General features: G+C 61.2%; 45 protein-coding genes, 1 tRNA gene and 1 pseudogene. 20 read left to right on the forward strand and 27 right to left on the reverse strand.

The window, feature by feature from the left end:
• The 7 genes and pseudogenes from sufC to EPN31_RS09585 all read left to right on the forward strand — a co-directional run.
• The coding region (sufC, locus tag EPN31_RS09555) for a Fe-S cluster assembly ATPase SufC (protein WP_291772504.1) at positions 1 to 525 on the forward strand (525 nt) is incomplete at its 5' end.
• Complete coding sequence (gene sufD / locus EPN31_RS09560) at positions 522 to 1,832, forward strand: Fe-S cluster assembly protein SufD (protein ID WP_291772508.1); 1,311 nt, start codon at positions 522 to 524, stop codon at positions 1,830 to 1,832. The genes sufC and sufD, both read left to right, overlap by 4 nt.
• Positions 1,829 to 3,076, forward strand: a complete 1,248-nt coding sequence (locus tag EPN31_RS09565; RefSeq protein ID WP_291772511.1) for a cysteine desulfurase — start codon at positions 1,829 to 1,831, stop codon at positions 3,074 to 3,076. The genes sufD and EPN31_RS09565 overlap by 4 nt, the downstream gene beginning before the upstream one ends.
• Positions 3,073 to 3,525 (forward strand): Fe-S cluster assembly sulfur transfer protein SufU, encoded by a 453-nt coding sequence (gene sufU / locus EPN31_RS09570; RefSeq protein ID WP_291772514.1) that lies wholly within the window; start codon positions 3,073 to 3,075, stop codon positions 3,523 to 3,525. Before EPN31_RS09565 ends, sufU begins: the two co-directional genes overlap by 4 nt.
• 21 nt (positions 3,526 to 3,546) lie before the next feature.
• Positions 3,547 to 4,104, forward strand: a complete 558-nt coding sequence (gene sufT, locus EPN31_RS09575) for a putative Fe-S cluster assembly protein SufT (RefSeq protein WP_291772517.1) — start codon at positions 3,547 to 3,549, stop codon at positions 4,102 to 4,104.
• Between the two features lie 89 nt (positions 4,105 to 4,193).
• Positions 4,194 to 5,777: pseudogene (locus EPN31_RS09580) on the forward strand (S10 family peptidase); the annotation flags it as partial.
• 62 nt (positions 5,778 to 5,839) lie between these two features.
• Positions 5,840 to 5,916: transfer RNA gene (locus EPN31_RS09585), tRNA-Pro, on the forward strand.
• 190 nt (positions 5,917 to 6,106) lie between these two features.
• On the opposite strand, the gene EPN31_RS09590 is transcribed toward EPN31_RS09585, so the two are convergent.
• From EPN31_RS09590 to EPN31_RS09600, 3 genes are all read right to left on the reverse strand, one after another.
• Positions 6,107 to 6,760 carry a recombinase family protein gene (locus EPN31_RS09590; protein WP_291772520.1) on the reverse strand — a complete coding sequence of 218 codons (654 nt, stop codon included), beginning with the start codon at positions 6,758 to 6,760 and terminating at the stop codon, positions 6,107 to 6,109.
• A 137-nt stretch (positions 6,761 to 6,897) separates the two neighbouring features.
• Complete coding sequence (locus EPN31_RS09595; protein WP_291772523.1) at positions 6,898 to 7,029, reverse strand: peptidase; 132 nt, start codon at positions 7,027 to 7,029, stop codon at positions 6,898 to 6,900.
• 1,099 nt (positions 7,030 to 8,128) lie between these two features.
• Positions 8,129 to 8,572 carry a hypothetical protein gene (locus tag EPN31_RS09600; RefSeq protein ID WP_291772526.1) on the reverse strand — a complete coding sequence of 148 codons (444 nt, stop codon included), beginning with the start codon at positions 8,570 to 8,572 and terminating at the stop codon, positions 8,129 to 8,131.
• Positions 8,573 to 8,670: 98 nt separating this feature from the next.
• On the opposite strand from EPN31_RS09600, the gene EPN31_RS09605 reads away from it, so the two are divergent.
• The 5 genes from EPN31_RS09605 (at position 8,671) to EPN31_RS09625 (ending at position 13,044) form a co-directional block, all read left to right on the forward strand.
• On the forward strand, positions 8,671 to 9,102 hold the full coding sequence (locus EPN31_RS09605; RefSeq protein WP_291772529.1) for a transposase: 432 nt from the start codon (positions 8,671 to 8,673) through the stop codon (positions 9,100 to 9,102).
• Entirely contained in the window at positions 9,099 to 9,443 is a 345-nt protein-coding gene (gene tnpB, locus EPN31_RS09610) for an IS66 family insertion sequence element accessory protein TnpB (RefSeq protein ID WP_291772531.1), read from the forward strand. The genes EPN31_RS09605 and tnpB overlap by 4 nt, the downstream gene beginning before the upstream one ends.
• An 81-nt stretch (positions 9,444 to 9,524) precedes the next feature.
• Positions 9,525 to 11,117: an IS66 family transposase gene (locus EPN31_RS09615; RefSeq protein ID WP_291772618.1), complete on the forward strand. Its 1,593-nt coding sequence runs from the start codon at positions 9,525 to 9,527 to the stop codon at positions 11,115 to 11,117.
• 687 nt (positions 11,118 to 11,804) lie between these two features.
• Positions 11,805 to 12,707: a hypothetical protein gene (locus EPN31_RS09620; protein WP_291772533.1), complete on the forward strand. Its 903-nt coding sequence runs from the start codon at positions 11,805 to 11,807 to the stop codon at positions 12,705 to 12,707.
• 13 nt (positions 12,708 to 12,720) lie between these two features.
• Positions 12,721 to 13,044, forward strand: coding sequence for a hypothetical protein (locus EPN31_RS09625; RefSeq protein WP_291772534.1), 324 nt, complete (start codon positions 12,721 to 12,723; stop codon positions 13,042 to 13,044).
• A 1,036-nt stretch (positions 13,045 to 14,080) separates the two neighbouring features.
• Here the strand turns inward: EPN31_RS09625 and EPN31_RS16710 are convergent.
• Both EPN31_RS16710 and EPN31_RS09630 read right to left on the reverse strand, forming a co-directional pair.
• A complete protein-coding gene (locus EPN31_RS16710; protein WP_367188312.1) occupies positions 14,081 to 14,395 on the reverse strand; it encodes a helix-turn-helix transcriptional regulator in 315 nt (104 codons plus the stop codon).
• Between the two features lie 80 nt (positions 14,396 to 14,475).
• On the reverse strand, positions 14,476 to 15,939 hold the full coding sequence (locus tag EPN31_RS09630; protein ID WP_291772536.1) for an integrase arm-type DNA-binding domain-containing protein: 1,464 nt from the start codon (positions 15,937 to 15,939) through the stop codon (positions 14,476 to 14,478).
• Between the two features lie 380 nt (positions 15,940 to 16,319).
• On the opposite strand from EPN31_RS09630, the gene EPN31_RS09635 reads away from it, so the two are divergent.
• Both EPN31_RS09635 and EPN31_RS09640 read left to right on the forward strand, forming a co-directional pair.
• Complete coding sequence (locus tag EPN31_RS09635) at positions 16,320 to 16,502, forward strand: type II toxin-antitoxin system HicA family toxin (RefSeq protein ID WP_291772539.1); 183 nt, start codon at positions 16,320 to 16,322, stop codon at positions 16,500 to 16,502.
• A gap of 24 nt (positions 16,503 to 16,526) precedes the next feature.
• The gene (locus tag EPN31_RS09640) at positions 16,527 to 16,916 is read left to right on the forward strand and encodes a type II toxin-antitoxin system HicB family antitoxin (protein WP_291772541.1); all 390 of its coding nucleotides are present in this window, start codon (positions 16,527 to 16,529) and stop codon (positions 16,914 to 16,916) included.
• 61 nt (positions 16,917 to 16,977) lie between these two features.
• On the opposite strand, the gene EPN31_RS09645 is transcribed toward EPN31_RS09640, so the two are convergent.
• Positions 16,978 to 17,553 carry a YceI family protein gene (locus tag EPN31_RS09645; protein ID WP_291772544.1) on the reverse strand — a complete coding sequence of 192 codons (576 nt, stop codon included), beginning with the start codon at positions 17,551 to 17,553 and terminating at the stop codon, positions 16,978 to 16,980.
• Between the two features lie 327 nt (positions 17,554 to 17,880).
• Between EPN31_RS09645 and EPN31_RS09650 the strand changes: the two genes are divergently transcribed.
• The gene (locus EPN31_RS09650; RefSeq protein WP_291772547.1) at positions 17,881 to 18,252 is read left to right on the forward strand and encodes a transcriptional regulator; all 372 of its coding nucleotides are present in this window, start codon (positions 17,881 to 17,883) and stop codon (positions 18,250 to 18,252) included.
• 92 nt (positions 18,253 to 18,344) lie between these two features.
• Here EPN31_RS09650 and EPN31_RS09655 read toward each other — a convergent pair whose 3' ends face one another.
• Positions 18,345 to 18,770, reverse strand: coding sequence for a cupin domain-containing protein (locus EPN31_RS09655; RefSeq protein ID WP_291772550.1), 426 nt, complete (start codon positions 18,768 to 18,770; stop codon positions 18,345 to 18,347).
• Positions 18,771 to 18,878: 108 nt separating this feature from the next.
• Here EPN31_RS09655 and EPN31_RS09660 point away from each other — a divergent pair, with 108 nt between their 5' ends.
• A complete protein-coding gene (locus EPN31_RS09660) occupies positions 18,879 to 19,793 on the forward strand; it encodes a LysR family transcriptional regulator (protein WP_291772554.1) in 915 nt (304 codons plus the stop codon).
• A gap of 30 nt (positions 19,794 to 19,823) precedes the next feature.
• Here EPN31_RS09660 and EPN31_RS09665 read toward each other — a convergent pair whose 3' ends face one another.
• The 3 genes from EPN31_RS09665 to EPN31_RS09675 form a co-directional block, all read right to left on the reverse strand.
• Entirely contained in the window at positions 19,824 to 20,156 is a 333-nt protein-coding gene (locus EPN31_RS09665) for an addiction module antidote protein (protein WP_291772557.1), read from the reverse strand.
• Positions 20,149 to 20,481, reverse strand: coding sequence for a type II toxin-antitoxin system RelE/ParE family toxin (locus tag EPN31_RS09670; protein ID WP_291772560.1), 333 nt, complete (start codon positions 20,479 to 20,481; stop codon positions 20,149 to 20,151). The genes EPN31_RS09665 and EPN31_RS09670 overlap by 8 nt, the downstream gene beginning before the upstream one ends.
• A gap of 133 nt (positions 20,482 to 20,614) precedes the next feature.
• A complete protein-coding gene (locus tag EPN31_RS09675) occupies positions 20,615 to 21,913 on the reverse strand; it encodes an MFS transporter (RefSeq protein ID WP_291772562.1) in 1,299 nt (432 codons plus the stop codon).
• A gap of 136 nt (positions 21,914 to 22,049) precedes the next feature.
• Here EPN31_RS09675 and EPN31_RS09680 point away from each other — a divergent pair, with 136 nt between their 5' ends.
• Complete coding sequence (locus EPN31_RS09680) at positions 22,050 to 22,673, forward strand: TetR/AcrR family transcriptional regulator (RefSeq protein ID WP_291772564.1); 624 nt, start codon at positions 22,050 to 22,052, stop codon at positions 22,671 to 22,673.
• A gap of 25 nt (positions 22,674 to 22,698) precedes the next feature.
• Here the strand turns inward: EPN31_RS09680 and EPN31_RS09685 are convergent, their stop codons facing one another.
• The 15 genes from EPN31_RS09685 to EPN31_RS09755 all read right to left on the reverse strand — a co-directional run bounded on the left by EPN31_RS09685 (position 22,699) and on the right by EPN31_RS09755 (position 36,182).
• Positions 22,699 to 25,017 carry a TadE/TadG family type IV pilus assembly protein gene (locus tag EPN31_RS09685; protein ID WP_291772566.1) on the reverse strand — a complete coding sequence of 773 codons (2,319 nt, stop codon included), beginning with the start codon at positions 25,015 to 25,017 and terminating at the stop codon, positions 22,699 to 22,701.
• 16 nt (positions 25,018 to 25,033) lie between these two features.
• On the reverse strand, positions 25,034 to 25,726 hold the full coding sequence (locus tag EPN31_RS09690) for a hypothetical protein (protein ID WP_291772568.1): 693 nt from the start codon (positions 25,724 to 25,726) through the stop codon (positions 25,034 to 25,036).
• A complete protein-coding gene (locus EPN31_RS09695; protein ID WP_291772570.1) occupies positions 25,723 to 26,220 on the reverse strand; it encodes a TadE/TadG family type IV pilus assembly protein in 498 nt (165 codons plus the stop codon). Before EPN31_RS09695 ends, EPN31_RS09690 begins: the two co-directional genes overlap by 4 nt.
• On the reverse strand, positions 26,217 to 27,062 hold the full coding sequence (locus EPN31_RS09700) for a tetratricopeptide repeat protein (protein WP_291772572.1): 846 nt from the start codon (positions 27,060 to 27,062) through the stop codon (positions 26,217 to 26,219). The genes EPN31_RS09695 and EPN31_RS09700 overlap by 4 nt, the downstream gene beginning before the upstream one ends.
• Before the next feature lie 22 nt (positions 27,063 to 27,084).
• Entirely contained in the window at positions 27,085 to 28,059 is a 975-nt protein-coding gene (locus EPN31_RS09705; RefSeq protein WP_291772573.1) for a type II secretion system F family protein, read from the reverse strand.
• Positions 28,060 to 28,067: 8 nt separating this feature from the next.
• Positions 28,068 to 29,048 (reverse strand): type II secretion system F family protein, encoded by a 981-nt coding sequence (locus EPN31_RS09710; protein ID WP_291772576.1) that lies wholly within the window; start codon positions 29,046 to 29,048, stop codon positions 28,068 to 28,070.
• A 19-nt stretch (positions 29,049 to 29,067) separates the two neighbouring features.
• Positions 29,068 to 30,570 (reverse strand): CpaF family protein, encoded by a 1,503-nt coding sequence (locus EPN31_RS09715; RefSeq protein ID WP_291772578.1) that lies wholly within the window; start codon positions 30,568 to 30,570, stop codon positions 29,068 to 29,070.
• Positions 30,567 to 31,805, reverse strand: a complete 1,239-nt coding sequence (locus EPN31_RS09720; RefSeq protein ID WP_291772580.1) for an AAA family ATPase — start codon at positions 31,803 to 31,805, stop codon at positions 30,567 to 30,569. Before EPN31_RS09720 ends, EPN31_RS09715 begins: the two co-directional genes overlap by 4 nt.
• A gap of 25 nt (positions 31,806 to 31,830) precedes the next feature.
• Complete coding sequence (locus EPN31_RS09725) at positions 31,831 to 32,232, reverse strand: CpaD family pilus assembly lipoprotein (RefSeq protein ID WP_291772582.1); 402 nt, start codon at positions 32,230 to 32,232, stop codon at positions 31,831 to 31,833.
• Positions 32,233 to 32,256: 24 nt separating this feature from the next.
• Entirely contained in the window at positions 32,257 to 33,675 is a 1,419-nt protein-coding gene (locus EPN31_RS09730) for a type II and III secretion system protein family protein (RefSeq protein WP_291772585.1), read from the reverse strand.
• 34 nt (positions 33,676 to 33,709) lie between these two features.
• Complete coding sequence (cpaB, locus tag EPN31_RS09735) at positions 33,710 to 34,612, reverse strand: Flp pilus assembly protein CpaB (protein WP_291772587.1); 903 nt, start codon at positions 34,610 to 34,612, stop codon at positions 33,710 to 33,712.
• Between the two features lie 80 nt (positions 34,613 to 34,692).
• On the reverse strand, positions 34,693 to 35,151 hold the full coding sequence (locus EPN31_RS09740) for a prepilin peptidase (protein WP_291772590.1): 459 nt from the start codon (positions 35,149 to 35,151) through the stop codon (positions 34,693 to 34,695).
• Between the two features lie 61 nt (positions 35,152 to 35,212).
• The gene (locus EPN31_RS09745) at positions 35,213 to 35,410 is read right to left on the reverse strand and encodes a Flp family type IVb pilin (protein ID WP_291772594.1); all 198 of its coding nucleotides are present in this window, start codon (positions 35,408 to 35,410) and stop codon (positions 35,213 to 35,215) included.
• A gap of 127 nt (positions 35,411 to 35,537) precedes the next feature.
• Positions 35,538 to 35,735: a Flp family type IVb pilin gene (locus tag EPN31_RS09750; protein ID WP_291772596.1), complete on the reverse strand. Its 198-nt coding sequence runs from the start codon at positions 35,733 to 35,735 to the stop codon at positions 35,538 to 35,540.
• 249 nt (positions 35,736 to 35,984) lie between these two features.
• Positions 35,985 to 36,182, reverse strand: a complete 198-nt coding sequence (locus EPN31_RS09755; protein ID WP_291772599.1) for a Flp family type IVb pilin — start codon at positions 36,180 to 36,182, stop codon at positions 35,985 to 35,987.
• A gap of 312 nt (positions 36,183 to 36,494) precedes the next feature.
• On the opposite strand from EPN31_RS09755, the gene EPN31_RS09760 reads away from it, so the two are divergent.
• The 3 genes from EPN31_RS09760 to EPN31_RS09770 are packed head-to-tail and all read left to right on the forward strand — an operon-like array spanning position 36,495 to position 39,663.
• Positions 36,495 to 37,721: a glycosyltransferase family 87 protein gene (locus EPN31_RS09760; RefSeq protein ID WP_291772602.1), complete on the forward strand. Its 1,227-nt coding sequence runs from the start codon at positions 36,495 to 36,497 to the stop codon at positions 37,719 to 37,721.
• Positions 37,718 to 39,253: an NAD(P)/FAD-dependent oxidoreductase gene (locus EPN31_RS09765; RefSeq protein ID WP_291772605.1), complete on the forward strand. Its 1,536-nt coding sequence runs from the start codon at positions 37,718 to 37,720 to the stop codon at positions 39,251 to 39,253. The genes EPN31_RS09760 and EPN31_RS09765 overlap by 4 nt, the downstream gene beginning before the upstream one ends.
• Entirely contained in the window at positions 39,253 to 39,663 is a 411-nt protein-coding gene (locus tag EPN31_RS09770; protein ID WP_291772608.1) for a GtrA family protein, read from the forward strand. Before EPN31_RS09765 ends, EPN31_RS09770 begins: the two co-directional genes overlap by 1 nt.
• 33 nt (positions 39,664 to 39,696) lie before the next feature.
• On the opposite strand, the gene EPN31_RS09775 is transcribed toward EPN31_RS09770, so the two are convergent.
• Both EPN31_RS09775 and EPN31_RS09780 read right to left on the reverse strand, forming a co-directional pair.
• Positions 39,697 to 41,598 carry a hypothetical protein gene (locus EPN31_RS09775; protein WP_291772612.1) on the reverse strand — a complete coding sequence of 634 codons (1,902 nt, stop codon included), beginning with the start codon at positions 41,596 to 41,598 and terminating at the stop codon, positions 39,697 to 39,699.
• 198 nt (positions 41,599 to 41,796) lie between these two features.
• Positions 41,797 to 42,783: hypothetical protein (locus EPN31_RS09780; protein ID WP_291772615.1), on the reverse strand; the 987-nt coding region annotated here is incomplete at its 5' end.

The following is a 42,783-nucleotide window of genomic DNA, read 5'->3' on the forward strand; positions in this document are numbered from 1 at the left end:
GAAGTCCCCGGCGTATCCAATGCCTATTTCATGCGCGCCTCGCTGAACGCCATCCGGCGCAAGCGTGGCGAGCCGCCGCTGGACGCCATGGATTTCGTGAAACTGGCCAAGCAGGAAATGAAGCGGGTCGGGATGAAGGACGAGTTCCTGTACCGCTCGGTGAACGAAGGCTTCTCGGGCGGTGAAAAGAAGCGCAACGAGGTCCTGCAGATGACGCTGCTGCAACCCAGGCTGGCGATTCTGGACGAGACCGATTCGGGTCTGGACATCGATGCGCTGAAGATCGTGGCCGATGGCGTGAACCGCCTGCGCTCGCCGGATCGGTCCATGATCGTCATCACGCACTACCAGCGCCTGCTGGAATACATCGTGCCGGATTTCGTGCATGTGCTGGCGCGCGGCAAGATCGTGCGCTCGGGTGGCAAGGAACTGGCGCTGGCACTTGAGGCGAAGGGATACGGTTGGCTGGACGAGGCCAAGCCTGCTGTGCCGCACCGTGCCATGGGCCGAGGAGCGGCGGCATGAGCACGGAACTGCAGCCCTGGGCTGATGCCTTCGGCCAGCGCGCGGGCGGCCTGCCCGGTGCGCGGCTTCCCTGGCTGGCCGCGTTGCGCCAGCAGGCGCTGGATCGGTTCATGACGGAAGGCTGGCCCACCCCGCACATCGAGGCATGGCGCCATACGTCGCTCTCGCCGCTGGCGGCACAGAGCTTCCAGGATGGCGGCCGCGAGTCCGTCGCCGAACAGGTGGCGACCCTGAAGGCCGGCGAAACGGGGTATTGGCTGGTCTTCGTCGATGGCGCTTACGATGCTGCGTTGTCGGAGATCAGTTCGTTGCCCGATGGGGTGACGGTAGCTGCGTTGTCGGCCTCCTGGGCCCAGGATGCGGAGGCCATCGAAGCCGTCTATGGCCGCGTCGAGCAGGGCTACGGAACCAGCGCACTCAACCTGGCGCTGGCCGGCGATGGCGCGTGGATTCGTCTGAGCCGTGCCGTCGTCGCGGAACAGCCCATTCATATCGTCTGTGCGGCAGCCTCGCCCAAGGCGGCGCACTTCCTGCGCCACCTGATTGTGGCAGAGGCGGGTGCCCAGGCGACGGTCGTGGAACACTACATCGGGGTTCCGGGGGCGGCGAATTTCTGCCATGCCACGACGCGCCTGCAGCTCGGTCGTGATGCGCGCGTGACACACCTGAAGCTGCAACAGGAATCCGAACAGGCTTGGCACCTGGGCGAAATCGAAGCCACCCAGGGGCACGGATCGTACTTCGGTTCGCATTCCGTGTCCCTGGGCGCACGCCTGGCGCGCAACGACATCATCACGCATTTCGCCGACGAGCGCTGCGAGACCATGTTCAACGGCTTGTATTACGTGAACCAGCGCCGGCACGTCGACCATCACACACTGATTGCGCACGACAAGCCCAATTGCGTGAGCCACGAGAACTATCGCGGCATCATGGCGGACACCGGGCATGGCGTATTCTGCGGCAAGATTCTGGTCGCTGAAGGCGCCGACGGCACCGATGCCATCCAGCGTACCGACAGCCTGCTGCTGTCGCGCCTGGCCAAGTCCGATGCGCGACCAGAGCTTGAAATCTATGCCGAGGACGTCAAGTGCGCGCACGGCGCGACGGTCGGTCAGATCGACGCGGACAGCCTGTTTTATTTGCGGGCGCGCGGTATCGACGAGGCCCGCGCGCGCGACATCCTGACTTACGCATTTGCGGCCACCAGCGTGGCCCGCATCGAATTGCCGGGGCTGCGCCGTCATGTGGAACGTGCCTTGCGCGGTTTGCTGCCCGGCGGATCCCTGATGGAGGAAGCAGCATGAATGCGCCCGTGAGCGCGCTGGAGACCGGTCTGCTGGACTGTGGCGCCGATTTCCCGATTCTGGCGCAGCCTGTCCGGGGCCGCCGCCTGGCCTATCTGGACAATGGGGCGACCACGCAGAAACCGCGTGTGGTCATCGAGGCGCTGACCCAATTCTACGAACAGTCCAATGCCAACATTCACCGGGGCGTGCACTGGCTGTCGCAGCATGCCACGGACCGCTACGAAGCGGGCCGGGAGGCCGTGCGGCGGTTGCTGAACGCGCCCAGTGCGCGCGACATCATCTTCACGCGCGGCACGACCGAGTCCATCAATCTGGTGGCCCAGACCTGGGGGCTATCCCTGAAGCCTGGCGACGAGATCCTGGTGACCGGGATGGAGCACCACTCCAACATTGTGCCCTGGCAATTGCTGTGCGAGCGCACGGGTGCGGTGCTGCGTCACGCGCGTGTTCTGGACGATGGCCAGCTGGACGTCGAAGACTTCCGCAGCCAGTTGAATTCACGCACCCGGTTGGTGGGGATCGCCCATGTGTCCAACGCGCTGGGGACCATCAATCCGGTCGATGAGCTTATCCGCATGGCGCACGGCGTGGGTGCGCTGGCCCTGGTCGATGGCGCCCAAGCCGTTGCGCATGCGCGCGTGGATGTGCAGGCCATGGACTGTGATTTCTACGCATTTTCCGGCCATAAGATCTACGGCCCGACCGGCATCGGCGCGCTGTATGTGCGCGGCTCCATCCTCGCTGGACTGCCGCCCTGGCAGGGAGGCGGCGATATGATCCGCACCGTCAGCTTCGAGCGCAGCACCTGGGCCGACGGCCCGCAGCGCTTCGAGGCCGGCACGGCGAACATTGCTGGCGCTGTCGTGTTGGGTACCGCTATCGATTATGTGATGGGGATCGGCCTGGACCGCATTGCGGCCCACGAAGCCGTTCTGCTGGCCGAAGCCACCGAGCGCATGCAGGCGCTGCCCGGGGTTCGTATCGTGGGCACGGCACCGCACAAGGCCGGCATCTTGTCGTTCCTGGTCGATGGCATCCACCCGCACGATCTGGGCACCATTCTGGATACCGAGGGCGTCGCCATCCGGGCCGGTCACCATTGCGCCATGCCGCTCATGACGCGCTTTGGGATCCCCGGCACGGCCCGGGCCTCGCTTGCGCTGTACAACGACAGCCGCGACGTGGATGCGCTGGTGGCCGGCGTCCAAAAGGCGCAAAAACTGTTTGGAGTCGATCGATGAGGGAATCCGGAGACGGCCTGAGCGATCTCTATCAGGAAGTCATCTTCGACCACAACCGCAATCCGCGAAATTTCCACGTCATGGAAGGCGCGTCGCACCAGGCCAATGGCTACAACCACCTGTGTGGCGATCAGCTCACGGTGTTCGTGCAAGTCAAGGACGGTGTCGTGCAGGACGTGAGCTTCATCGGCCACGGCTGTGCGATTTCCACGGCGTCGGCCTCGCTGATGACCGAGGCCGTGCGTGGCAAGCCGCTGGCCGAGGTCGACGCTTTGTTCCGGGATATCCATGCGATGCTCACCGAGGCTCACCCCGATTGTGATCTGGGCAAGCTCGAAGCCCTGTCGGGGGTGCGCGAGTTTCCGTCGCGTGTGAAATGCGCGACGCTCGCCTGGCACACGCTGCACAACGCCATCACCCGCGCGGGCGACATGGCTGTGACTGAATGAACATGAATCTGAGGTAATGCAATGGGCTTCGATCGTCAGGAAGTAGTTGTCAGCCGAGACTGTCCCGCGGTCACGGTGCCCTATGGGTCACCGGTGACCATCGAGGCCGGCTGCGACGCGACCATCACTCAGCAACTGGGCGGCACCTACACCGTCATGGTAGAGGGCAATCTGTACCGAATCGAGGGCAAGGACGGCGATGCGCTGGGCTTTGAGCCCACCGAAGACGTACAGCACACGCACGATGGGCCGATCACCGCCGACCTCGTGGAAGATGCGGCCTGGGAAGTGCTCTCCACCTGTTATGACCCAGAGATCCCGGTCGATATCGTGAACCTGGGGCTGGTCTACAGCCTGAAGGTGGAACCCGCTGGCGCCCCTGAGCGTTTCCGGATCGAGATGCAAATGACGCTGACGGCAGCCGGCTGCGGCATGGGCACCATGATTTCCGATGAAGCGCGCAACAAACTGCTCAACATCGAAGGCGTGGATGAAGCCGTGGTCGACCTGGTCTGGGACCCGCCCTGGAGCCGCGACATGATCAGCGAGCCAGCCAAGCTGCAATTGGGCTTGCTGTAGCGGAGCAACGGCGGGGTCGTCCTGCACGACAGCCTGGGAAGCCCGATCGGGCAGAAGGTGGCCCAGGCCTTTTCGGGGGGTGCCAAATGAAAGACCAAGCCTATTCCGATCCGGTGGCCTACGGCAATGGTCCGGACGATTCGGTGACCGACGTGGCTGAGCACGCCGCAGTGACGCATCATACGTTGCGCCTGGGCGGCCGGGCGTTGTCCTACACCGCCCGCGCCGGCCACCTGGTCGCGGTAGATCCCGATAGCTCCCGGCCCAGCGCAAAGATCTTCTATGTGGCATTCACGCTGGATGGCGATGCGGCCCACGAGCGTCCAGTCACGTTTTTCTACAATGGCGGGCCTGGCTCGTCGTCGGTCTTCGTGCTGCTGGGCTCATTTGCGCCGCGCCGCATCCGCACTTCCATGCCCGACTTCACACCGCCCGCGCCGTACACGCTTGAGGACAACCCGGACAGCCTGCTCGATCGAAGCGATCTGGTGTTCATCAATCCGGTCGGAACGGGCCATTCAGCGGCCGTCGCGCCCTGGAAGAACCGCGACTTCTGGGGCGTGGATCAGGATGCCGCATCGCTGAAACAATTCATCAAGCGCTATTTGACGAAATACGATCGCTGGAATTCACCCAAGTTTCTGTATGGCGAGTCCTATGGCACGGCCCGCACCGCCGTGCTGTGCTACGCCCTGCACGAGGATGGCGTGGAGCTCAATGGCATGACCCTGCAGTCCTCGATCCTGGATTACGCTCGGGTCGGCGATCCTATTGGGGCGCTGCCGACGGCTGCGGCCGATGCCTGGTATCACCACAAGCTGGGCCTGCATTCCGCGCCCAAGAATCTCCCCTCGCTGATGGATACGGTTCGCGCGTTTGCACGGGGGGATTTCAGCACAGCTCTGCAGGCGTATCCCAAGGTGGCGCCGGATGCGCTGAATCGGACGGCCCAGTACACCGGGATCGACGAAGCTACCCTTATGTCCTGGCGCCTGGATATCGCTGCCGGCGACGGTGCGGGTCACACCCTGTTCCTGATCCGGTTGCTGCACGATCAGGGCCTTGCGCTGGGGGCCTATGATGGCCGGGTAACGGGTGTCGACACCGGGATCGCCCGCCGGATATCGCCCAATTCTGGCGGCAATGATCCCACGATGACGGCCGTGTCGGGCGTATACACGGCCATGTGGAATCATTATCTGAACGATGAGCTGAAGTTCACCTCCAATTCGTCCTTTACGGATCTGAATGATCGGGCCTTCCAGTACTGGGACTTCCGTCATTTGGATCCCACCGGTGCCCAGAAGGGCGTGGACGTGAAGGGCAACGTCGTGCTGTATACGGCTGGTGATCTGGCGGCGGCCATGAGCCTGAACGTGGATCTGAAGGTGCTGTCGGCCAATGGCTATTACGATTTCGTCACACCGTTTTTCCAGACTGAGCGAGACTTGCAGGACATGCCGCTGACATATGCCGCCGTGCGCAGGAATTTGACGGTACGCTGCTATCCCTCGGGGCACATGATCTATCTGGATGGCGGATCCCGCACGGCGCTGAAGGCCGACGTGGCTACCATGATGGATGCTGCGGTTGCCGATCACGCGGCAGTTGCCCGCATTCGCTCGCTGCAGGCTCGGCATGCGCCATCTGCGGGTCGGGCCCCCCGGAAATGACGTATTTGCCGGCCCCGCAGGCTGCTTTGGCATGGGGTTTCTATGCTAGAATCGCAGTCTTTCGGGGCGTAGCGCAGCCTGGTAGCGCACTTGCATGGGGTGCAAGGGGTCGCGAGTTCGAATCCCGCCGTCCCGACCAGCATTATCAAGGCCTTACAGAGGTTTCTCTGTAAGGCCTTGCCTTTTCTGGTCAGCTCGTACACTACAGGTACACTAAAAATAATTCTATGCAGTCGTGCCGAATGCACAGTGGTGCGGCGTGGTGGCGAGCTCAAGCGGATGCCAAGTAGTCCGGATGATTGGATCGGAAGGCGTAAATGCCTACCGATTTATGAAGTGCCGAGCCTCTGCGCCCAGATTCTCTTCACCTGAGCCACGCTGTAGCCGGTCATTGCAGCAGTCTTGGCAATGCTTTGCCCAGCAGTGCGTAATGCCAGCACCTGTGCGCCACGTCGTGCATCCGGCTTACGCCCCTGGTAGCAGCCACGGCCTTTTGCGAGTTCGATCCCCTGGTGCTGGCGTTCACGCCGAGTTTCGTAATCGTCGCGCGCCATCTGCAGGGCGAGTCTGAGCAGCAGCGTTTGCACAGATTCGAGCACCACCTTCGCAACTCCATCGGCGCCAGCAGACAATTCGGTGAGATCTACGACACCAGGCACAGCAAGCCGAGCGCCCTTTTCACGGATGGAGGCTACCAGGCGTTCGGCTTCGGGAAGCGGCAGGCGACTCACGCGGTCGATCCTCTCCGCCGCTACGACTTCGCCCGGTTGGAGATCTGAAATCAGGCGTAGAAGTTCTGGTCGATCGGCGCGTGCGCCGGATGCCTTCTCACGGTAGACGCCCGCGATGTAGTAGCCGGCCATCTTCGCTTGATCGATGATGGCTTCCTGCCGTTGTAGATCCTGTGCGTTCGTGCTAACGCGCAGGTACACTCGCGCCACCTTGGGGATGGTTGCTGTGCCTGGTTTTTGAAGTTCGTCCATATGGCTCCTTTCGGTATGTTCATATGAGCCCACCGACTGTCGGTAGGCTCATGGGGGGGTTCAGGACTCAAATGAGCCCGGCGCATCAAGATGACCTTAACGCGCTATCCGTATAGCGCCGGGTTCGGGCGATCCCATCAAAAATCGTCATCGTCCTCCGGTAGGGACGAAGACCACGGATTTACACCCCAGGGATTGCCCGCCACATCCACCCCACCGATGCCTCCTACCATGGGAAGACCTGTCGCCGGATTGAACTCGTTGTACATACGACTCTCCTGAAAATTTGCCACCCCCGACCACCGAGGGCGGCGCAAGCCAACAGCCATGAGCAACCGCTCCTCCAAGCACCAATTGCGTGATACCGCCGAAGTCCTGGCCCTGGGGGCGTAAGCGGACTTTGCCTGAGCCTGCTGACCATGGGAGTCACAGCACCCAGGCGGGCTAGCCGCGCAGGGGCGCCGACGAAGCCGCAGCCCGAAGGGACCGGGTGAGGAGGTGTGCGAAGCACCGCAGGCCCTTGCACGGCTAGCCCGCCTGAGTGAAGATTTGTCAAATGGGCAGCAGGCTCAGGACAAAGGATCTTCAGCAGAACGGGATTTGCGGCCGGAGGGATGCCCACCGGGAGCCGCGATGCGCCGTCAGGCGCAACGTGGGGCTGGGGGAGCCGACTGGCGCTCGCGGCCCCAGCCGCGAGAGGCCCGCCCACGGGCCGGTAGCCAGTTGGGGGGCGTAGCCCCGCGCACCCCGCCGTAGGCGCGGGAAACTCACACGAGTCGAGCGCAGCGAGACCACAGCCCCGACGCGTCCAGCGTCGAGGGTCGTGTGGGTTTCCCGCGCGTGGAGTGGCGCGCCGGCGGCGTGACACGGAAGGCGAGGGGCGCCAGCTCCTGGAGCGCGGGCGGCGTCCAGTCGCCCGAGTGGACGACCGGGCGTTCAGCCCGACGGAGGCTACGGTGCTCTCCGGGTCGCAGTTATGCGACCCCCGTTCGCGTCCCCAGTTCGCCCCAGGTGGTACTGCCAAACGAATGGGCGAAATGCTCTATACAAGGTATGACTACCATTGAAAGAGCCGCTACAACGGCGCGAGACGGCAGGACCGTTGCTATAGAAAATGAAATTCGGCTACTACGTGGGATCAGCCGCTTCGGGTGGTTGCGCACACGAGACGCGGCCGTCTTGGTCTGGCGTCGTTGGGCACGCACTCCTGCCACCGCACCCGATCTCGCACCGCAACAACCAAACGCATCGGCGCTACGGATGGCGCAGCGAACTCTGCGTCGCCTGCGAAAGCAGCATGCTGTGCTGCGCAGTCGAGCCCCCGATGGAAGCTGGATCTACGCACTTGCTGCGGAGGGCGTGCGCAGATTACAGTCCCGGGGGATCAACGCCATCAGCGGCAAGGATCTGATCCGAACATTCAGTCGCTCCCACTATCGGCACCGGTGTATTGCCAATGAGATCGCAATCCGTGCCATTGTGCAGGGCTATCGCGTAGCCACTGAACGAGAAATAGCCCAGGGGCTTTGGCTCGGCGGGAAGGATGGCGTTGGGGGTAAAGTCCCCGACGTACTGATCCAGCACGACGGCGCCGTCTGGTGGGTTGAAGTGGAGCGCAGCAGAAAAAATGCGGTGGAATACGCACGACTTCTCAGCTGGTTGGGCTACGTCAGCATTGACAAATTCAATACCCCACACTCCAAACTTCTTGGACAAAACCGGCACTGGGAGAGGGTCATATTCGTCTGCACCTCGGCATTTCAGCGGCGGCTGGTGAGAGACCTGATCGTAGCTGGCTGGAAAAGTTCGCAAGTTGCAGCCTTGCTCACCGTAAGCGCCCGACCAGTACCGTCTTGCTGGCGACAGGCTAATCCGGACAATAGGTTCCAATCAAAAACAGGTTGGAACCAATGCCCGCCGCACAGGTTTACAGTAGTTCATATCGGAACCAGCCTCGTCGCCGGTTTACTCAGGCCTACAAGACGCAGGTCGTCGAGCAGCTTCTGTCCGATCAGAGCTTGACCGTCGCGCAGGTGGCCCGCGAGCACGATGTCCACCCCAATCAGTTGTGCCGCTGGCGTCGGGAATACCATGCAGCGGACCTAGCCGCGCTGACCAAGCCTGCTCGCGCACGATCGGATACGTGTTCCGGGGTCGAGCTGGTGCCAGTGGGCATCATCACCGAGCGGCAGGCGCGGGCCCCGGAGCGGCCCGTTGTCGGGCCGGGGCCGATGGCGTCAGATGCTGTGGTGCTACGCATCACCGTGGCCAGGGGCACGATCGAGATCACCAATGCCTGCGACCCGGTGCGGTTGGAGGCCGTTCTGCAGGTGCTGCGGTGATTGGCTTGCCGGTCGGCACGCGTGTCTGGCTGGCCGCCGGGGTGACCGACATGCGTCGGGGCTTTGATGGCCTGGCCGCCATCGTGCAAAGCAAGTTGTCCGAGGACCCCTTCAGCGGCCATGTGTTCGTGTTCCGGGGCCGCAAGGGAGATCGCCTCAAGGTCTTGTGGTGGAGTGGCGATGGGATGTGCTTGCTGGCCAAGCGCCTGGAGCACGGCCACTTCGTGTGGCCCAGCGCCGAATCGGGATCAGTGCACTTGAGCGCGGCGCAGCTTTCGATGTTGCTGGAAGGCATTGATTGGCGACGCCCGGCGCGCACCCACAAACCGACTCAGATTTAACGCGTGGAATATGCGCTGGAAGGCGCATATTTATTGGGTTTGAGCTCCAATTGATACTCCGCGTTTGGTAAAATGGCGGCTATGCTCAGCCATGCGCAACTGCCCGACAATATCGATGCCCTGAAGGCGTTGTTGCTCGCGCATTTGGACCAGACGCAGGCGTTGCGCGAGGCGCACGACACGCTCAAAGACGCGCATCGCACGCTTTGTGTTGAACGGGATTTGCTGCGCGAGGAAAAGCAGTTCGACAAGCAGGAAATCCAGCGCCTGATGCTGCTGTTGTTCAAGCTCAAACGTCAGATGTTTGGTCAGCGCTCGGAGAAGCTGCAGTCCCAGATCGATCAGCTCGAGCTTGAACTCGAAGATCTGCACATCAACCAGGGTGAGCGCGCGCAAAAGGTGGAATCGGTCGAGCCGGCACCGCGCAAAGCCCCGACGCGCCGGCCTCTGCCCGGGCACTTGCCGCGCGATATTCAAGAACACTTGCCCGAGGCTTCGGTCTGCCCCGATTGCGGCGGTGCCTGGCAGCGCCTTGGCGAGGACGTCAGCGAAGTGCTGGAATACATTCCTTCCAGCCTGCGCGTCGTGCGTCACGTGCGTCCCCGTTTGAGCTGCCGCTGTTGCGAGCGGATGGCACAGGCCCCGGCGCCCAGCCGCCCGATTGCCCGCAGCTTCGCGGGCCCCGGGTTGCTCAGCCACGTCGTGGTCAGCAAGTATCTGGATCATCAGCCGCTATACCGGCAATGCCAGATCCTCGGGCGCGAGGATGTGGACTTGAGTGAAAGCACGATGGGCGATTGGGTAGGCGGCGTGCATCACCTGCTGCGCCCCTTGCTCGATGCGCTGCAATGTTATGTGTTCCAGGCCGAGAAGCTGCATACGGACGACACGCCGATCAAGGTGCTGGCCCCGGGTACCGGCAAAACCCGTCAGGCTCGGCTGTGGGTCTACACCCGTGACGATCGCGCGAGCGGCGATGTCGCCGCGCCGGCAGTGTGGTTCCGCTACTCGCCCGATCGGCGTGGCATTCATCCGCAGACGCATCTGAAAGACTACACCGGCATTCTGCAGGCTGACGCGTTTGCTGGCTACGATCAGGTCTATGCGAGCGGCCAAGTCATCGAGGCCGGGTGCTGGGCACATGCCAGACGCAAGTTCCACGACATCCATGCCAGGCAGGCCACGCCCATCACCACCCATGTGCTCGAGAGAATTGCTGCGCTTTACAGGATCGAGTCTGAAATCCGCGGCAGCCCGCCCGAGGCCAGGCGCGCCGCACGTCAAGCACGGGCCGCACCCATCGTAACCGCCTTGCACGCGTGGTTGCGTGAACAGTTGCCCAGCGTATCGCGCAAATCCGAGACGGCCGATGCCATCGGCTACGCCATGAACCAGTGGCAGGCGCTTGCGCGCTACCTGGATGATGGGCGCATCGAGATCGACAATAATGCGGCCGAGCGCGCCTTGCGCGGGATAAGCCTGGGCCGAAAGAACTATTTGTTCCTGGGTTCGGATGCTGGCGGCGAGCGCGCCGCCACGATGTACAGCCTGCTGGGCACGGCCAAGCTGAACGACATCAATCCTGAGGCGTACCTGCGCCATGTATTAACCGTTATTGCCGACCACCCGGTCAATCGCGTCGATGAACTGTTGCCCTGGAACGTGACGCTTTAAGCGTCGGTCTTGCCCATCATCTTGGTGGATTCGTCAAGACGGCCCAGACCGGATGCTTACTGCTCACCTTCTCCACGGTGCTATACAAATTTCAGGAAATAGAGTTTCAGCGCTAGGCCGGCCACCTGGCATCTCTGAAACACAGGGGCCAAGGAACAGGCCCTCTCAGGCGCAGGCGCACTGGACCAGCACCGCCCATTAACCAAACTCTCTTTGCTGCAGGAAATGGCTACCTGCAGCCCCAGTCACGGAAAAAAATTCCGTGGCGCCGCCGGACGCGTCGCTGGTCCCGGCGTTTTTTGTGACAAATGAATTCACACATCAGACCGCCTTCATACCAACCTCGGGGTGTGTACAGTCTGCGCAACCGATGTCGTGTAGAAGCCTTCGATACCAAGTGCCGGGATTAGTCCTCGAGTCAGCTTTGCCACGCTTCTTCGCGTTTGACACGTTACAGAGTGATAATCTATTGTCATCAAGTTTCATTTGAGGTGCCAAAAGATGAGAGTGGGGAGATGCGGGGCCGTGCTCCTGGCCGTCGCTGGCATTAGCGGATGCGCTACCAACTGGCAGCATTCATCAATCACGGATGCAGGGCTGGCGGATCGGCAACTTAAGCTGGACGATGCGTACTGTCTGCAGGTGGCCTACGGAATTGCACCGATGCCACCTATTCCGATAGCGCCGATGAACACAACCAGCTACGTCTCTGGCCAGATACGAACCTACGACACCTCAACGGGTAACACCTCCTCTGGTTTTTACAGTGGGTCGGTCACGACTTCGCCGGCCAATAGCTTCGCCTCTGGTTTCTCCAACGGCCTGGCCCTCGGTGCGGCCGTCCAGGCGCGGAGGGTTCAAGACGAGATTCATGATGCATGCATGATGCGGAGAGGATGGAAGGAAGTGCCGTTCGGAGCATCCCATGCGGCCTCAGCGAAGCCGGTGCCGACTGCGGCACCTATGGTCACTTCAACGACGCAAGGTGCCTCAACGGGCGGTAACACGCCAGCCAGATCATCGGACGCGATTTACCCGAACGCGCAGGATGCTTGGTTGGCGGAAGTCAACGAATTCATGGTGATCTACCCAAGGTACAAGGAAAGCCCCCCACTATGGGGCCGGTTGGATGCCGCAGTACGAAAGATCGCTGAAGAGCAGCCACTCGCCAGCGGGCCACAGATTCTGCTCGCGGCACATGACAGTCTGAACAGTAAGGGCGAGGGGGTACCTGAGCCGGCTAAAGGCGACCCGACGTGGCTAATCGCGACGATATATCGGCAGGCGGTAAATGGCAGTGTGGCGGATCAGAACGCGCTGGGGATAGGGTTCATGAGCGGGAAGAATCCGTTTCCCCGGGACTATCAACGCTCACGATACTGGTTTCAGAAGTCTGCCAGTACCGGTGACCCAACGGGGCAAGTAGGTTATGGCACCCTGATCTTCGAGGGGAAGGGTGGTGCCGCAGACAGATCGCGAGGCTATTGGTGGGTCGAGAAGGCAGCGGCAACTGGCGACAAAAGTGCTACTGCCATGCTGGCCGTGATGAAGACCAAGATGAGTGCCGCCGAATTGAGGGCTTCCGAATAAGTAAGAGCGGGACATGAAGTATATTGAGCGCCACCCCAGGTTATCTGCAGTCGTGTTGCTAATCGGCTCCTCCGCCTTACTCTATCCAGCAATCGCATATCTTGCAGATATAGCAAAACCAATCGACCGGAATACACAGGCTCGTATCGAAGCGCACTGCGCTGAAACTGTTGAAGCCACTCGCAATACTGATGAGAGGAAACGTCTGTATATCGCATGTATGGACAGCACATGGCAGACCGTCCAACGATTGCTGACATCTCGCAAGTATGACAAGCAGGGGGGACACGAAGGCGGCGGGAACTGGGGTGGACCAGGTGTAAGCCGTTACTGGTAGTGGCCCTCCACCGGATCATGGTGCATGGGCTCACCGGCCCCACCGCTTGAAGGCGGGATGCCCTATCCACCAGCCTGGTCCTGCCTTGAGCCTGATCCCGCGAGGTGTCCATAGCCATGGGCTTTCGAACCAAGCCCCCGTTTCCATGTGCACCCAACCGCCCCCGACCATGCGCTTCGCGTGCTCACCATACGGAATCAGGCGAGTCAACCAAACCGGCCAGCCACTGCGTCCTACAGCGTATTTCCCAGCGAGGTCCAGGCCACCGTACCCGTAAAGTCGCGCCCCTGCCGGAAATACGGCACTCGTCGCCTTCGTGATGTAGCACACCCAATTTCGCAGGTTCCTACAGCGCTCAGTCCACGTCGATCCGTGGGACCACCAGCGGGCGAGCCGATCATGCTCCAGGCGGAACCCCCGCGGCAGCCACAGCACCAGATGGTAATGAAGCATGCCATCGAGGGTTGAATCACGCTCGGCGCGATCCAGTGATGACAAATATGGAAACGGTACACCTGGGTAGAGGCGCCGGATCTGTGCACGTACCCGCTTTAAGAACGTGCTAAGGTCTCTTGCCTGATGCATATGTGCGGCCTTGTACGTTAACGTCAGGCAAACTGCATATAGGTCATGCGCGCGTGCCAGACGCTTTACCTGCGGTAGAACGGCTAGCAATTTTCGGCGAGCAGCCTTTCTGGCCTTTTTTCGGAGTGGGAGTAGTGTGCGTCGCGTGCCACTTGTTTCGATCCCCTTGACGAGTTCAGGGCGGGCAAGCGCCCTGGTGCCCGAGCCAGGAAGAGGGTGAGGCAATCGGCCACTGGAAGCGGTCGGAGTGATACAAGCTATTGATCCGCCGATAGGCGGGGGAACCGTGGCCATTGCCACGGTGGGTGCGGAGATTTCCACGACGCGTCCTTGGGACGTGTCGCGAGATCAGCAAAAAATCCTCGTCTTTGACCTGTTACAACAAACTGCACAAAATATGCCCTCCGCTGACCTCACGGCGGAGTTGAAGTTGGTGCCTATATACTGATTGTCAGTGTAGGCTCGGGGCTGCGGGTTCCTCTTTTTGCGGCTGAATGTCGAGAGCCGGGGAGGGGCGTGAGGGGTCGGGTTTGAACCCGTTGGCTGCGAGTCTGTTTATATCAGCCTCGTTCCAGCGGGAGACCTTTTCGCCGAATTTTGTGGGGTTCGGGAGTCGACCAGCTCTGATCCACGCGTAGAGCGTAGTACGGCAGATCTTTAGGCTGTTCATGACCTCTTGGGCGGTCATGAGCTTTATGGGAGCGACTGCCTGGTGAGGGTGATGGGGGGTGTTGACAATCTGGTTTTGCGTATTGTGGTTGTCCATGGCTGATTTGCCTCTTTTGGACCAGCCGACGGAAATGGGCTGTACGCAGTCGTATAGGAGAATGCGTCAGAATTCTTTTTTTATTTTTTTTGCAGAGAGGTTTCCGAGAATTGCGGATCGTCCGCCGGAGTTTTTTCCCCTGCCAAGATCTTCTCGATGACGGCTCCAAGCTTGTCCCACGCCTCTTGTTTCTGCGGCCAGTACTTCCACAATAGGTAGACCTTATCCAGCGGGTCCACGCCGGCTATTGCGTGGCCTTGGCAGCAGTTGATGTGCTCACTGGGGACGTCGAGCGCTTGCATGAGGGTTGACCCGGTGCGCCTGAGGTCGTGAGGCGTCCATGCACCGCGCGTTCCGTTTGCGAGCACTAGAGAGTTATCTGCGGCGCGGTGTTTGAGCCGCTTCGCCCTGTTTTTGAACCGAATTTGTCTGTCACCAATCTGTTTGCTGACGGTTTTTAGGCAAAGATGCGAGCCGTCTCCCTCGGGTGGGCGCTTGTTCTCTGGAAAGCACCAACGGCTGCCCCCTGTGATTGTGTGCAAGGCCGCAAATTGCCTCCTTGCGAACAGGCTCAGGTGGACCTTGAGATCCTGAGCCATCATCCGTGCTTTTTTCCCGCTGCCGACTCGGACTTTCTTTCGGTTTGAGGCGGGGATATCCCAAATGCCTTTTTCCAGATCGATGTGCTCCCATTCTGCTGATAGCAGTTCACCAATGCGGCAAAGTGTTGAGAGACAAATCCACACTGCAATACGGGTTTTCTGATCTACAGGTCGCTTGGCCTTACGGCGGTCTGGAGCTGCTGCGTATTCAGCATCCATGCGTTGAAAAATTTCGGAAAGCTCCCGGATCTCTGAGCCCGATAACACTCGGCTGCGTTCCTCGACGTAATCTGCGGGTAGCAGCCTGCCTATTTCGATGAGGTCTGCAGGGTTACCTTCCACGAGCAGACGACGCCATGGCGCGCGGTCTTCCGCCCAGTGAAGCATTTGCAATAAGCTGTCGTGGACCATCTGCATTGTGCGGATGGTTCCGGCGGCCCGAAGTTTTCGCAGCATTGCGAGGATATCGCCCTCTGTGAGCTTGCGAAGTTCAATGCCTCCTATGGTGGGCAAAACGTGCCGGGCGAACAGGGCGATTAGGGCGGCGTTATTGTTCTGGCGCGTTACGGTGGTGATCCACTTGTTGTAGAGGTCCTGAATGCAGTAGCGCTGTTCAGCTTCGGCTGCGAGCACGAGCGTGGCTTGCTTCCGTAGCTCGGCGTCCTGGACCTGGAAGTCAATTCCTCGACGTGCAAGGGCACGGATGCGGGCAGTTTCGGTCCGTGCTTCTGCCAAGGTGAGGACGCCATCGGCTGGCTTTGATCCGTAGGGAGCTGCCAGGCGGGCATCTCGCTGTTTGCCTGCGACTGTGTACCTGACCACCCATTTTTTCACGCCGTTTGTGGCTACACGCACTGATAGTCCTGGGCTCGCGGTCACCTGATAGGCAGATTTTTTTGGCTTGAGGGCCTCTATCTCCCTGACCGTTTTCGTGTTTGCCATTTCCCCTGCATCCTAGTCAGATTTTCAATGCACACTAATCGTACACTAAAAATCGGCGGCTGAAGGCGCATGTAAGCGAACTATAGCGCACAACGCAACCTCTTGAGGCTCATGTAATTGATTGAGTTTAAAAGGATTATTTGTTCGCTCTTGTGCGTTTTGGTTTGGTCTTGTGATTGATATAAACGCATGGGGTGCAAGGGGTAGCGAGTTCGAATCCCGCCGTCCCGACCAGCATTATCAAGGGTCTACAGATTTCGGTCTGTAGGCCCTTGTTCTTTTGGCGTGTGTGTTCATGCGGCTTTCCGTTTGAGAATGATCAGCGTGGGTGGTGATGAACGCCTATTGTGTATTCGTGTGTATTGTGTATAATTACACACGTGAACAGCACAGACCTCATCAAACAACTGAAAGCCGACGGCTGGTATCTGGTGCATACCGTTGGGTCTCATCATCAGTTCAAGCATCCCTCCAAGCCCGGCAAGGTCACGGTGCCGCATCCGAAAAAGGATCTGCCATTGCCGACACAGCGCAGCATCCTCAAACAAGCCGGCCTGCGATAAGCGGGCCGGACAGGAGAATACCCCATGCTCTATCCGATTCACGTACACAAGGACCAAGACAGCGCCTATGGTGCGTCCTTCCCTGACTTTCCCGGCTGCTTTGCTGGTGCCGATGATCTGCAGGGCCTGCCTCGCGCCGCACAGGAGGCGGTCGAGGCGCACTTCTACGGCGAAACCGAAGCAATCCCCAGCCCCAGTACTCCCGAGGCCTGGAAGGGCCATGAGGACTTCGAGGGGGGCTTCTGGATGATGGTGGATATCGACCTGTCCAAGGTCAACACCAAGGCTATGCGTCTGAACATCAGCCTTCCCGAGAACCTGGTGCACCGCATCGACGCTGCGGCCAAGGCTCAGCGTCTGTCGCGCTCCGCATTCCTGGCGAAAGCAGCAGAACGGGAAATGGCAGACGCCTGAAACGAAAATTTCGGTCTGTAGGCCCTTGTTCTTTTCTGGGGCTCAGCGGTAAGCGCGGGCGCTACTGCCGTTTGATCGCTTCGATCTGAATCACCAGCCGGACGGTGTCCGGGATGCCGGGCAGCCCGAAATTCATGCCCCATTGACTGCGCTGGATCGTGGCTTCGAAGTCGCCGCCGCAGATATCACGCTGGGTGCGTTTGTTCTGATAGCAGTTGAAACGGTTGGCGCGCAAAGTGACTGGCTTCTGTACACCCAGCAGCGTCAGGGTCCCGGAAACGCTGCTGATCTTGTCGCCTTCAAAGGCGAAAGCCTGGCTTTGGAATCTGGCGTCCGGGAAGGCGGCGACGTTGAAGAAATCCTTGCTGCGCAAGTGTTCGTCAAAGCCCTTCGAGCCGCTGTTGATCGAGGTGGGATCAATGCGGATGTCGGCCTGCCCCTTTTTGGCCGTCTGGTCGAGATCGACGGTTCCGGTGATCGTGTCGAATCGCCCGCGGGTGGTGGATGTGCCGTTGTGCACGACCCCAAAGGTCACGAAACTGTGGTCGGGTTCCACATCGTAGGTGACGTTCTGGGCATAGGCTGGGAATGCGTGGGCTGACAGGCCCAGCAAAGCGATGGCAAGCACTTTCGACATGGCGGTCCTCGCAATGGAATGTCCGTTCAGCCTTCAATTCTGAACAGAAGCTGACATTCGGCCATTCTAAGCCGCCTGTGAGTGTTTGACCGGCGGGCCCTGTGGATCGTCTGATGTGCGTCAAAAAGTCGGGAGATTCCGAGTAACCCCGTGTCAGGCGTTGGCCCTACCATGGATGCGGCAGCCGCTGTGTCTTCAGCCTGCGCAAGGCTAATCGGCGGGAGGAAGGGTAGTCCCAAATTGGGACTATCATCGACCTATGAGTTCGTCGGCACCCATGCCGAGTACGATGAGATTGACGCTGAAACCGTAGAAATGGAGTGAACCATGGACATCCGCCCTATCCGCACTGAGGCAGACTACAAGTCCGCGCTCAAGGCGATCTCCCATCTTGTGGAGATTGACCCAGACATTGGCACGCCCGAGGGCGATCGCCTGGATGTCCTGTCCACGCTCGTCCAAGCCTACGAAGCCAAGACCTTCCCGATTGGCCTGCCTGATCCCGTTGAAGCGATCAGGTTCAGGATGGAGCAGGCTGGACTGACCGCGAAAGACCTGGAACCTATGATCGGTCAGAGAAACCGCGTGTACGAAGTCCTCAACCGCAAGCGGTCCTTGACGCTGCCGATGATCTGGAAACTACATAAGGGGCTCGGGATTCCTGCCGAGAACCTGATCCAACCGCCTGCTCATGTCTAGACTAACTGTACTGCCCGCAGGCGGCATGCCCTGCGCATCCTGGGGAGGGCGTCCTCGGATTCTCGGTAGTCCCCCCGGGGCGTGCCGCGGGATCAGGCGCGAGCAGCCAGCACCAACCCGTACTGGTCCATGACCGCCATCAGAGCAGCTTTGTCCGGTGGGCCGCCTGCGCCCACCACGGCCGCCACGTCCCTGAAGTATTGGGCACCGATGTCCGGCGACATGATGATCAGGGCCCGGGCAGTATCCGGGAACGGATTCGAGAACCCGTGGACCACGCCCTTGGGTGTACACATGGTTTGCCCGGGGGTGAGGTCTCGTGTCTCAGGGCCGACGGTGTAGCGCAGCGTGCCGCTCAGGACGTAGACGATCTCTTCGTTGTCCCGGTGACTATGCGGTGGCGGCGTGTTTGAACCGGGGCCAACGGTCAGTTCAAAAATCCCCATGCCCGCGTTCTGTGACCCGTCGATGAGATAGTCGATGCTCAGCTTGCCGATGTCGATCTTGGTGGTGTCCATAGTTGGATTCCGGTTTGGTCATAATTGTGGGATGATTCACAATGTAAATCGTTGCGCAACGCAGATAAATGCAATTCCATTCAACTGAATGTTGCAAGAACATAGCTAATGAGAGAACGTTTGGCAGTGATGGGGGTGTTCGCTCAGGTGGTCGAGGCCAACAGCTTCTCGGCCGCCGCGACCCGGCTTGGGCTGTCCAAGTCACTGGTCAGCCGCGAAGTCACAGCACTGGAGCAGTCGCTCTCGGTCAAGCTGCTGAATCGCTCGACTCGCAGACTCAGCCTGACCGAGGCGGGGGCGATCTTTTACGAACATTGCCGCCGCGTCGTCCATGAGGCCGAGTATGCCGAGCGGCGGCTGACGCAATCGCAGTCGGCGCTCGCGGGGCTGGTGCGTGTCACCTGCGTGCAGGCGTTTGCGCTGCGCTACCTGATGCCGGTGATCGGTGATTTCCAGCTTAAATATCCCGAGATCCGCATCAAACTGTCCTGCAGCAACCGCATCGTGGAGCTGGGGGACGAGGGTTACGACATCGGCATTCGCATGTCGCGGACACCCGATCCCAAGCTCGTTGCGCGCAGGCTGGCCGTGAATCGCAAGATCCTCTGCGCGTCGCCATCGTATCTGGCGCGCCGCGGTACGCCCGACACTGTCGAAGACCTGGCGGCGCATGACGGCGTGCTGTTCCCGCCGATCGCTCCGAAGGGCGCATGGACTTTGGCGCGCGATGGACAACAGTACAGCGTGCCGGTCAATACACGTTTCGAGACGGATGACATGGATGCCGCGCATGCCGCGGTGCTGTCCGGGCTTGCGCTGAGCGCCTTGCCCGTCTACGTGGTGGCCAGCGACCTGCGCCTGGGCCGCTTGATCCCGCTGCTCACCAATTATCAGGTGCTACCCGACGTCGGCATCTATCTGGTTCATCTGCCCAATCGCACCATGCCCAAGCGGGTACGCACGTTCATTGATTTTGTGCAGCAGAGCTTCAAGCCCATGGCGCCATGGGAAGCGGGGCAGTAGCAGTGGTTGTCGGCACAGAAGGGTGCTCGGTCATGCCGCTATATGCTCGGCGCGGGAGACGGCCAAGTGTAGGCCCGTGCCTTGAATGACTGCCAACAGCGTTTTGATGGTGGGGTTTCCTTTCGACGATAGGGCGCGATAGAGGCTCTCTCGTGGGATTCCCGCTCGCTGGGCGACGTTGGCCATGCCTTGGGCTTCGGCCACGTGGCGTAGTGCCGCCAGGAACGCAGCCTGTCCGCCAGGTTGGTCAATTTCGTCCAGGGCTGCCGTCAAATAGTCATCCACGAATGCAGGATCATCCCGCAGCATGTCAATGATCGTCTGATCATGCGAGCGGTTGGTATGGGTGGTGTGATCATTCATGATGTTTCTCCCGGCTTTGCCAGTCATGCCAGTACGAGACTGCTGTGTTGATGTCGGCTTGCTGCCTGCGCTTGTCGCCACCAGCCAACAATAGAATCAGGCGCTTTCCAGCGTGTGCGTAGTACACGCGATAACCCGGTCCCCAGTTGATCCTCAGTTCCCACACTCCATCAGACACATGCTTGCAATCGCCTAAGTTGCCCGTCGCCATACGGTTGATCCGTGTCAGCACGCGAGCTCGGGCCTGTCGATCAGCGATGCTTTCCAACCATAGCTTGTAATGGTCTTTGCCTGTTTCGTCCAGGTATTCGATCACCTCGTACATCTGTGCATTATACGTTACAAAACTGGTTGAGAATAGCTGCTTATGAAAGCCGCACCGCACTCTTGCACGCAGTCGATCCCGCCGAACCGAATGATTCTATTTGGACTCGCCGTGGCTGCCCCAGGTGGATCCGTCAGGCCGCAACCGGCTCCGGCGTTGCTCCTCCTCGTTTGATCAGCAAGGCAATTACCGCGGCAGCGATGGCGGTGGCGCCCGAGAGCACGAAGGCCGTCAGGTAGCTGCCGGTGGCCTGGCGGACGAAACCGCCCATCCAGGCTGCCGTGGCGGCGCCGATCTGGTGGCCGGCGACGATCCAGCCGAACACGATGGCCGCGTCGCGCTCGCCGAAGGCATCGGTCGCCAGGCGCAGAGTGGGCGGCACCGTCGCGATCCAGTCCAGGCCGTAGAACACGGCGAACAGGGACAGGGCGTAGAACGAGAAATCGGTGTAGGGCAGGATGATCAGCGAGATGCCGCGCAGGCTGTAGTAGACGAAGAGCAGCATGCGCGGATCATAGCGGTCGGTGAGCCAGCCCGAAGCGGTGGTGCCGACCAGGTCGAACACGCCCATCAGCGAGAGCAGACCTGCGGCCTGGATGGCCGCAATGCCATGGTCGCCACACATTGCGATAAGGTGTGTTCCCACCAGCCCGTTGGTAGTGAATCCGCAGACCCAAAAGGTGGCGAACAGATACCAGAACGTGCCGGTGTGGCTGGCGCGCCTGAGTGCACCAAATGTGGCGGCGATCAGCCCGATGCGCAGTGCTGCAGGGGTAGGCGGATTGTCCGGGTCGGCGCCGTAGGGCAGCAGACCCACGTCGGCCGGGCGGTCGGGCACCAGCCGCCAGACCAGCGGCACCATGACCAGCATCGCGGCGGCTACGGCCCAGACGGCGCGTGTCCAGTCGCTGGAAGACGCCAATGCCGCCAGTACCGGCAGAAAAATCAGGTTGCCGGTGGCGGTGCTGGCAGTGAGTATCCCCATGGCCAGGCCCCGGTGTTCAAGGAACCAGCGGTTCGCGATCGCAGCACCCAGTACGGAGGCCACGGCGCCCGACCCGATGCCGGAGAAGAAGCCCCACAACGCGATGAGTTGCCATGTCTGAGTCATGAAGGCGCTGGCGGCGGACGATACAGCCATGACGAGCAGCGCGGTCAGCACCACGCGGCGCAGCCCGAAGTGGTCCATGGCGGCGGCGGCGAAGGGGCCCACCATGCCGTAGAAGAAAATGCCGATGGCAGCCGCCAGCGAGGTGGTCGCACGGCTCCAGCCGAACGATTTTTCCAGCGGATCCAGCAGCACGCTGGGCGTGGCGCGCAGCCCGGCCGAGAACAGCAGGCAGAGGAAGATGACGCCGACCACGACGAAGGCGTAGCGCTGGCCGAGGCGGGGAATGGAGGTAGCGCGCGTGGGATCAGCGGCAGGATACATGATATGTTACTGACCGGTACGTTAAGTGCGACCTATAATACGGACTGGTCGGGCATACCGTCAAGTCGTTTTCTGGAGTATCGATGCTCTGGTCCCGGCTGACGGTGGCCGGGGCGGGCCAGGGAGATGATGCACCATGACAAAATTGCAGCGGACCGAGACGCGGCCGACGGGGCAGGGACGGGAACCGAAGGCAAAACCGGCGCGTGCGGCCGACCGCATCCGCCGTAGCGCGCGGGATCTTTTCTACCACCAAGGCATCCGGGCGGTGGGGGTGGACGCCATCGTAGCCGATGCCGGCGTGACCAAGCCGAGCCTCTACCGGACCTTTGCGTCCAAGGACGACCTGGCGGCGGCCTACCTGCGGGATTACGAAGTCGAATTCTGGCGCCGGTTCGACGCCGCGGTCAACGAACATCCGGGGGATCCGCGCGCGCAGATCCTGGCCTATTTCACAGGCCTTGCAAAGCGCACCAGTTTGCCGGGGTACCGGGGCTGCGGCCTGACCAACGCCTGTGTCGAATACCCCGATCCCGACCATCCCGCCCGCCGGGTGTCGATCGCCAACAAGCAGAAGGTGCGCGAGCGCCTGGCCGACATGGCGCGCCAGATGGGCGCACGCGACCCCGACGGATTGGGAGACGGGCTGCAGCTGTTGCTGGAGGGCGCCTATACGTCCAGCCAGATTCTGGGTGCGAACGGGCCGGTGCGGCACCTGGCGGCCGTCGCGGCACGCCTGATCGACGCCAGCCTGGCGTAGGCCAGGCCGGAGGCTGGGCTGCCAGCTATTTCGTCAGCCGCAGTTCTGTCATCGACCCCAGAATGGCAGCGAAGGTGCTGCTCAGATTGTTGGTGTTGTAGTTCGTGAAGGCATAGGCAGGGCCGCTTGCACAGTTGCCCATGTTTGTTTGGCCGGCGCCACCGCTACCGCCGACGAAGACTGTGTACAGGCGGATCGGATAGCTGCTGCTGTCGTTCTTGATGGCGGTGCAGACGGCTTGCATGTAGGCATTGACGTCGGTTGTGGTGAAATCTGTGGCTCCGGCCGGCCAGCCAATGGTGGCGTTCCCATCCTGGAAGGAGCTGTAGGTGTTCTGGCCCACTAATTTATTACCCGAGGCTGCGAAGGTGGAAATGATGGTGGTTGGGGACCGCATATCCAGATTGACCAGTGAGGTGGTTGGCCAGACCGCGATAGTTTTGACTGAGTCCTGACCGTTGCCCCGGTTTCCAACCGGGCTGTCGCCCGTGATGATCGATGCAGGTGTGCTCGAGGTGGTTGACGCAGGCGATGTAATGACGCCTATTTGCGGATTCCCCGATGTACAGGTAGTTTTTCCGGTACTAGTATCCGTAGTTGGTGATGTACGGTTGTCGCAGTAATTCACCACCATCTGAAAATCCGACTGCTGCGTTGGTCCCGATGGATTGGGTGGACTGGGCGGATTCAGCGGTGGGTTATACATCAGGGGGGCCCGGTACATCGTGGATCCGGGACCGGGATTGGCAACTGTCGAGTTGGTACCGGTGCTGACCAGGATAATTGCTCGACCGTTGACCATTGGTTTGGTGATGTCGGTATTGGCGGGATCGGCCGGTAAGCCGGGCTGTGTATCATCCCATCCTCGCCCTGTTCCCGCCTTGTTGTCGCTCCATTCAGGGGCTAGCATGCGCCATGCCCAGAGCAGGCCGCCCGGGATCAGAGATTCGGAATTTGACCAACCCTGCATAGAGTTAATTGCGGTGTCTAGGGTGGCAACGCTTTGGCTCAGGAACTGTGTGAGGCCCACCATGGCACAGCTGTCCGGTTCAAAGGCGGAGTAGACGACGGGTGCCACGTTGCCCCAATTCGAGCTCAAGGATGTAGATGTATCGATCCCGATGAAACGGTAGTTGGCTGCATCGTTGGGCACTATCGCGCCTGCGTAGGGTGCCCTCGGGGTTACTAGTGGCGGATTCTTGTTGCCTTGACCTTGAGTCGAAATGTCCGATTGTTGGAACTGCAGCGTAGTGGACGTCAGGCTCCCATTGAGCAGTTGGGTGACGGTAAAACTGTTGGCAGTAACGAAATTCCCCAGGCTGGTGTTCGCGCCCTTGGACGTAGCCGGAATCGGCATAAATACAGGCACAAAGCTGTGAGGGTCACTGGTGTTGGTTGGATCTGGCGGGGCAAGTTTGGCTGCGGGTAATTGGGGATTGCTGTTTTGCCCCCAGTAACCCCAACTAATCCCTGTGCCAAAAGGTGGTGGTGGGGGTGGGTAGGGTTCAGCGATGCAGCCTAGCCAATTGCTCTGTACGTAGGCATTGACGCCCCCTCCGCCTCCTCCCAGCAGTTTGGCCACGGTACTGACCCAGTTCTTCGCATTCGGCGTACCCGCGCCAGTGTTGGACGGGTTCATGCGAACCATGGCGCTGAAGGGCACTACGCCCACGCGGATGCCTTGGGCCGAGCTGGATTGGCTCAGGTTCATGGACCCCAGAGCAGCGGCGACCAGTTGCTGGGCCGCAGTCTTGATGTTCGCATTGCTGGCGGTTCCGGTGTACTGGGAATCTTCCAACGCCAGCACGATCTCGGTGTTGTTCTTCAGGCGGCGGATCACCTGGTTGTTGGCTGACAGCGTGAAGGATGCGACCTTCATGAAGCCGGTGCTAAGGAGCGGCAGCTTGCCCTGTGCGGTGACGTTGACGTATTGGGCCGACATGGGGGTGCCTGCCGGGGCCTGGGACGGGCAGGTGATGTTGCCGGATGAGTCCGCGGTGCAGTACTGAATTCCGGACTTGATCGTGTTGGCGGTGACGTCGCTGTTCAGGTAGTCGTCCGGCATGTTGACGCTGAAGAAGGCGCCGGCGTAGTTCTGCCAGGCGGTCTTGTCGCTGGTGATGGCCGGATCCCAGGCGCCCAGCGCCTGGGCGGCTGAAATGGATGTGGCGTCGACGGCATCGCGTAGACGGGTTTCGGCGATGTTGTAGCGGGCCAGGTCGATCGCTCCGAACGTGCCCATCAGCATGACGGCGGAGACCGCCAGGAAAGTCAGCGCCACGGCACCGCGCTGGTTATGTTGCAGGCGGTGCGCAAAGCGTCGCAGGGGCTTGATCGGGCTCATGGCGCGGCTCCTGAATTCAGCTCCCGCAAATCGAATTGGCGGGGGCGGGGTTCGCCGGATTGATCAGCCGGCACAGATCGGCGTAGCGCGGGCGGATCAGTGCCCGGCTGTATTGCTGCGGGTTGAAGAACAGCTTGAAGAAGGCGCCGCTGAAGGCAAATGGCTGGTATTTGTAGAATACTTCCACCACGATTACGGTGTCAGCAGTCTGCAGGTTCCTGCTGATGATGGAAGTAGGCAGGGTGGCGGCGGAAATCTGGCTGGTGGGGGTGGCCGCGCTGGCACCCTGGTAGACGATCTTCGTCCAGCCGTGGTTGGGCGATGAAATGTTCGTCCAGGCGCTCGGGGGGCCGCCGTTGAACGGGGTATTGGTCGCGTACACGCTGATGATGACGGCTGCGTTCTTCGGGGCCAGCGGCATCAACAACGTCGGGACCAGCACGCCGTAGGTGCAGATGTGGTCCGGAGACGTGCAGTTGCTGTCGTCGGTCAGGCTGGTCTGGATGGAGATGCTGTTGGCCAGGGTGAAGGCCACACGGTCCATGACGGCCATGACCCGGGTGTACAGGTACATCTCGACCCCACCGATGATGATGAAGACCATCAGCGGCAGTACGATCACGGCTTCCAGCGCGGCCACGCCGCGCCGTGCGCGGCGGCGCCGGGCGCTCGCCCGGACCTGGGCGGATTCAGTGGCTGGGGCGTTCATAGTTCGTTTTGGACCAGTATGGACCGTGAGGTCCGCAGGAGGCGGCTGCCGCCCGTCACCCACCCGATGAAGCCGGTGAAGCCCGGCCGTTCCACGCTGAAGGTGTAGATCGCCATGTCGCCGGGGTTGCCGCTGCCGCTGGTGCTGCTGCACTGGCTGGTGGTGGACGGCGGCGCGTCGCCTGCGTGGTAGACCGTGACGTTGAATTCAAGGTCGCTGCTGCTCACCCAGCCAGGTAGGTTCGCGATCATCATGTTCTTCAGCTGTGCGCAGCTTGGCCGCACCACGTTGCCGGTAGAATCCGTGATGCCGATGCGGCCGGCCCGCGTCACGTTGTTGGCGGCTGATTCCAGGCTGGCGTCTGCAAACAGGATGAAGGTGATTTCGATGGACACGAAGATCACCCCGAACAGCAATGGCATGAGCAGGGCGTATTCCAGCGCGGTGGCGCCTCGCCGGTTGCGCCGCAAGCGGTGCAGCCATCGGCGGATCATTTTTTGGCCCCGCTCGGGTTGGCTGCCTTGGCCGGTGTCTGCTTCATGGCCAGTTTTTGGCGCACGTAGTGATAGAACTCCAGATTGTCCTGCGCCACGCTTTGTGGCAGGTTGGCCGTGAGAATGCTTTCCGCGGCGTCATCCTTGCCCAGCAGGCCATAGGCCAACGCCAGGTTGGCGCGCTCCTGGGGCAGATCACCCACAAGGCCCGTATTGCCCAGCAGCACGTTGATGGCTTCACGCGGGTTGCCATTGAGCGCCAGCGACAGCCCCAGATTCGCGCGCAGCGCGGCATTGTCGGGGTGCTTGTCCAGCCCGCGGCGATAGATCGCCTGGGCCTCCGACGGCTGGCCGCGCAGGTCCAGCGTGGCGCCCAGGCCGGCCAGGGCCGAGGGGTCGTCCGGCGTCTTCTTCAGGACGGCCTGATAGTCGGCGGCCGCGTCATCGAGCTTGCGCCGTCGCACGGCGATACGGGCGAGCCCCATGCGAGCGTCCGACGATTCGGGAAAACGCTTCAGCATCTCATCGTAGGTCTTGCGCGAGGCTTCCAGTTCGCCAGCCAGGTACTGCGTGGTGCCCAGGCCCCGCCAGCCCTCCGGTGCGTTGGGCTGGTCCTTGGTCATACGGGTGAAGACGTTGCTGGCCACCGCCAGGTCGCCGCTTTGCAGCGCACTGTTGGCGATACGCAGGTCGCTGTCCTTGATCGAGGACTGATCCTGCTCGCTGAGCAGCGGCCGGACTTCCGCCGTCTGGGTGCGGTGGGTCGCGCAGCCGGCCAGCAGAACGGCTGGCAGCACGATGCCGGCCAGAATGTGAACGGGGCGCGAAGGGATGAGATTCATGATGGTGTCCTCGGGCTGCGGGTCAAAGCACGCCCTTCAGAAGCCTGCTCAGGTTCAGAACGGCGGGGCCCACGGCGATGATGATGATGGTGGGCAGGATAAATACCATCATCGGGAAGGTGATCTTCACAGCGAGCTTCGCCGCCTGTTCCTCCAGGCGCATCATGCGTGCGGTGCGCTCGGACTTGGCCAGCACGCGCAGGGCTTGGGCGATGGAGGTCCCGAACTGCAGGGCGTTGGTCAGCGTGCTCACCATGCTGCGGATGGCTGACAGGTTGGTGCGCTCGGCCAGATTCTGCAGCACCTGCGCCACGTCGCCGCTGACCTGCATTTCGCTGGCGGTCAGGGTGAGCTCGTCGGACAGCTCGGGCGCGGTATCGGACATCTCGGATGCGACGCGGTGCAGTGCCATGCCCATGCTCAGCCCGGCGTTGGTGCAGATGACCAGCAAGTCCAGCGCATCCGGCAGGCTGTCCTGGATGGCGGTGCGGCGCTTGGCCGCGATCCGGTCCAGAAACAGCCGCGGCAGCAGAGTTCCCAGGTAGAGGGCGAGCAGGCTGACGACGGGCTTCAGCACCACCGGCTGATTTTCCAGGTAAGGCCATGCGAATACGGTTGCGGCTACGGCGAGCCCGCCTCCGCAGAGGATGGCGAATGCCGAAACGATCAGGGGTGCTTTCATGCTGCGGATGCCCGAGCGGACGAGCTTGAGGTGCACCTCTTTCTGCTGCGCTGGGCTGAAGATCGGCACGGCGGAGCCCACGTGGTACAGCATGGCCGTCAGGCGACCGCGCCAGCTGCGTGGGGCCTGTGATCTGCCGGTCAGGCTGCCGGGCAACGATTCCTTGCGGCCGATCTCGGCTTGCAGGCGCGCAGCCAGCAGGGCTCGCTGGTTGCTGCGCGCGTACAGATAGAGCAAGGCGCCCGCCACACCCAGTATCATGCCCAGTAGGTTGAGCCACTGCCCCAGAGTCAGGCTGCGAAGGATGTCGTCCATGTCGGGCCTCAGACCTTCATGTTGGCGATCTTGCGGATCATCAGCAGGCCGATGGCCAGCATCCCCGCCGCGATCCACAGCAGCAGCCGGCCGATGCTGGTGGTGAACATGATCTTCATGTTGTCCGGGTTGAGCGCGTAGGTGACGCCGAACAGGATGAAGGGCATGACGCTCATGGCCAGGCTGGACAGGCGGCCCTCGGCCGTGAGCGCCCGCGTCTTGGATCGCAGATCGCGCCGTGCGCGGATGATGGTGCTCAGGTTCTCCAGCGCCTCAGACAGCGGCCCACCGGTCTCGCGCTGCAGCAGCAGGCAGACCGAAAAGAACGAGAAATCCGGCAGGCTCACCCGGACCGCCGCGTCGTCCAGCACGTCCTGCAGGTCGTTGCCCAGCAGCAGGCTGTCGCCCATGCGGCGAAACTCCAGGCCCAGGGGCTCGGGGTATTGTTCACCGACGGTGCGCAGAGCGTGGTTGGCCGGGACACCCGCCTGGCTGGCGCGCACGATGAAGTCCAGCGCATCGGGCAGTTGTTCCAGGAACTTCTTCTGGAAGCGTGTTTCCATCCGGTGGTATGCAAACATCACCGCCAGCACCGGCATGGCCAGCATGATGGGCAGGCGCAGCCACAGCGGGTCGGGCAGGGCACCCGTCAGCAGCCCGGCTACCGCCAATACGGCGGCAACCAGACCGGCGATGATCAGGATCTGCGGACCGTGGCCGCTGCCGATGGCCTCCAGCCGGTTCAGATGGTAGCCCAGGGTCCCCATGGCCTGGCGGCGCAGCAGGCGGCGCGCATTGACCCGCGCGCGTTCGTGATCCGCCCGCAGGCGGTCGCGCTCGCCGCGGCCGCCCGACAGCGCGTTGCGCAGCCGCACGCGCAGGCGGCTGCTGGGGCGCTGTTCCAGCGCCTGTAACAGGGTCAGCACAAACATCCCCGCCAGCACAAAGGCCAGAAAGGCAACCAGCGCGACCTTGTTTTCGAGGCTCATGGGATCTCCGTGCCGGGCGTCAGGGGCGCATGGCCTCCATCAGCGCGGCTTCCATGCCGTAGTAGCGGGCACGGTCGGTGAAGACCGGCCGCATGCCGGTGCTCTCGTGCGTGCCGCTCACGTCGTCGCGCTGGACGGCGGTGTTGTAGGCAAAGTGGAACAGGTCCTGGGTGATGATGACGTCGCCTTCGGTACCCGCGATCTCTGTGATGTGGGTGATCTTGCGGGTGCCGTCGCGCAGGCGCCCGACCTGCACGATCAGGTTGACGGCCGCGGCGATCTGGTGGCGGATGGAGAACAGCGGCAGATTGCCGTTGGCCATCATCACCATGCTCTCCAGGCGGGTGATGGCATCGCGCGGGCTGTTGGCATGCAGCGTGGTCATGCTGCCGTCGTGGCCAGTGTTCATGGCCTGCAGCACGTCGAAGGCCTCGGCCCCCCGCGTCTCGCCCAGGATGATGCGGTCCGGCCGCATGCGCAGCGCATTGCGCATCAGGTCGCCCTGGTTGATGGCGCCGGTGCCCTCAATGCTGGGCGGACGCGTTTCGAGCCGTACGACGTGTGGCTGCTGCAGCTGCAATTCGGCGGCGTCTTCGATGGTGACGATGCGGTCGGTTTCGGAGATATAGCGCGACAGGGCGTTCAGCATCGTGGTCTTGCCCGAGCCGGTTCCACCTGCGACGATGATGTTCAGGCGGCAGGCCGCCGCGATTTCCAGTACCCTCATCATCGCGGGCGTCAGCGTGCCACGCGCCACCAGACGGGGCAGGGTGAATTCCTTGCGCGAAAACTTGCGGATGGAGATCGACGCGCCATCGATCGCCAGCGGCGGGATGATGACGTTGACGCGGCTACCATCCTGCAGGCGCGCGTCCACCATGGGGCTGCTTTCATCGACGCGCCGGCCCACGGACGAGGCGATGCGCTGCGCGACACTGACCACGTGGGCGTTGTCGCGGAACTTCACGTCCGTCAGTTCGAGCTTGCCGAAGCGTTCCACGAAGACCTGATCGGGGCCGTTGACCATGATGTCGTCGACCGTCTCGTCCTGCAGCAGGGGCTCGATGGGGCCCACGCCGAACATGTCGTTCAGGATCTCCTGCACCATCACGCGCTGTTCGGTCTGGGTGATCGGCAGATCGCCGCCGCGGATCACCTCGCCGGCGATCGCTTCCACGTCGACCCGGACCTGCTCCACCGGGCGTGTGAGCGCGCTGGCGATGTCCAGGGAGGCGAATACGGCCTGGCGGATGGTGCTGTAATTCTCGGAACGGATGACGTTTTCGGGCCGCACGCTGCGGCGCCTGTCGCCGACGGTAGCGGTGGCTGGACCGTGTTTGGGCGGATGCCGCGACGAGAGGGGCGACTTGGGAACTGCTGGAACTGCTGGCTGCGCCGGCACGGTCGACGCCGGCAGCGGTTCGGCTGCCGGCATGGTCGCAGCCCTGGCTGCCGCCCCCGCAGGAGGTTCCTCTGTGGTGGCCACGCCGGGGTCGTCAAGCAGTTTGCGCCCGAACATCATGAACGTGCTCCACGCAGGCGCGCAAACAGGCCGCCGGACGCACGGCCCGCGCGCAGCGCGCGCCGGCTCGATACGAGCCCGTCGCCTGTCAGCAGGCCTGCCAGCGCCTTCACACCCCGGCCGAACTCGCTGCGAGAGGGCAGCGGATCGCCCAGATTCTCGGCCATGAGCGGGGCCTGGCCATCGAACGGGATGCTGACCGCCACAGGCCATTCCAGGGCTGCGGTAAAGTCGCGGGTGTGGACGGCCCCCCGCGCCGCTGTGCGCGACTGGTTCAGCACGATGTGTGTCGTGGGTGGCCGCAGGCGCCCCTGGATGTGATGCATCAGACGCGTGAGCGTGCGTGCCGAATGCACACTCTGGTCCGTGACCACGCAGACCAGCGTCGCGTTGGCGAAGGCTTCGGCGGCCAGTGCCCCGCCGCCGGAGGGCATGTCCAGGATGATGTAGTGGAAATGCTGGCCCAGCACATTCAGCAGGTCAGTGAGCGCCTTTTCGTCCGGCGCAAAGGCCTCGGTGTACTCCAGCTCCGCGCACAGGGTATACAGGCGGTTGTCACGCGTGTTGAGCGTGCGGTCCAGGTATTGCGGGTCCAAGTGGCCGACGTTGCTCAGCACATCGACCAGCGCATTGCCGCCCGCCAGCCCCAGCAGGTTGGCACCGTTGCCGTTGTAGGGGTTCAGGTCCAGGTAGGCCACACGGCGGCGCCCACCTTCGTTGGCCAGTTCGCGCGCCAGATGGGCCGCGACGGACGTCACACCCACGCCGCCCCGCGTCCCGGTGACTGCGATCACACGGCCATTGCGGACCTGGCGAACCGCATCTGCGGTGTCGGTCCCATCACCCAGCGCGCGGCGCAAAAGCTCCGCACTGATCGGCGTGACGATGTAGTCCTGCACACCGCGCTGCAACAGGCTGCGGTACAGACCCACGTCGTTGCGGTCGCCGATCACGTAGACCTGGACTGAAGGCTCGCAGACATTGGCCAGCCCATCCAGTTCGTCCAGCACGTTCGTGATGCCAGAGATGTCCACCAGCAGTCGCTGCGGCGAGCGGACCCCGGATTTGTGCAGCCAGTGGATGGCCGTGCGGATGGTGCCGCGTTCGACCACTGTGCTTCCCAGGACGGTTGTCTTGAGAAAGCGCGTCAGCTCGCTTTCGCTGGCGGCGTCGTTGACGAAACCCATGAAGCTCACGTTCTGGGTGTCGTCTCGGGTTTTGCTGGGGGCGATCATGCCGTGTTCCTGTGTGTCGGGCCGATCAGTTTCCGCCCGTCTTGCTGGTAGACGTAGTCTTGTTCAGCGGAATGATTTTGTCCAGCCGGTAGCGGGTTACAGCGCTGCCTGCGGTGTCGGCGTGCTGGCCGATGTAGGGATGGGTTGGCGTCACCAGGTCCTGTGGATTGGCCACCTGGGCGGCCAGGTTCGTGAGCGTAGCGCAGCCGAAGGCGATACCCGGCCGTGGATCCGTCACGGTGGAATATTCCGACGGCTGCATCAGGGTACTGCAGTCTGGTGGCACAGCAATGTATTTGCCGTCCGAGCCGCGGGTCACGTTGATGGCGCTAGTGTCCGGAAATTGGGACATGTCCCGGTGCGGGAAGCAGCCTGTTAGGGACAGCGTGGCGCTGATCACGCAGAACAGGGTGGAGAAGGTTTTCATGATGCTGTCCTCCGGATCCATCAATCAGTATGCGAAGCCTGCTGCGCCGGTGAGGCGGGGAACCGAATTCGTCAGCGGGTCCAGGCCGATCTTCCGGTGCAGGATGTATTCAATGTCGGTCGCCGGACGCATGCTGTCCAGTGGCGTCATCACGGAGCCAGGCTTGGCCGGACGCACCAGATAGGGGGTCACGATGACGACCAGCTCGCTCTTGTTATTCTGGTAGCTCCTGGACGAGAACAACTTGCCCAGAATCGGAATGCTGCCCAGCCCAGGTATCCGCGTCAGCACGTCTTGCATGTTGTTTTGCAGCAAGCCGCCGATGACGAAGCTTTCGCCGCTGGCCATTTCGACCGTGGTCTCCACGCGGCGTACGCTCAGCCCCGGGATCTGCAGACCGACCGACGAACCGTTGCTGGTGGTTCCGCTGTTGAGTATGACTGAATTGGCGCTGTCGATCTGGCTGACTTCAGGGCGCACCTTCAGGCTGATGCGATCGTCGGACAGCACGGTCGGGGTGAAGTCCAGCGACACGCCAAAGGGCTTGAATTCCACCGACATGGTGCCCTGCTGCTGTGAGATGGGTACCGGGAATTCGCCGCCTGCCAGGAAGCTGGCGGTCTGGCCCGAGACGGCTGACAGATTGGGCTCGGCCAGCACGCTGATGAGGCCTTCCTGGTCCAGCGCGTCGATGATGCCGTTGATGTTCCAGACGCTGCTGGTTCGGTTGAAGCCCAGCGAGCTGGTCGGCAGCGCGGCCAGCGACGCATTGCTCAGGAAGCTGATGCCGCTGCTGCCGGGCCCGCCGGTTCCCTTGGCCCACAGGACGTTCCAGTTCACCCCCAGCGCCTGGGCGACGTTGCGTTGGACTTCGGCAATGCGCACGCGCAATTGCACCTGGGTGGGCGCGGTGATGGCCAGCCGATTGATGAGCTGATCCTTGTCGCCCAGGAATGGCCGGATGGTGTTGGCAACGGCCTCGGCCGTCTGGGAATCCGGGACGTCGCCGTCCACCAGTAGCGACCCTGGGGCAGACGACATGGTCAGTCGCAGCTTGGGAAAGCGCGCCCGCAGCACCGACTGGATTTCACTCAGGTTATGGGTGACCACGATACGCTGGCGCAGCAGTGGCTTGCCGTCGCTGTCCAGGGCATACAGCGTGGTGCTGCCGGTACGCTTGCCGATGACCAGCAGTGTGGTCGGAGATGGAACCTGCACGTCGGCGATCGAGGGATCCGCCAGCGAAACGGTGCTGACCTTGCCCTGCTGCACGGTCAGCAGCTTGCCCTCGCCGATGGCCAGGTCCAGCGCATGGGCAGGCTGCGCCAGCATCCAGAGGCCGCCGGTCAACAGCAGCAGCGCCGCCATTCGCAACCAGCGGTGGGATGTAGGGCGGATCGCCGTGGTCGCTGCGATCGGGTGCGTGCAGGTCAGTATCGTCATGGACTGCCAGAGCTCCGGGTGATTCTCGTTCGACTTAGAAGGTCAGTTCTTGCTTTTCGGGACCACGCAACAGCGTGATGTTTCGCTTGGGGGCGATGCCGGAAGAGGGGGGTGGTGGAGGCGGGCCGTTCTCGGCGCCGGCCAATGCGCGCGACACGTCGCCGCCCCACGTCGGGCGGGTATCGCTGGCGTCCGGTGATTGGGCTACCACGATGGCGCCACCAGTGGAGGGCTCGTTGCGGTCGGTGGTAGCAAAACTGCGCAGCGCCAGGGACAGCGTCCCCAGATGGGAGGCGACGGTCACGGCTTCGGCCACCTGCGGATTGACTTCCACGGTGATGGTGCGCGCGCGGTTCACCGCACCATTGGGATTCTCGCTCGTGTTGGCTTCGCGCGGCGGGCTGAAGGTCGATCCCACCGCGATGACGCGGACGTTTTCAACCACAGTTTCGCTGACAGTGGCCCGGCGGTTGTCCCGCTGAACGCTCTGGGTCAGGATCATGTCCACATGATCGCCCGGCTGGATCAGCCCGGCATTCCCGGAGACGTCATCGATGGCGACCGACACTGCCCGCATTCCCGGCGCCAGGGCCGCCGCCAGAAAGCCGGGGGCATCGGGCTGGATGACGTTGCCGGTCAGCAGCGTGGCACCGGCGGCCAGCGGGTTACGCAGCATGGCACCCGCGAGCTTGGCCGCGTTGGGCGTACCCTGGAGGATGGCGCCTTGTGGGACGGCTTTCGGCCGCATCGCTTTCCAGCCGAGGTCGCTGTCGCGCAGCAGCAGGCCAGCTGGCAGATCAGCCGAAGCCACGCGGACCTGCACGTCGGGGCTGGGTGGCGGGGCCGGTTCTTCGCGCGCCACGAAGAGCGCACGTGCTGCCATGGCCAGGATGCCGGCGGCCAACAGGATCAGGGAAAAACGCAGTACTGCGGACATGTGACGAGCGCTCCCGAAATTAAAAGCCACCAAATACTACGACGCCGATACGAACGACAAAGCATCCTGCGCCTGCCTCATCAGGAAGTCAGATAGCCTGGCATGACGAACAGGCCACCGACCGCCAGGGCCACCCCGTAGGGAACCCCGCGCTGCACCCGAAGCGCACGTCGCATCCGGCGGCGCCAGCCGCGTGCAAAGATGCGCCGCAGACAGCGGGCATTGAACAGAAGACCCATCAGCGCCACGATCAGTCCCGAAACACTGATGACGAGCAAAACATTTGCTACATTTGCGCTGCCGGCCCAGGCCAGCACCGCCGTACCCAGCTTGACGTCGCCGCCGCCCATGGCATGAACGGCAAATAGCGCCAGCAATACCAGAAAACCCACCACCGCCACCAGACCGTGCTGCAGCCACTGCGATCCGGATGCGCCCGAAGTCAGCAGCGCCACTGGGCACAGGCCTGCATACCAGACGATCAGGCGGTTGCGCAGGCGCCGATGTCGCAGATCGCCGAGCGCCAGACGCAGCAGCAAGGCTGCCGCGCCTGCCAGCACCAGCCCGGTGATGATGGCGATGGCCGGATCCAGTTCCAGGTTAGCTGCCGCAGGATTGAGGGCTGTTAATACAAGCCTGAATTGCGGAGCCGGTTGAAGTGAAGGCGCTGGTGATGACGTTTCGCAGGATGGCGCCACCGACAGTGACGGCAGCCACCACGACGACGGCCAGGATCACGTATTCCAGGGCTGTCACACCACGCTCGTCGCGCTTGAGGGCTTGAAGCAGTTTACGCATGAGGTACTCCTTGACGCAGGGAGCTGCAAGGCTTGGCTGTCGCGAGCATCACGCAGGCGCCAAGCGATTGGTCAGAGAAAGCCCTGTAGGTGTCCAATTGAATTCCAGCGGTCGTGAACTTTCCGAATCAGCTGCCGCAGGTTTTGGGACTGTTGATGCAGGCCTGAATCGCCGAGCCGGTCGAAGTGAAGGCACTGGTGATGACGTTTCGCAGGACGGCACCGCCGACGGTGACGGCAGCCACCACGACGACGGCCAGGATCACGTATTCCAGGGCCGTCACACCGCGCTCGTCGCGCTTGAGGGCTTGAAGCAGTTTACGCATGAGATACTCCTTGACGGAGGGAGTTGCAAGACTTGGCTGCCGCGAGTATCACGCAGGCGCCAAGCGATCAGTCACAGAAAGCCCCGTAGGGTATCCAATTGTATTCCAGCGGCCATGCATTTTCCGAATCGTTACATGGAGCCCGCATATTCGACATTCAGGCAGGGTTTCTGTTTCTAAAACGCGACACAGGTGGAAGATTGCCTGCTCCTGCAGGTCTTCCGGACGCCGGTTCTGGGCCAGGTTAGGTTAGCTGCCGCAGGTCTTGGGGCTGTTGACGCAGGCCTGAATTGCCGAGCCGGTCGAAGTGAAGGCGCTGGTGATGACGTTTCGCAGGATGGAGCCGCCGACGGTGACGGCAGCCACCACGACGACAGCCAGGATCACATATTCCAGGGCCGTCACGCCGCGATCGTCGCGCTTGAGGGCTTGAAGCAGTTTACGCATGAGGTACTCCTTGTCGCAGGAAATTGCATGACTTGGCTATCGGGAGGACCACGAGGGCGCCAAGGGATAACTTGCAGAAAACCCTGTGGAGTGTCCGATTCTATCTCATGCATCATGTACTTTTTTAATTACCCGATCAAACCTGAAAAATTTACATTCTGATAAGATTTACGTCTCAAAAATACGACACTCGTAGAACGTCTGAATGAACCTGCAGGATCTGTCAGAATGTAATTCCTTGAAGCAGACACGGCCAGGAAGCGTTCTGATGGGTATGCAGCCGGTGGCAATCTCTTCGCGACGGCGGTTTCGATGAAGAGTCATTGGCTCGATCGGAGTCGGCTGCTGGTGTACCCGGGCGCGGCGGCGCTGATTTTCGTTTGCTGGGTTGCTTATGCCTTTCTGGGTAGCACCGGGGGTATGGATCCAGCGGGTAACCCGCTCGGGTACGATTTCGTGCAGTTCTGGTCAGTTTCGAAGATCGGCCTGCACGACCCGGCGGTCCTGGCCTATCACGGGCCCCATCTGCTGGCGGTCGAGAAAGCCGTGGCGCCTGCGCTGAATGGGGTGCTGCCGTGGCGCTATCCGCCCATGTTCTATCTAGTGGTACTGCCCTTTTCGCTGATTCCGCTGCAGGTGGGCTGGATCATTTTTTCGCTGGGGACGCTGGGTTTGTATGGGTGGGTGTTCTGGCGGGCTGTGGATGCCGCCCGTCCAGAGGTGCCGCAGATTCCGATGCCGCGGGTGCTGCTGGTGCTGGCGGCGTTCGGACCACTCTGGTTCAATCTGCTGAACGGGCAGACCGGGTTCCTGACCGCCGCGCTCGCGGCTGGCGCCTTGCTGTGCCTGGAGCGGCGCCCGGTCCTCGCGGGGGTGCTGATTGGCTTGCTCTGCATCAAGCCGCATCTGGCCGTACTGTTTCCGCTGTGTCTCATCGCCATCGGCGCGTGGCGCACGTTTCTTTGGGCAGCAGTGACGGTGGTCGTGTTCACGCTACTCAGTGCGATGGTTCTGGGTGCGGATACGCTGGTGGCCTTTCTGCAGGGCCTGCGTGAGGCCAGTCAGCTGCTGGACGCCGGTCAGGCGCCGCTAGCGAAGATGCCCAGTGTTTTCGTCAGTTTGCGTCTGTTGCACGTGCCTCTGGCTACGGCCTACGCCGTGCATGGTGCCGTTGCGCTGCTCGCGACTGGGGTGGTGTGGCGCGTCTGGCGCCGTTGTCGGGATGCCCGGTTGCGCAACGCGGCGTTGATGGCCGGGAGCTTTTTCATCAGCCCCTATGTGTTCGATTACGACATGGTGTGGCTGGCGTTCCCAGTCGCGTGGCTGTGCCTGTATTGCATCGAGACGGGGTGGCGCCGTTTCGAGCGGGAACTATTGGTGCTGTTCTGGGCCGACACGCTGCTCATCGCAGTGGTGGCCAAGCATATGGTCACACATACGGTGCCGTTGGCCCTGGGCTTGCTATTGTGGATGATCTACCGGCGGGCCACTGAAAAGTCGCCGTTGCCGAGCCTTACATCGGAGGACCACTGTTCATGACGAAAATTGTACTGATTGCCGGCGCCGGTCCCGCCGGCTTGACGGCCGCGCTGGAACTGCTGCGCCGCTCCGATTGCATCCCCATTGTGTTCGAGTCGCTGGACGATGTAGGTGGCATTTCCCGAACCATCAATCATCACGGCAACCGCATGGACATTGGTGGGCACCGATTCTTTTCCAAGTCGGACTGGGTCATGCAGTGGTGGCGGGACATGATGCCAGTGGCACCTGGCAAGACGGCTGACGGCCTGAGCCTCATCCCCGAGGCGGATCGCCACCTGCTGGTGCGCCCCAGGCTTTCGCGCATCTATTTCCTGCGCAAATTCTTTTCGTACCCCGTGTCGTTGTCGGCACAGACCTTGCGCAACCTGGGCGTGGTGCGGCTCCTGCGCATCGGGTTTTCGTATGCGTGGGCCTGCCTGTTCAAGCGCAAGCCGGAGCGCAATCTGGAAGACTTCTTCGTCAACCGGTTTGGCAAGGCGTTGTATGCCACGTTCTTTCGCGACTACACGGAAAAGGTCTGGGGTCGGCCGTGCAGCGACATCAGTCCTGAATGGGGCGCGCAGCGTATCAAGGGGTTGTCCATCCTGAGCGCGCTGCGGCATGCGGCAGGAAAACTGCTTTCCAGAGAAGGTCACGATCTGGCCCAGAAGCGCACCAACACCAGCCTGATTGAGCGCTTTCTGTATCCCAAGTATGGCCCAGGCCAGATGTGGCACATCGTGGCCGACGAGGTGCGCGCGCGTGGCGGGCAGATTCATCTGGGTCATAAGGTGACAGCCGTGCAGCATGCGGATGGACGCGTCGTCAGCGTGACCACGAAGGACAGCGAGGGCCATACCAGGACGTGGGAGGGGGATCACTTCATCTCCACCATGCCGATCAGCGAACTGGTTGCCATGCTGCATCCTGCACCGCCTGCGGAAGTGCAGGTGGTGGGAAGCGGCCTGTGCTATCGGGATTTCATCACCCTGGGTCTGCTGGTGAAGAAATTGAAGCCGACTGCGCAGGGCCGGGGCCCGATGAATCTGGTGCCCGATACCTGGATCTACATTCAGGAGCCGGATGTGAAAATCGGCCGGTTGCAGATCTTCAACAACTGGAGCCCGTCGCTGGTGACGACGCCGGATGCCATCTGGATGGGGCTTGAGTATTTCTGCCAGGAAGGCGATGAGTTGTGGAGCATGAGTGAGGCTGAATTCTTTCACTTCGCCGTGTCGGAGCTGGAGAAAATCGACCTGATCGACGCTGCGGATGTAGTGGACCATCATCTGGTCCACGTGCCCAAGGCGTATCCGGCCTATTTCGGCAGCTATGACCAGTTTTCGGTCATTCGCGAATACACCGACACCATTGCCAACCTATACCTGGTGGGGCGCAATGGCATGCATCGGTATAACAACCAGGATCATTCCATGCTCACGGCAAAGCTGGCGGTGGATGACATCATCGCCGGCAATGTGTCCAAGCGCGAGATTTGGGAAATTAACGTAGATGATGAGTACCACGAAGAAAAGCGGAGTACTTCGTAATGCAGGGCCTGCGCCGTGAGTTCGTGCGCTATTTTGCGGTCAGCCTGCTGGCGCTGGTGGTGGACACGGCGCTGCTGCTCTATCTGGCCCGCGTGGTGCACTGGAACGACATCGTGGCGGCCACCATTAGTTTTCTCGTTGGCTCCGTCGTGCACTATCTGCTGGCGATCCGACTGGTGTTCACCCATCGCAGGTTTGGCCATCGCGCCACGGCCGAAGGTGTGCTCTACGTCGTCATCGGTATGATCGGCCTGATCGTGAACGATGCCGTCATCTATGCCGGCGTCAATTGGCTGCAGGCGCCGCTGCTGATGGCGAAAATGGCGGCCGCCGGTGGCTCGTTCATGGTGGGGTATGTGGGGCGGAAGGTTTTTCTGTTTGGTGCGGACGTTCGCAGGGCAGTTGAGTGAGTTTCGGTAGTGGTGGGAACGCGGTTGACGTCTTTAGCGCAGGGCTGAGCAATCGTAGCGGTAGAAGGTGGAGATCTTCACGGTCTTTGGCTGTATGGGGCCGTTGCCTCGCTGTTCGTATTCGGTGATCTCCTGGTAGGTTGGGGCGGTCCATGAACGGTTCGGCAATCCAGGGACTGGGTGATTAAGAATAATGGTGTCCAGGTCGCGGAGCGATTGGCAGGCTGCGGCAATCTGGGCTGGCGATTTGGGGACATTTGCTCTGATGCCGGCCTTTGGCCGACACAACATCTCGGAGAAATCCTGGGTGTTCAGAGATTGCAGGGCTGTCTTTCGTCTCGACCAGTCCAATGCCGTGGAACGGAAGAACATGGATTCCGTTCCTTGCACACAACTGAAGTAACTGGGTTTTCTGGCTCTGAACCACAGCACTTCCGTGCCGTTGAAACCTTCCCAGTAGGTGTCGCCAGAGTTGTCCAGGAATTGTGTCAGCCCCCCGTCCGATCCTGATCCGTAGACGTATCGGTGCCATTCGGTTTGCTGGTTTATCAGAAGCAGGCTGACTGCGAGGACACCCACGGCGCTAGTGATCATCCAGCCGCCTGGTCGTTGCCGGATGCATCGTGCGGCACCGAGAACCGCCGCAGTGGCTAACGTCAGGATGAGCAAGTGGCGGCCGAGGTGTCGATCCAATGTGACTTGAACGTAGAGCGAGTAGAGGTCGAGCGCGATGGCAAACGCGATCAAAATCAGAATCGTGATGGTGATGAGAAATCGCGCCTTGTCGTGCCGCAGCTTCTTGTGCAAGAACCACGAGAGGCACAGGATGACGATGAAGGGCTCAGTAGTGCTAAGTGTGGACAGAAAGTTGGGTAGAAAGCTGAATATCGCGGCTATGACGATCGGTACACGTTCCGTTTTGCCTGTGCGTAGCAGTAGCAGAAGGAGGGCCGCGTTGGCGGCCAGATGGGCGATCCACAGCGCGCGCCAGAGCTGAAGATTCATGATCAGCACGTTGTGGGCGACGTCGGCGCCAAGAAATGACACTGTGCAGCTCAGGAACGTGACGATTAGGATCGTAGTCACATACCTTCGCTCCTGGTTGCTTGCCACGGTGAGGAAGGTTCCAAGAACGATGAAGACCGTTGCCAGTCGCGCCTGATCGGCGAGCCCCCAGGTGCTGATCAGCGCGAAATTGTTCCTCGTGCTGGTCACGCGAAACCAGTCAGCCGTATAGAATTGTGTTGCCCTGGAAAATGGATCGATCCCCAGCCCGGCACCTGCGATGCCGATAATCAGCACCGCACCGAAAATGATCCAGATCCGACGGTCTCGGCGAAGCGCCTCGAATGCGATGATGCTAATGCCCGGTAACGCGATCAAGGGATGGATGACAAATGCGAGGATGCCCGTAATGGACGTCATCGCGTATTTCCGGCGCGCCGCCAGCGCCAGGCTGCCCATGACAGCAGCCTCGGAGAACAGCCGGGGGGTTATGAAAGGTTCTGCGTAACGGAAGATGCCAAGACCGCCATATTCCGCGCTAAGCACGATCGCAGCGCCAATTGCGGCGAGCCGTTCGACGGGATCCTTCAGCAGGGTGCAGGTCAGGAAGCCCAGCCCCGCCAGCCACAGAGCATCGCCAACCAGGGTGGCCAGCAGATTGGCCTGGGCAATCCCCAGCGCCGCGAGCAGCCATTTGTAGCCATTCGAGAAGAGGGAGAAGCTATCCTGAGAGCCATATCGGAAAAACAGATCATCGCGCCATCGTGAAGGGTCCAGCGCGTGCAGGCTTTGGAGCAGGTAGAGCCGACCGTCGTGGATGACCCCCAGGTATGGGTGTGTGAGGACCCACAGGGCCAGCAGGAAGGTGGCTGCGATCAGGATCTTGGGGCTGATGGTGTGATGTGCCGTGGATCGTTGGCTTATCGTCATATGCGTGTGCGTATTGGTCGTGTCGGATGCAAGCCGCTCGGCCTCGACCTCGACGATTTTGAGGGGATCATCTTGTTGCTCTGTACCACTTGGTAACGAGCACGACAAAGTATTTGTCTCCGAATCCTAATGCTGTGTCGCAGCAGCTTGGTTGATCCCTGTGGCTTCCAATCAGAATGTGAGAGAGCCAATTCACTTTTACGGTGATTCGCGCAAAGTAGCACAGTCATAACGGTAAAAAGCGGAAATTTTCACGAGCTTTTTTTTTATCGCGTTTCCAGTCTTTTTGGATTCCATAACTTCCTGATAGGTCGGGGCTGTCCAGGTCCGATTTGGCAATTCTGGCACGGGGTGATTGAGAACAATTGTGTCCAGATCGGGGAGGGACTGGCAGACAGCCTCAACTTCAACTTTGGAATTAGTGCCGCTGAATATCGAGGTACACGATTCATCGGAAAAGCCGACAGTATGCAACAATTGCAGGGCAGATTTCCGTCTCGACCATTCCGCGGCAACTGCTTGGAAAAATACGGATTCCGCAGCCTGCATGCAGCTGAAGTAGCTTGGCTTCCTCTCCTTGAACCACAAGAGTTCTGTGCCGTTTTCGCCTTCCCAGAAAGTAGTTCCAGCGTTAGCTAGAAATTGGTTCAGAGTGATGTCTTGACTTGACCCGTAGACGTATCGATTCCAAGAGGACCGCTGATCGGCCACCAGCATACTGGACGCAAGTATACCGACGGAAACGACGATTATCAGCTTGTTTTGTGGGTGCCGGACATACCAGATCAGGCCAAAGGCCGCTGCCGTTAGGAGAGCCAGATCGAGTACGTGTCGGACGATGTAGCGATCTAAGGTGAGTTGTAGGTAGAGAGAATAGACGGCCAAGGCGAGCACGAAAGCCATTGGAATTAGAATCGCGGATGCAGCCAGGAGCCTGATTCGATTGTTGCGAAAATTTCTGTGCAGGTACCAGAGCAGGCAAAGGAGGACGACAAACGGGGCTGTCATATCAAGTGAAAGCAGCAGGCCCGGCAAAAGACTGAATACAACTGCAATGGCGAGTGGCATGCGCCTTGCCTTATCGACACGTATAAGCAATAGAAGGATGGCGGCATTAGATGCTAAATTGGTGACCCACAGTACTCGCCAGAGCTGAAGATTCGTGATCAACACGTTGTGAATGAT

Source organism: Castellaniella sp. (genome assembly GCF_004321985.1).
GTDB lineage: Bacteria > Pseudomonadota > Gammaproteobacteria > Burkholderiales > Burkholderiaceae_B > Castellaniella.

What these genes read in the sequence shown, in the direction of transcription:
- EPN31_RS09710 (WP_291772576.1), bottom strand. Translation starts at nt 29,048, where the DNA reads ATGAGCCTCGAAAACAAGGTCGCGCTGGTTGCCTTTCTGGCCTTTGTG.
- EPN31_RS09665 (WP_291772557.1), bottom strand. Translation starts at nt 20,156, where the DNA reads ATGAATGATCACACCACCCATACCAACCGCTCGCATGATCAGACGATC.
- sufD (WP_291772508.1), top strand. Translation starts at nt 522, where the DNA reads ATGAGCACGGAACTGCAGCCCTGGGCTGATGCCTTCGGCCAGCGCGCG.
- EPN31_RS09685 (WP_291772566.1), bottom strand. Translation starts at nt 25,017, where the DNA reads ATGAGCCCGATCAAGCCCCTGCGACGCTTTGCGCACCGCCTGCAACAT.
- EPN31_RS09605 (WP_291772529.1), top strand. Translation starts at nt 8,671, where the DNA reads ATGCCCGCCGCACAGGTTTACAGTAGTTCATATCGGAACCAGCCTCGT.
- EPN31_RS09590 (WP_291772520.1), bottom strand. Translation starts at nt 6,760, where the DNA reads ATGGACGAACTTCAAAAACCAGGCACAGCAACCATCCCCAAGGTGGCG.
- EPN31_RS09565 (WP_291772511.1), top strand. Translation starts at nt 1,829, where the DNA reads ATGAATGCGCCCGTGAGCGCGCTGGAGACCGGTCTGCTGGACTGTGGC.
- EPN31_RS09770 (WP_291772608.1), top strand. Translation starts at nt 39,253, where the DNA reads ATGCAGGGCCTGCGCCGTGAGTTCGTGCGCTATTTTGCGGTCAGCCTG.
- EPN31_RS09655 (WP_291772550.1), bottom strand. Translation starts at nt 18,770, where the DNA reads ATGGACACCACCAAGATCGACATCGGCAAGCTGAGCATCGACTATCTC.
- EPN31_RS09660 (WP_291772554.1), top strand. Translation starts at nt 18,879, where the DNA reads ATGAGAGAACGTTTGGCAGTGATGGGGGTGTTCGCTCAGGTGGTCGAG.
- EPN31_RS09720 (WP_291772580.1), bottom strand. Translation starts at nt 31,805, where the DNA reads ATGATCGCCCCCAGCAAAACCCGAGACGACACCCAGAACGTGAGCTTC.
- EPN31_RS09615 (WP_291772618.1), top strand. Translation starts at nt 9,525, where the DNA reads ATGCTCAGCCATGCGCAACTGCCCGACAATATCGATGCCCTGAAGGCG.
- EPN31_RS09765 (WP_291772605.1), top strand. Translation starts at nt 37,718, where the DNA reads ATGACGAAAATTGTACTGATTGCCGGCGCCGGTCCCGCCGGCTTGACG.
- EPN31_RS09725 (WP_291772582.1), bottom strand. Translation starts at nt 32,232, where the DNA reads ATGAAAACCTTCTCCACCCTGTTCTGCGTGATCAGCGCCACGCTGTCC.
- EPN31_RS09595 (WP_291772523.1), bottom strand. Translation starts at nt 7,029, where the DNA reads ATGTACAACGAGTTCAATCCGGCGACAGGTCTTCCCATGGTAGGAGGC.
- cpaB (WP_291772587.1), bottom strand. Translation starts at nt 34,612, where the DNA reads ATGTCCGCAGTACTGCGTTTTTCCCTGATCCTGTTGGCCGCCGGCATC.
- EPN31_RS09715 (WP_291772578.1), bottom strand. Translation starts at nt 30,570, where the DNA reads ATGATGTTCGGGCGCAAACTGCTTGACGACCCCGGCGTGGCCACCACA.
- EPN31_RS09760 (WP_291772602.1), top strand. Translation starts at nt 36,495, where the DNA reads ATGAAGAGTCATTGGCTCGATCGGAGTCGGCTGCTGGTGTACCCGGGC.
- sufU (WP_291772514.1), top strand. Translation starts at nt 3,073, where the DNA reads ATGAGGGAATCCGGAGACGGCCTGAGCGATCTCTATCAGGAAGTCATC.
- EPN31_RS09675 (WP_291772562.1), bottom strand. Translation starts at nt 21,913, where the DNA reads ATGTATCCTGCCGCTGATCCCACGCGCGCTACCTCCATTCCCCGCCTC.
- EPN31_RS09625 (WP_291772534.1), top strand. Translation starts at nt 12,721, where the DNA reads ATGAAGTATATTGAGCGCCACCCCAGGTTATCTGCAGTCGTGTTGCTA.
- EPN31_RS09730 (WP_291772585.1), bottom strand. Translation starts at nt 33,675, where the DNA reads ATGACGATACTGACCTGCACGCACCCGATCGCAGCGACCACGGCGATC.
- EPN31_RS16710 (WP_367188312.1), bottom strand. Translation starts at nt 14,395, where the DNA reads ATGGACAACCACAATACGCAAAACCAGATTGTCAACACCCCCCATCAC.
- EPN31_RS09755 (WP_291772599.1), bottom strand. Translation starts at nt 36,182, where the DNA reads ATGCGTAAACTGCTTCAAGCCCTCAAGCGCGACGATCGCGGCGTGACG.
- EPN31_RS09695 (WP_291772570.1), bottom strand. Translation starts at nt 26,220, where the DNA reads ATGATCCGCCGATGGCTGCACCGCTTGCGGCGCAACCGGCGAGGCGCC.
- EPN31_RS09630 (WP_291772536.1), bottom strand. Translation starts at nt 15,939, where the DNA reads ATGGCAAACACGAAAACGGTCAGGGAGATAGAGGCCCTCAAGCCAAAA.
- EPN31_RS09700 (WP_291772572.1), bottom strand. Translation starts at nt 27,062, where the DNA reads ATGAATCTCATCCCTTCGCGCCCCGTTCACATTCTGGCCGGCATCGTG.
- EPN31_RS09670 (WP_291772560.1), bottom strand. Translation starts at nt 20,481, where the DNA reads ATGTACGAGGTGATCGAATACCTGGACGAAACAGGCAAAGACCATTAC.
- EPN31_RS09620 (WP_291772533.1), top strand. Translation starts at nt 11,805, where the DNA reads ATGAACACAACCAGCTACGTCTCTGGCCAGATACGAACCTACGACACC.
- EPN31_RS09775 (WP_291772612.1), bottom strand. Translation starts at nt 41,598, where the DNA reads ATGACGATAAGCCAACGATCCACGGCACATCACACCATCAGCCCCAAG.
- EPN31_RS09645 (WP_291772544.1), bottom strand. Translation starts at nt 17,553, where the DNA reads ATGTCGAAAGTGCTTGCCATCGCTTTGCTGGGCCTGTCAGCCCACGCA.
- EPN31_RS09680 (WP_291772564.1), top strand. Translation starts at nt 22,050, where the DNA reads ATGACAAAATTGCAGCGGACCGAGACGCGGCCGACGGGGCAGGGACGG.
- EPN31_RS09745 (WP_291772594.1), bottom strand. Translation starts at nt 35,410, where the DNA reads ATGCGTAAACTGCTTCAAGCCCTCAAGCGCGACGAGCGTGGTGTGACA.
- EPN31_RS09650 (WP_291772547.1), top strand. Translation starts at nt 17,881, where the DNA reads ATGGACATCCGCCCTATCCGCACTGAGGCAGACTACAAGTCCGCGCTC.
- EPN31_RS09690 (WP_291772568.1), bottom strand. Translation starts at nt 25,726, where the DNA reads ATGAACGCCCCAGCCACTGAATCCGCCCAGGTCCGGGCGAGCGCCCGG.
- EPN31_RS09750 (WP_291772596.1), bottom strand. Translation starts at nt 35,735, where the DNA reads ATGCGTAAACTGCTTCAAGCCCTCAAGCGCGACGAGCGCGGTGTGACG.
- EPN31_RS09640 (WP_291772541.1), top strand. Translation starts at nt 16,527, where the DNA reads ATGCTCTATCCGATTCACGTACACAAGGACCAAGACAGCGCCTATGGT.
- sufT (WP_291772517.1), top strand. Translation starts at nt 3,547, where the DNA reads ATGGGCTTCGATCGTCAGGAAGTAGTTGTCAGCCGAGACTGTCCCGCG.
- EPN31_RS09705 (WP_291772573.1), bottom strand. Translation starts at nt 28,059, where the DNA reads ATGGACGACATCCTTCGCAGCCTGACTCTGGGGCAGTGGCTCAACCTA.